The 55,679-nt window shown below is 64.3% G+C and carries 43 protein-coding genes and 1 riboswitch (1 of these 44 cut by a window edge); of the genes, 25 read left to right on the plus strand and 18 right to left on the minus strand.

Annotation, left to right across the window (positions count from 1 at the left end; translation table 11 throughout):
* The 3 genes in view from R3355_RS16345 to R3355_RS16355 are tightly spaced (at most 7 nt apart) and all read left to right on the plus strand, a layout consistent with a single transcriptional unit that may run on beyond the window.
* Positions 1–4,243, plus strand: partial view of an Hpt domain-containing protein gene (locus tag R3355_RS16345; protein ID WP_318962148.1) — the 3' portion only. It extends 3,059 nt beyond the left edge of the window; 4,243 of the gene's 7,302 nt are visible here — the last part of the coding sequence; its start codon lies beyond the left edge, outside the window; the stop codon is at positions 4,241–4,243.
* On the plus strand, positions 4,240–5,301 hold the full coding sequence (locus R3355_RS16350; RefSeq protein WP_318962112.1) for a chemotaxis protein CheB: 1,062 nt from the start codon (positions 4,240–4,242) through the stop codon (positions 5,299–5,301). The genes R3355_RS16345 and R3355_RS16350 overlap by 4 nt, the downstream gene beginning before the upstream one ends.
* A gap of 7 nt (positions 5,302–5,308) precedes the next feature.
* Positions 5,309–5,779 carry a chemotaxis protein CheW gene (locus tag R3355_RS16355; RefSeq protein ID WP_318947621.1) on the plus strand — a complete coding sequence of 157 codons (471 nt, stop codon included), beginning with the start codon at positions 5,309–5,311 and terminating at the stop codon, positions 5,777–5,779.
* A 269-nt stretch (positions 5,780–6,048) separates the two neighbouring features.
* On the opposite strand, the gene R3355_RS16360 is transcribed toward R3355_RS16355, so the two are convergent.
* Together R3355_RS16360 and R3355_RS16365 are read right to left on the minus strand one after the other, a co-directional pair.
* A complete protein-coding gene (locus tag R3355_RS16360; RefSeq protein WP_318962113.1) occupies positions 6,049–6,768 on the minus strand; it encodes a 16S rRNA (uracil(1498)-N(3))-methyltransferase in 720 nt (239 codons plus the stop codon).
* A gap of 140 nt (positions 6,769–6,908) precedes the next feature.
* Positions 6,909–8,315, minus strand: coding sequence for an adenosylmethionine--8-amino-7-oxononanoate transaminase (locus R3355_RS16365; protein WP_318947623.1), 1,407 nt, complete (start codon positions 8,313–8,315; stop codon positions 6,909–6,911).
* Between the two features lie 456 nt (positions 8,316–8,771).
* Here R3355_RS16365 and R3355_RS16370 point away from each other — a divergent pair, with 456 nt between their 5' ends.
* Both R3355_RS16370 and R3355_RS16375 read left to right on the plus strand, forming a co-directional pair.
* The gene (locus tag R3355_RS16370) at positions 8,772–9,317 is read left to right on the plus strand and encodes a cytochrome b (protein WP_318962114.1); all 546 of its coding nucleotides are present in this window, start codon (positions 8,772–8,774) and stop codon (positions 9,315–9,317) included.
* A 64-nt stretch (positions 9,318–9,381) separates the two neighbouring features.
* Positions 9,382–9,960 carry a YceI family protein gene (locus R3355_RS16375; RefSeq protein WP_318962115.1) on the plus strand — a complete coding sequence of 193 codons (579 nt, stop codon included), beginning with the start codon at positions 9,382–9,384 and terminating at the stop codon, positions 9,958–9,960.
* Positions 9,961–10,095: 135 nt separating this feature from the next.
* Here the strand turns inward: R3355_RS16375 and R3355_RS16380 are convergent, their stop codons facing one another.
* From R3355_RS16380 to ahcY, 5 genes are all read right to left on the minus strand, one after another.
* Positions 10,096–11,961 (minus strand): DEAD/DEAH box helicase, encoded by a 1,866-nt coding sequence (locus R3355_RS16380; RefSeq protein WP_318962116.1) that lies wholly within the window; start codon positions 11,959–11,961, stop codon positions 10,096–10,098.
* A 177-nt stretch (positions 11,962–12,138) separates the two neighbouring features.
* Complete coding sequence (locus tag R3355_RS16385) at positions 12,139–12,930, minus strand: substrate-binding periplasmic protein (RefSeq protein WP_318962117.1); 792 nt, start codon at positions 12,928–12,930, stop codon at positions 12,139–12,141.
* A gap of 117 nt (positions 12,931–13,047) precedes the next feature.
* Positions 13,048–14,421 (minus strand): nucleotide 5'-monophosphate nucleosidase PpnN, encoded by a 1,374-nt coding sequence (gene ppnN, locus R3355_RS16390; protein ID WP_318962118.1) that lies wholly within the window; start codon positions 14,419–14,421, stop codon positions 13,048–13,050.
* Between the two features lie 220 nt (positions 14,422–14,641).
* On the minus strand, positions 14,642–15,487 hold the full coding sequence (gene metF / locus R3355_RS16395) for a methylenetetrahydrofolate reductase [NAD(P)H] (protein WP_318947629.1): 846 nt from the start codon (positions 15,485–15,487) through the stop codon (positions 14,642–14,644).
* A 101-nt stretch (positions 15,488–15,588) separates the two neighbouring features.
* A complete protein-coding gene (ahcY, locus tag R3355_RS16400; RefSeq protein WP_318962119.1) occupies positions 15,589–16,998 on the minus strand; it encodes an adenosylhomocysteinase in 1,410 nt (469 codons plus the stop codon).
* A gap of 23 nt (positions 16,999–17,021) precedes the next feature.
* Positions 17,022–17,115, minus strand: a riboswitch (S-adenosyl-L-homocysteine riboswitch).
* Between the two features lie 139 nt (positions 17,116–17,254).
* Between ahcY and R3355_RS16405 the strand changes: the two genes are divergently transcribed.
* Entirely contained in the window at positions 17,255–17,875 is a 621-nt protein-coding gene (locus tag R3355_RS16405; protein ID WP_318962120.1) for a TetR/AcrR family transcriptional regulator, read from the plus strand.
* Between the two features lie 86 nt (positions 17,876–17,961).
* Here R3355_RS16405 and preA read toward each other — a convergent pair whose 3' ends face one another.
* The 3 genes from preA to hydA form a co-directional block, all read right to left on the minus strand.
* Positions 17,962–19,236 carry an NAD-dependent dihydropyrimidine dehydrogenase subunit PreA gene (gene preA, locus R3355_RS16410; protein ID WP_318962121.1) on the minus strand — a complete coding sequence of 425 codons (1,275 nt, stop codon included), beginning with the start codon at positions 19,234–19,236 and terminating at the stop codon, positions 17,962–17,964.
* Positions 19,237–20,604, minus strand: a complete 1,368-nt coding sequence (locus R3355_RS16415; protein WP_318962122.1) for an NAD(P)-dependent oxidoreductase — start codon at positions 20,602–20,604, stop codon at positions 19,237–19,239. It lies immediately after the preceding gene.
* A 210-nt stretch (positions 20,605–20,814) separates the two neighbouring features.
* Positions 20,815–22,254: a dihydropyrimidinase gene (hydA, locus tag R3355_RS16420; protein ID WP_318962123.1), complete on the minus strand. Its 1,440-nt coding sequence runs from the start codon at positions 22,252–22,254 to the stop codon at positions 20,815–20,817.
* Positions 22,255–22,853: 599 nt separating this feature from the next.
* Between hydA and R3355_RS16425 the strand changes: the two genes are divergently transcribed.
* From R3355_RS16425 to R3355_RS16440, 4 genes are all read left to right on the plus strand, one after another.
* Complete coding sequence (locus R3355_RS16425; protein ID WP_318962124.1) at positions 22,854–24,341, plus strand: NCS1 family nucleobase:cation symporter-1; 1,488 nt, start codon at positions 22,854–22,856, stop codon at positions 24,339–24,341.
* A gap of 140 nt (positions 24,342–24,481) precedes the next feature.
* Positions 24,482–25,765, plus strand: a complete 1,284-nt coding sequence (locus R3355_RS16430) for a Zn-dependent hydrolase (RefSeq protein WP_318962125.1) — start codon at positions 24,482–24,484, stop codon at positions 25,763–25,765.
* 113 nt (positions 25,766–25,878) lie between these two features.
* Complete coding sequence (locus R3355_RS16435) at positions 25,879–26,265, plus strand: MAPEG family protein (protein WP_318962126.1); 387 nt, start codon at positions 25,879–25,881, stop codon at positions 26,263–26,265.
* Between the two features lie 98 nt (positions 26,266–26,363).
* A complete protein-coding gene (locus R3355_RS16440) occupies positions 26,364–26,813 on the plus strand; it encodes a cytochrome c (RefSeq protein ID WP_318962127.1) in 450 nt (149 codons plus the stop codon).
* An 81-nt stretch (positions 26,814–26,894) separates the two neighbouring features.
* Here R3355_RS16440 and ligB read toward each other — a convergent pair whose 3' ends face one another.
* The 3 genes from ligB to R3355_RS16455 form a co-directional block, all read right to left on the minus strand.
* Complete coding sequence (gene ligB / locus R3355_RS16445) at positions 26,895–28,580, minus strand: NAD-dependent DNA ligase LigB (RefSeq protein ID WP_413243527.1); 1,686 nt, start codon at positions 28,578–28,580, stop codon at positions 26,895–26,897.
* A gap of 240 nt (positions 28,581–28,820) precedes the next feature.
* The gene (gene metK, locus R3355_RS16450) at positions 28,821–30,011 is read right to left on the minus strand and encodes a methionine adenosyltransferase (protein ID WP_318950500.1); all 1,191 of its coding nucleotides are present in this window, start codon (positions 30,009–30,011) and stop codon (positions 28,821–28,823) included.
* Positions 30,012–30,023: 12 nt separating this feature from the next.
* The gene (locus tag R3355_RS16455; protein WP_318962129.1) at positions 30,024–31,040 is read right to left on the minus strand and encodes a metalloregulator ArsR/SmtB family transcription factor; all 1,017 of its coding nucleotides are present in this window, start codon (positions 31,038–31,040) and stop codon (positions 30,024–30,026) included.
* A 194-nt stretch (positions 31,041–31,234) separates the two neighbouring features.
* On the opposite strand from R3355_RS16455, the gene tkt reads away from it, so the two are divergent.
* The 4 genes from tkt to fba all read left to right on the plus strand — a co-directional run bounded on the left by tkt (position 31,235) and on the right by fba (position 36,877).
* On the plus strand, positions 31,235–33,232 hold the full coding sequence (tkt, locus tag R3355_RS16460; protein WP_318962130.1) for a transketolase: 1,998 nt from the start codon (positions 31,235–31,237) through the stop codon (positions 33,230–33,232).
* Positions 33,233–33,365: 133 nt separating this feature from the next.
* Positions 33,366–34,433, plus strand: a complete 1,068-nt coding sequence (gene epd / locus R3355_RS16465) for an erythrose-4-phosphate dehydrogenase (protein ID WP_318962131.1) — start codon at positions 33,366–33,368, stop codon at positions 34,431–34,433.
* Between the two features lie 4 nt (positions 34,434–34,437).
* Positions 34,438–35,601 carry a phosphoglycerate kinase gene (locus R3355_RS16470; RefSeq protein WP_318962132.1) on the plus strand — a complete coding sequence of 388 codons (1,164 nt, stop codon included), beginning with the start codon at positions 34,438–34,440 and terminating at the stop codon, positions 35,599–35,601.
* Between the two features lie 211 nt (positions 35,602–35,812).
* The gene (gene fba / locus R3355_RS16475; RefSeq protein ID WP_172150576.1) at positions 35,813–36,877 is read left to right on the plus strand and encodes a class II fructose-bisphosphate aldolase; all 1,065 of its coding nucleotides are present in this window, start codon (positions 35,813–35,815) and stop codon (positions 36,875–36,877) included.
* A gap of 331 nt (positions 36,878–37,208) precedes the next feature.
* Here fba and R3355_RS16480 read toward each other — a convergent pair whose 3' ends face one another.
* Positions 37,209–37,892 (minus strand): polysaccharide lyase family 7 protein, encoded by a 684-nt coding sequence (locus R3355_RS16480; RefSeq protein ID WP_318962134.1) that lies wholly within the window; start codon positions 37,890–37,892, stop codon positions 37,209–37,211.
* Positions 37,893–38,374: 482 nt separating this feature from the next.
* Here R3355_RS16480 and R3355_RS16485 point away from each other — a divergent pair, with 482 nt between their 5' ends.
* Entirely contained in the window at positions 38,375–38,881 is a 507-nt protein-coding gene (locus R3355_RS16485) for a M48 family metallopeptidase (RefSeq protein ID WP_318962135.1), read from the plus strand.
* A 43-nt stretch (positions 38,882–38,924) separates the two neighbouring features.
* On the opposite strand, the gene R3355_RS16490 is transcribed toward R3355_RS16485, so the two are convergent.
* Positions 38,925–39,158 (minus strand): DUF2789 domain-containing protein, encoded by a 234-nt coding sequence (locus tag R3355_RS16490; protein WP_318945744.1) that lies wholly within the window; start codon positions 39,156–39,158, stop codon positions 38,925–38,927.
* A gap of 130 nt (positions 39,159–39,288) precedes the next feature.
* Between R3355_RS16490 and R3355_RS16495 the strand changes: the two genes are divergently transcribed.
* Positions 39,289–40,053 (plus strand): substrate-binding periplasmic protein, encoded by a 765-nt coding sequence (locus R3355_RS16495; protein ID WP_318962136.1) that lies wholly within the window; start codon positions 39,289–39,291, stop codon positions 40,051–40,053.
* A 9-nt stretch (positions 40,054–40,062) separates the two neighbouring features.
* On the opposite strand, the gene R3355_RS16500 is transcribed toward R3355_RS16495, so the two are convergent.
* A complete protein-coding gene (locus tag R3355_RS16500; RefSeq protein ID WP_318962137.1) occupies positions 40,063–40,545 on the minus strand; it encodes a transcription elongation factor GreAB in 483 nt (160 codons plus the stop codon).
* A 116-nt stretch (positions 40,546–40,661) separates the two neighbouring features.
* On the opposite strand from R3355_RS16500, the gene R3355_RS16505 reads away from it, so the two are divergent.
* Positions 40,662–40,892, plus strand: a complete 231-nt coding sequence (locus R3355_RS16505) for a hypothetical protein (RefSeq protein ID WP_318945747.1) — start codon at positions 40,662–40,664, stop codon at positions 40,890–40,892.
* Between the two features lie 86 nt (positions 40,893–40,978).
* Complete coding sequence (locus R3355_RS16510) at positions 40,979–41,836, plus strand: HDOD domain-containing protein (RefSeq protein WP_318962138.1); 858 nt, start codon at positions 40,979–40,981, stop codon at positions 41,834–41,836.
* A 30-nt stretch (positions 41,837–41,866) separates the two neighbouring features.
* Here R3355_RS16510 and yccS read toward each other — a convergent pair whose 3' ends face one another.
* A complete protein-coding gene (gene yccS / locus R3355_RS16515) occupies positions 41,867–44,044 on the minus strand; it encodes a YccS family putative transporter (RefSeq protein ID WP_318962139.1) in 2,178 nt (725 codons plus the stop codon).
* A 196-nt stretch (positions 44,045–44,240) separates the two neighbouring features.
* Here yccS and R3355_RS16520 point away from each other — a divergent pair, with 196 nt between their 5' ends.
* The 4 genes from R3355_RS16520 to ald all read left to right on the plus strand — a co-directional run bounded on the left by R3355_RS16520 (position 44,241) and on the right by ald (position 49,362).
* Positions 44,241–45,650 (plus strand): NfeD family protein, encoded by a 1,410-nt coding sequence (locus tag R3355_RS16520; RefSeq protein WP_413243528.1) that lies wholly within the window; start codon positions 44,241–44,243, stop codon positions 45,648–45,650.
* A gap of 1 nt (position 45,651) precedes the next feature.
* Entirely contained in the window at positions 45,652–46,410 is a 759-nt protein-coding gene (locus tag R3355_RS16525) for a slipin family protein (protein ID WP_318962140.1), read from the plus strand.
* 75 nt (positions 46,411–46,485) lie between these two features.
* Positions 46,486–47,982 (plus strand): pyridoxal-phosphate dependent enzyme, encoded by a 1,497-nt coding sequence (locus tag R3355_RS16530; RefSeq protein WP_318962141.1) that lies wholly within the window; start codon positions 46,486–46,488, stop codon positions 47,980–47,982.
* Positions 47,983–48,237: 255 nt separating this feature from the next.
* Positions 48,238–49,362: an alanine dehydrogenase gene (gene ald, locus R3355_RS16535; RefSeq protein ID WP_318962142.1), complete on the plus strand. Its 1,125-nt coding sequence runs from the start codon at positions 48,238–48,240 to the stop codon at positions 49,360–49,362.
* Between the two features lie 170 nt (positions 49,363–49,532).
* On the opposite strand, the gene R3355_RS16540 is transcribed toward ald, so the two are convergent.
* Positions 49,533–50,396 (minus strand): phosphatase PAP2 family protein, encoded by an 864-nt coding sequence (locus R3355_RS16540; protein ID WP_318962143.1) that lies wholly within the window; start codon positions 50,394–50,396, stop codon positions 49,533–49,535.
* A 222-nt stretch (positions 50,397–50,618) separates the two neighbouring features.
* Between R3355_RS16540 and hslO the strand changes: the two genes are divergently transcribed.
* The 3 genes from hslO to R3355_RS16555 all read left to right on the plus strand — a co-directional run bounded on the left by hslO (position 50,619) and on the right by R3355_RS16555 (position 55,482).
* Complete coding sequence (gene hslO, locus R3355_RS16545; protein ID WP_318962144.1) at positions 50,619–51,506, plus strand: Hsp33 family molecular chaperone HslO; 888 nt, start codon at positions 50,619–50,621, stop codon at positions 51,504–51,506.
* 159 nt (positions 51,507–51,665) lie between these two features.
* Positions 51,666–53,207: a phosphoenolpyruvate carboxykinase gene (locus R3355_RS16550; protein WP_318962145.1), complete on the plus strand. Its 1,542-nt coding sequence runs from the start codon at positions 51,666–51,668 to the stop codon at positions 53,205–53,207.
* A gap of 337 nt (positions 53,208–53,544) precedes the next feature.
* Positions 53,545–55,482, plus strand: coding sequence for a RecQ family ATP-dependent DNA helicase (locus R3355_RS16555; RefSeq protein WP_318962146.1), 1,938 nt, complete (start codon positions 53,545–53,547; stop codon positions 55,480–55,482).
* Positions 55,483–55,679: the final 197 nt, after the last annotated feature.

A 55,679-nucleotide genomic window follows, 5' to 3' on the forward strand; every position in this document is an offset into this window, starting at 1 on the left:
CGCCGAGAAACTGTTTCGTCTGGGCCTGGAGCAACTGGAGACTCAGCCTCTGGCGCCTCTGCCCGGGGCCCCGGAATTCCTCGAACGTGCGCACAAACTGCATCAGGATCGCCTCGCCGCCGCGCAAAGCAGTCGCCAGAGCGAGCAGGGCGAGACCCGCGACCCGCAGCTGATCGGCATCTTCCTCGCCGAGGGCATGGATATCCTGCTGGATGCCGAGGCTTTGCTGCAGCGCTGGCGTGAGCACCCGTCCGAGCGTCAGGAACTGAGTGCCCTGCTCGACGAGCTGACGACCCTGGGGCGCGGCGCGGAAATGGCCGAATTGCCGCAGATCGATGAACTCTGTGAAGCCCTGCTCGACCTTTATGGGGCGGTGGAAGAAGGCAGCCTGGCGGTCAGCGAGCGCTTCTTCAGCGAGGCCGAACAGGCGCATGAAGCACTGATCAGCATGATGGATCAGGTCGCCGCCGGTTTGCAGGTCAGTGCCGAGCCTGCGCGGGTCGAGGCGTTGCGCAGCCTGCTCGCTGAGGCGCTGGATCCGCGTGCGCTGGCACTGTTGTCCGCGGAAGGTCAGGCGGGGCTGGATATCGTCGAACTGGATGCCGCCACCGCGGCGCTCGAGCACGCCCGTTGGCCGGGCGAAAGTGAGGGCGAGGTTGCAACGGAAGCCGAGGTGCAGGTCGATGAAGACGCCGTCTTCATGACCGAGTCGGCACCTGCTGCGCCGTCATCCCCTAATGAGGCGCTGAGTAATGAGGCGCTCGACGCCGAAATGGTCGAGATCTTTCTCGAGGAAGCCGTCGACATTCTGGAGAGTGCAGGTCAGGCGTTGCAGCGCTGGCGTGCCGAACCGGACAGCAAGGCCGCGCTATCGTCCCTGCAACGTGATTTGCACACCCTCAAGGGCGGCGCACGGATGGCCGAAATCCGTCCGATTGGCGACCTCGCCCATGAGCTGGAGTCCTTGTACGAAGGCCTGGTGGATCGGCGCTTCAGCCATTCCCCGGCGCTCGTTGCGCTGCTGCAGCACAGCCATGACTGCTTGGCCGTGTTGCTGGAGCAGCTGCAAAGCCAGTCCGAGTTGCAGCAGCCGGACGAACTGATCGAGGCGATTCGTTGCTTCCGCCAGGGTGGAGGTGCACAGAGCTTGTCAGCCGCGGCCACGGCCCCGGAGACTGATCCCGAAGCCGAAGCCGAAGCCGAAGCCGAAGCCGAAGCCGAGTTGGAGGACAATGGCAGCGAGCTGCCGCCAGTGTCGCTGTTGCCGCAAGTCGAAGACGAGATCGAGCCGAGTCTGCCGGCCGAGGAGCCGCAGCCGGCTCTCGCCGCAGCGCCTGCGGAGTTGGTTCCGACCGACCTGGATCCTCCGTCGGAGGCATTCGTGCAACCAGCGGCACTTGAGCGCGAGGACGGGCCCGATCAGGAACTGGTGGATATCTTCCTCGAGGAGGGCTTCGACATTATCGACAGCTCCGGCGCGGCCCTGCAGCGCTGGATGGACGACGTCGACAACAGCCTCGAACTGGAATCTCTGCAACGCGACCTGCACACCCTCAAGGGTGGCGCGCGCATGGCGGAAGTCCGCGAGGTCGGCGACCTCGCCCATGAACTCGAATTTCTTTACGAAGGCCTCGGTGATGGTCGCCTGCGCCCTAGCCGGGAGCTGTTCGGCCTGCTCCAGGCTTGCCACGACCGTCTGGCCGAGATGCTCGACGCGGTGCGGGGCAAACGCACGGTAGCCAGCGGCGATGCGCTGATCGAGACGATCAAGCTGTTTCGCGCCAACCCGGACCAACAACTGAGCATGCCGTCTGCCGTGCAGCTCAAGGCGGTAGTGGAAAGTCAGGACGATGACGAGTCGGATATCCTCGACATCTTCCTGGAAGAGGCCGACGAACTGCTGGAAGCGATGGAAGCGGCCATGGGTCGCTGGGACGAGCGTCGCGACGATAGTGCTGCGGTCGATGACATGTTGCGCGTCCTGCATACCCTCAAGGGTGGCGCTCGGCTGGCCGGGCAGAACCGCTTGGGCAACCTGACCCATGACCTGGAGTCACACCTGAGCGAGGCCCTGCTGCAAGGCGCGCCTTGGCCGGAAAGCCTGTTCCTCGATGTGCAATCGGGTTTCGAGGGCCTGCAGAAAGAACTCGATCAATTGCGCCAGCGCCTGCAAACCAGTCTCGCCGCGGAAGACAGTGCGGCGGTTGTCGCACCGACCGTTGCACAAGTGTCCGGCCTGGCGGCGCCTATAGTCGCGGCCAGCGACCTGCCGGCTCGCGAACTGGTGGCCAAAGTTCTGCCGTTCGTTCGCCGTGCCCAAGAGGCTGCGCAGGAAGCCGCCGCCCGCCGCGCTCCGCAGGAGCTGGTCAAGGTACCGGCCGAACTGCTCGAAGGTCTGGTCAACCTGGCCGGTGAGACCTCGATCTTTCGCGGTCGGGTCGAGCAGCAGGTCAGCGATTTCGGTTTCACCCTGAGCGAGATGGAAGCGACCATCGACCGGGTGCGCGATCAGCTGCGCCGCCTGGATATCGAAACCCAGGCGCAGATCCTCAGCCGCTACCAGGCCGAGGCCGAGCGCGCCGGTTACGAAGATTTCGATCCGCTGGAAATGGACCGTCACTCGCAGCTGCAGCAGCTGTCGCGGGCGCTGTTCGAGTCGGCCTCCGACTTGCTCGATCTGAAAGAAACCCTGGCCATGCGCAGCCGCGACGCGGAAACCCTGTTGTTGCAACAGGCGCGGGTCAATACCGAGCTGCAGGAAGGCTTGATGCGCACCCGCATGGTGCCCTTCGATCGTCTGGTCCCGCGGTTGCGGCGAATCGTCCGGCAGGTCGCTGGCGAGCTGGGCAAGCAGGTCGAGTTCGTCCTCGGCAACGCCGACGGCGAGATGGACCGTAGCGTGCTCGAACGCATTGTCGCGCCGCTGGAGCATATGCTGCGCAACGCGGTCGACCATGGCATCGAGTCGGCCGAGGTGCGTCGCGCGGCCGGCAAGCCGGAGCAGGGCACTATCCGCCTGAACCTCGGCCGCGAGGGCGGCGATATCGTCCTGACCCTCAGCGACGATGGCGGCGGGATCAGGCTCGATGCCGTGCGGCGCAAGGCCATTGAGCGTGGTCTGATGGACGAGGAGTCGGATCTGAGCGATCACGAAATCCTCCAGTTCATCCTCGAAGCCGGTTTCTCCACCGCCGAGGCGGTCACCCAGATTTCCGGGCGTGGCGTCGGCATGGACGTGGTGCATTCCGAGGTCAAGCAACTCGGCGGCTCCATGAGCATCGACTCGACGCAGGGCGAAGGAACTCGTTTCGCCATCCGCCTGCCGTTCACCGTGTCGGTCAACCGGGCGCTGATGGTGTTGTCGGGCGAAGACCTGTATGCCATCCCGCTGAACACCATCGAAGGCATCGTGCGGGTTTCGCCCTACGAGCTGGAAGCCTATTACGCTCCGGATGCACCGCGCTTCGAGTACGCCGGTCAGGCCTACGAGTTGCGTTATCTCGGCGACCTGCTGAATAACGGCCAGCAACCCAAGCTGGTTGGCCAGAGCCTGCCTCTACCGGTGATTCTGGTGCGCTCCAGCGAACACGCGGTGGCGGTGCAGGTCGACTCCCTGGCCGGTTCCCGCGAGATCGTGGTGAAGAGCCTCGGGCCGCAGTTCGCCGGGGTGCATGGCATTTCCGGGGCGACCATTCTCGGTGACGGTCGCGTGGTGGTGATTCTCGACCTGCTGGCCACCATCCGCGTGTTGCATGCGCATCTGCTCAATCAACTGCACCCGCGCATGGTCGGCCACACGGCGAGCGCCGCGGAAATCGAAGCGGATCGGCCGACCCTGGTCATGGTAGTGGACGACTCGGTCACCGTACGCAAGGTCACCAGCCGTCTGCTCGAGCGTAACGGCATGAACGTATTGACGGCCAAGGACGGCGTTGACGCCATTTCCCAGTTGCAGGAACACAAGCCCGACATCATGTTGCTGGACATCGAAATGCCGCGCATGGACGGTTTCGAAGTGGCGACCCTGGTGCGTCACGATGAGCACCTGAAAGACCTGCCGATCATCATGATTACCTCGCGTACCGGTGAGAAACACCGCGAGCGAGCGCTGGCCATCGGGGTCAACGAATACCTCGGCAAACCCTATCAGGAGTCGTTATTGCTCGAGAGCATTGCCAAGCTGGTGGATCGCCGCCCGACCGATCGCGGCCCGACTGATCGCCGTCCGGGTACGCCAACATGACGGAGAACAGCGTGGCACGCATTGCGGTCATTGCCGACACTGCCCTGCAGCGCCATGTGCTGCAACAGGCGTTGGCCGGAAGTGGCTATCAGGTAGTACTCAATAGCGATCCGGCGCGTCTGGACGAGGCGACCCTGGCAGCCTGCGAGACCGATCTGTGGCTGGTCGACCTGGCCCAGTCCGAGGATCTTCCGCTGGTCGACGACCTGATGGAAAACGCCAGCGCGCCTATTCTGTTTGGCGAAGGACATGCCCCGGAACGGCATTCGGAAAATTATCCGCGTTGGGAGCGTCGTCTGTTTGGCAAGCTGAAGAAGCTGATCGGCGACCCCTCGCAAGCGGTTGGGCCCAGCCTGCAGGCGTTACTGGCCGAGGCGCAGCGGCCAGCGCGTCTGGACTTGCCCCAGGTGCTCGCGGATACGCCGCTGGTGGTCGGGGAGCCGGCGCGACAGGTCTGGTTGCTGGCCGCCTCACTCGGCGGTCCGGCGGCGGTCAAGGCGTTCCTCGACGCCCTGCCTGGCGGTTTGCCGGTGGCTTTCGTCTATGCCCAGCATATCGACCCCAGTTTCGAGTCGGCGCTGCCGCAGGCGGTTGGTCGGCATAGCCAATGGCGCGTCAATCCGGCGCGTCACGGCGATGCGCTACGTTGTGGCGAGGTGGTGGTGGTGCCGATCAGTCGTGAGCTGGGTTTCAGCGACGAAGGCGCCATGCAGATCAGCGAGCGCGCCTGGCCAGAACCCTACAGTCCGTCGATCGATCAGATGATGCTCAATCTTGCCCAGCATTTTGCCGGGCTTTGCGGCGTCATTGCGTTCAGTGGCATGGGCAGTGACGGCTCTGCGGCGGCCGCGTATGTGCGGCGTCAGGGTGGGGCCATCTGGACCCAGCGTGGCGACAGTTGCGTCTGCCCGAGCATGCCGGAGAGCCTGCGCGAGGGCGGTTACAGCAGCTTCAGCGGCGACCCTCGAGAGCTGGCCGCAGGGCTGGTCAGTCATCTGGCCGAGCAATGCCGTGAAGCCGAAGAGCTTCAACCCATACAACAGACAACTGGGGCATAGCCTTTTCATGAGCCAAGTCGTAGCCACCCCGAATACCGTCAACAGCCTGACCGCCCTGTTGGTGCCGCTGGCCGACCGCAGTCTGTTGTTGCCCAACGTAGCCGTCGCCGAACTGGTTGCCTATCGTACGCCGCAAGTCAGTCCTGGAATGCCGGCCTGGTTTCTCGGTCAGGTTGCTTGGCGTGACCTGAGCCTGCCGCTGTTGTCGTTCGAGGCGGCCTCCGGTGGTCAGGCGCAGGTCGGTTCCGCCGCGCGCGTGGCGATCATCAACGCCCTGGGCGGGCGTGCCAAGGTCAAGTTCATCGCCTTGCTGGTCCAGGGTATCCCGCGCTCGGTGAAGGTCGGTACCGAACTGCTGCGCGCCGATGTGCCGCTGTCACCGCTGGAGCTGGACGCAGTGGTGATTGGCGAGGATGTGCTGAAGATTCCCGATCTGATCGGCCTGGAGCAGAAGCTGGCGGATGCCGGGTTGATCTGAGAAAGAGTGAAAAACTCGCCTACTGCGTCCCATCACCTCGAGCCGTCCTTAGGGTGCCACTCGCCGCAGGCAGTGCACCATTGGTTTATCGGTGTGACACAACAGCTGGCGGGTTGTCGCTGCGCTCCGATCGGACCGCCGCCCGGACCAGGCAGTGCGCCGTCGATCACCAGTACGACACAGCTCCGGCGGGCTGCCGCTGCGCCACGGGCTGTTGAAAAACTACCTGCGTTGCTGATCCTGGGTTAACAACGCCCTGTGAGCAGTTTTTAGAAGTCCCCCCACAGCTGCTGCGCGACGCTCAGCGCCACCACCGGTGCGGTTTCCGTGCGCAGTACCCGTGGTCCCAGGCGTGCGGCGTTGAAGCCGGCATTTTTTGCTTGCGTCACTTCGGCATCCGCCAGGCCGCCTTCCGGGCCGATCAGAAAGGCCAGCGATTGCGGTTTGCCGTGACTGGCCAGTGGCTCGGCAACCGGATGCAGCACCAGTTTCAACTCCGCCTCGACCTGGCCGAGCCAGTCGCTCAGGCCGAGCGGCGGGTGAATGAGCGGAATCACCGAGCGGCCGCATTGTTCGCAGGCACTGATCGCCACCTGGCGCCAATGGGCCATGCGCTTGTCGGCACGCTCGTCCTTCAGGCGCACCTCGCAGCGCTCGCTGACAATCGGGGTGATGGCATTGGCCCCCAGTTCGCTGGCCTTCTGGATCGCCCAGTCCATCCGCTCGCCGCGCGACAGGCCCTGGCCCAGGTGGATATGCAGCGGCGATTCGGCCAGACCGGCGAAGGTTTCACGCAATTCGACGCGCACGTTCTTCTTTCCGACTTCAATCAGTTCGCCGAGAAACTCGTTGCCGCTGCCGTCGAACAATTGCACGGCATCGCCGGCCGCATGGCGCAGCACGCGGCCGATGTAGTGGGCCTGGGTTTCCGGCAACTGATGCTGGCCGAGAGAGAGCGGGGCGTCGATAAAGAAGCGGGATAGGCGCATAGGGGCGAACCTGAAGCAAAGGCGCAAATTCTAGCCGTAGGGTGCGCTGTGCGCACCGGTTTCCGTAGGGTGGATGACGCTCTTTTCATCCACCGCAATATCGCAATGGTGGATGGGTGAAGCGTCCACGACTCATGTCGTCAACCCGGATCGCGAAAGTCCGGATACTGGGTATTGCCCACGGCCACGCTGACCGAGTTGCGCGTGGCGATATCGATGCCTTCGCTGGCGACCTCGGCGAGGAAATCGATCTGCTCCTCGGTGATCACGTAGGGCGGCAGGAAATACACCACGCTGCCCAGCGGGCGCAGCAGGGCGCCCCGTTGCAGGGCATGCTGGTAAACCTTGAGGCCGCGCCGTTCCTGCCAGGGGTAGGCGGTCTTGCTCGCCTTGTCCTGGACCATTTCGATGGCCAGGGCCATGCCGGTCTGGCGCACCTCGGCAACGTGCGGGTGATCGACCAGGTGCGCGGTGGCGCTGGCCATGCGCGCGGCCAGGGCCTTGTTGGCCTCGATGACGTTGTCCTGCTCGAAGATGTCCAGGGTCGCCAGCGCCGCGGCACAGGCCAGCGGATTGCCGGTGTAGCTGTGCGAATGGAGAAAGGCACGCAGGGTGTTGTAGTCGTCGTAGAACGCCTGGTAGATGGTGTCGGTGGTCAGGCAGGCGGCCAGCGGCAGGTAGCCGCCGGTCAGGGCCTTGGACAGGCAGAGGAAGTCCGGGCGGATGCCGGCCTGCTCGCAGGCGAACATGGTTCCGGTGCGACCGAAGCCGACGGCGATCTCGTCGTGGATCAGGTGCACGCCATAGCGGTCGCAGGCCTCGCGCAGCAGCCTGAGGTAGACCGGGTGGTACATGCGCATACCGCCGGCGCCCTGGATCAACGGCTCGACGATCACCGCCGCCACCTCATGGCCGTGCTCGGCCAGGGTCTGTTCCATGTGGGCGAACATGGCCCGCGAGTGGGCTTCCCAGCTCATGCCGTCGGGGCGCAAATAGCAGTCCGGGCTGGGCACCTTGATGGTGTCCAGCAACAGCGCCTTGTAGGTGTCGGTGAACAGCGCGACATCGCCAACCGACATGGCCGCGATGGTTTCGCCGTGGTAGCTGTTGGTCAGGGTGACGAAGCGCTTCTTCTCGGGCTTGCCGACGTTCAGCCAGTAGTGAAAGCTCATCTTCAGCGCAACTTCGATACAGGATGAGCCGTTGTCTGCATAGAACACCCGGTCGAGTCCGGCCGGGGTCAGCTTGACCAGGCGCTCGGACAGCTCGATCACCGGCTGATGGCTGAAGCCGGCGAGGATCACGTGTTCCAGTTGGTCGACCTGGTCCTTGATGCGCTGGTTGATCCGCGGGTTGGCGTGGCCGAACACATTGACCCACCAGGAGCTGACCGCGTCGATGTAGCGCTTGCCGTCGAAGTCTTCCAGCCATACCCCTTCACCGCGTTTGATCGGCACCAGGGGCAGTTGTTCGTGGTCTTTCATCTGGGTACAGGGATGCCAGAGCACATTCAGGTCGCGCTGCATCCAGTGGTCGTTCAGGCTCATCTAGGGTCTGTTCCCGTTTCAATTCGCAGGGCTGCGCGGGACATGGCCCCCGCTGTTGTTGCAGGACTTGGCAAGGGAGCGACGCATTACCTGCGTCCTGCGCCTAACCGGGGGCCATTTCTCGCTGCAACGCGGTTCGCGATGAAACGGGAACAGACCCTCGGCTCTCTTGATCATCTGCGCCAAGCCTATCAGATGCCTGCCTGCTCATGGGCGCCACGGCCGGCCGGAGCGGTGATCGCGGTAGCGCCGATTATCCGCGCCGGGATACCGCTGGTAGGCATTTACTGAACTTCCGGCAGGTCGGGCCAACCAATTCCATCGGGGAAAAATTCCAGGTTTACACATCGTATTTCTCGATATTTCAAAGCGAAAAATTCCGCTTTTAATCGATAGATTTACGGCTACCCTTGCCTGATCATTTTTTTAGCGAACTTTCTGTGCGGAGCCTTACCGATGCAGTGGCGCAACACTCCCTCACATTACGGCTTGATCAGCATTGCCTTGCATTGGCTGGTGGCGGTGGTGGTCTTTGGCCTGTTTGGTCTGGGTTACTGGATGGTTGGCCTGGACTACTACAGCAGCTGGTATAAAACCGCGCCGGACCTGCACAAGAGCATTGGCATCCTGCTGTTCGTGGTGATGCTCGGGCGCATGCTCTGGCGCCTGCTCAGTCCGCCGCCGGTCAGCTTGCCCAGCCATGATCGGCTAACCCGCCTGGGCGCCCGGTTCGGTCACGCCTTTCTCTATCTGGGCTTGTTCGTGTTGATGGTGTCCGGCTATCTGATTTCCACCGCCGACGGCCGGGGTATCGGGGTATTCGGTCTGTTCGAGGTGCCGGCGACCATCACCAGCATCCCCAATCAGGAAGATGTGGCCGGCCTGGTGCATGAATACCTCAGTTGGGCCCTGGTGATTTTTGCCGGTATCCACGCCCTGGCCGCCCTGAAACATCACTTTGTCGACCGTGACCGCACGCTGACTCGCATGTTTGGTCGCTGACTGCCTTTCTGGTGCGTGGAATGACCCGCGTGCCGATTTACCCAACCTCACAAGGAGAACGCCCATGTTGAAGAAAACCCTCGCCGCCCTGGCTCTCGGTTCCGCTCTGCTCGGCGCTGGCCATGCCACGGCCGCCGATTACGTCATCGACACTGAAGGGCAGCACGCTTTCGTCAATTTCAAGATCAGCCACCTGGGCTACAGCTGGCTGTACGGCACTTTCAAGGAGTTCGATGGAGGCTTCAGCTTCGACGACAAGAACCCGGAAGCCAGCAAGGTCAATGTCACCCTCAAGACTCAGAGCGTCGACACCAATAATGCCGAGCGCGACAAGCACATCCGCAGCGGCGATTTCCTCAACGTCAGCGAACATCCGACGGCGACCTTCGAGTCCACGTCGGTGAAGTCCACCGGCGAAGGCACGGCCGACATCACCGGCAACCTGACACTCAATGGCGTGACCAAACCGGTGGTGATCGCCGCCACGTTCATTGGTCAGGGCGATGATCCGTGGGGCGGTTACCGCGCCGGGTTTGCCGGCAGCACCATGCTCAAGCTGAAAGATTTCGCCATCGAGAAGGATCTCGGCCCGGCGTCCTCGGAAGTCGAGCTGATCATCTCGGTAGAAGGCGTGCGCAAGTAAGGATGGGGCGGGCGGCGTAGGCTAGGCGCTGCGATACCCGGCCGTGTTGGGCTTCGCCTGGCCCAGCCCAGCCTGCGATCTAAAACGAAAACGCCGCCCCTGGGGGCGGCGTTTTCGTATGCGCTTAGCTGACAATCACTCTTCGCGATTGCGCGTCAGCAGGGCGGGCTTCTCAGTTCTCGGTCGGCTGTTGTTGGCCAATTCGTCGAGCTGCTCGGGCGTCGGGAAGCGGTCGAGCCGCGAACCCTTGTGCACGATTACCGGCTGCTTATCGCGTGGGCTTTTCACTGCCGCTTCCTGGCGTGGCAGCTCGTCGCGATTAAGCGAGGTGGTGCGGGTGTCACGCGGTGGCCGCGCACGGCCGGCGCCATTGCGGCCCTGGCCGCCAGCACCGCCAGCACTGCCGGAGCCCTGACGGCGACCGCCAGCAGCACTGCCGGCCGAATTGCTGCGTGGACCTTTGCTGGCTGGGCGTGGAGCTTGGCCGACGCCATTGCTGGCGCTGGGGCCGCTTGCTGCTGCAGGCGCACCGGGCCGACGGCCACGGTTCTGCTGCTTGTTGTTCTGGTTCGGACTGACATAGTCGGCCCGATTACCGAAGTTATCGATTTCGTCGTCGCGGAATTCATCCGGTGCCCTATCCGGCGGCAGGGCAGGTACTGCCGGCGCGGCGGCGCGACCGGTCTGCGCCGTGCGTGGCTGCTGCGAACGGGCGGCCTGAGGCTTGGCCTTGCCGCTGTCCTTGCCCTTGTCCTTGCGACCGCCGCCGTGGCGTTCGCCTGCGGGCTTGGCACCGCGGGGCTGGCGTGGTTTCTGCGGCTCGCGCACTTCCGGGCGCTCGGCCTCGACCGTGCTGGCGTCGAAACCGAGCAGGTCGCCGTCGGCGATCTTCTGCTTGGTCATCCGCTCGATGCCCTTGAGCAGTTTTTCTTCATCGGGCGCGACCAGCGAGATCGCCTCACCGCTACGGCCGGCGCGGCCCGTGCGACCGATGCGGTGGACGTAGTCTTCCTCGATATTCGGCAATTCGAAGTTGACCACATGGGGCAACTGGTCGATGTCCAGGCCGCGGGCGGCGATGTCGGTGGCGACCATGATCCGTACGTTACCGGCCTTGAAGTCGGCCAGGGCCTTGGTGCGGGCATTCTGGCTCTTGTTGCCATGGATCGCCACGGACGCCAGGCCGTGCTTGTCAAGGTACTCGGCCAGGCGGTTGGCACCGTGCTTGGTGCGGGTGAACACCAGCACCTGTTCCCAGGCGCCGGCGCTGATCAGGTGGGCGAGCAGGGCGCGCTTGTGGCTGGCCTGCAGGCGGTACACGCGCTGTTCGATGCGCTCGACCGTGGTGTTCGGCGGCGTGACCTCGATGCGCTCGGGGTTATGCAGCAGCTTGCCGGCGAGGTCGGTGATGTCCTTGGAGAAGGTCGCCGAGAACAGCAGGTTCTGCCGTTTGCTCGGCAGGCGTGCGAGGACCTTCTTCACGTCATGCACGAAGCCCATGTCGAGCATGCGGTCGGCTTCGTCCAGCACCAGGATTTCCACGTGGGACAAATCCACGGCGCGCTGGCCGGCCAGGTCGAGCAGACGGCCGGGGCAGGCCACCAGGACGTCGACGCCCTTGGCCATGGCTTGCACCTGGGGGTTCATGCCGACGCCGCCGAAGATGCAGGTGCTGACGAATTTCAGGTCACGGGCATAGACCTTGAAGCTCTGGTGGACCTGGGCAGCCAGTTCGCGGGTGGGGGTCAACACCAGTACGCGCGGTTGTTTCGGGCCGTGACGGTGCTCGCGATCCGGATGACCGTTGGGGAACAGCAGTTCGAGGATCGGCAAGGCGAAGCCGCCGGTTTTACCCGTCCCGGTCTGGGCGGCAACCATCAGGTCGCGGCCTTGCAACACGGCGGGAATGGCCCGCTGTTGCACTGGGGTGGGCTGGGTGTAGCCCGCTGCCTCGATGGCGCGGACTAAAGCCTCGGAGAGACCGAGGGAGGCAAAGGACATGAGTAATCCTGTCTAGTGAGGGCGAGGCCCTATGGGGTGTATTGCCTGACTTGAATCGCGTTTGGGGGGCGCAATCCCGTCCGGTACTGCTGGTCTCTGGGGACTAGCATCCGGGCGCAAGCCTGGCGGGAAGGTCGGAGTATAACAGAGCTGCGCCCTTGCGCAGCGTTCACCTGCTTAATGGTTTGCCGTCTGGTTTGCTGGGTGGGCCGCGAGCCGGGCGTGAGCCGGGGTTTTGTAGCGTGCTTGCAGGGCTGCGTAGGCCGGCTCGCGCTTGAACCTGCGCAGTTCGTTGGCGAAGCGTCGGGCCAGCGCTTCAAGCCCGGCATTGCGGCGCAGCGCCAGGTACAGCCGGTCGCGACTGACTACCCGGGGGTGCTGGCGGACATGTTTGTCCAGGCCTGTCTGTGCCAGGACGAAGTGGCCGCCACGGCGGTCGTTGATCACCAGATCGACCCGTTTGCGCACCAGCTTGCCGAAGTTGGCCGCGTGGCTGGGGGCCGGCTCGCGGGTGAACAGGGTGGATTCACGAAAGGCCCGGTCGCTGTACCAGTAGCCGGCGGAGACGCCGATTTTCAGGCCATGCAAATCGGCGAGACGATGGAATGGATGGGGGTTGGCCTTGGCGTAGAACAGGACGAGCTCGACCTGCGACAGCGGTTCGCGGGCAAACAGCATCGAGGCTTCGCGCTCGGGTGTGCGGAAGATGCCCAGGATGCCGTCGGCCTGGCCCTGTTCCATTGCCATCAGGCAGCGGCGCCACGGCAGCAGTTGCCATTCGACCTCGACGCCCAGGCGTTGCAGGACGGTCTGCGCGGCTTCGTAATCGAGGCCGCGCAGTACGCCGTTATCTTCATGGATGTAGGGTGGCCAGGCTTCGCTGACAATGCGCAGCGGCTGACCCGGGGCCGCGAGGCTCAGGCAGGCGAACAGCAGGGTGGCGATTAATTGGCGGTGGAATAATGGCATTGAGCCAGACTACGCGGGCCGCGCGACGCTGAAAAGCGGTCCAATGGTCTTATTCGCGTGGTGAGTTCACAAAACCAGGGGGCATCGCGCCTTCCGGGGAGGGCGCGATGAACCTGTTCAGGTCACCAGTTTGTAGCAGGGCACGTAGGCCGTGTTGCCCGGCAGCTTCATGCGGTGCTGGTCGACGAAAGCCTGCAGCAGGCGATCCAGCGGCTGCATGATGTCCTGGTCGCCGGTGATCTCGTAGGGGCCGTGCTGTTCGATGCGGCGGATGCCCTGGTCTTTGACGTTGCCGGCGACAATGCCGGAGAACGCGCGGCGCAAATGCGCGGCCAGCTCATGCACCGGCTGGTTGCGGGTCAGCTTGAGGCTGGCCATGTTCTCGTGGGTCGGCTCGAAGGGGTGCTGGAAGTGCTCGTCGATCGTCAGCAACCAGTTGAAGTGGAAGGCGTCATTCTGCTTGCGCCGGTACTGCGTGACCTCATGGATGCCTTGCGCCATCTCCCGGGCCACCTGGCTCGGGTCATTGATGATGATTTTGCAGCGCTGCTGCGCTTCGGGGCCGAGGGTGGCGCCGATGAACTCATGCAGCTGCTCGATGTAGGGCGCGGCTTTCTTCGGCCCGGTCATGATCAGCGGGAAGGGCAGGTCCTGGTTGGCCGGGTGCATCAGGATGCCGAGGAAATACAGCAGTTCTTCGGCGGTGCCGGCGCCGCCGGGGAAGATGATGATGCCATGGCCTACGCGGACGAAGGCCTCCAGGCGCTTCTCGATATCCGGCAGGATCACCAGTTCGTTGACGATCGGGTTGGGTGCTTCGGCGGCGATGATGCCCGGCTCGGTCAGCCCCAGGTAGCGCCCGCCGACAATGCGCTGTTTGGCGTGGGAGATGGTCGCGCCTTTCATCGGCCCCTTCATCACCCCGGGGCCGCAGCCGGTGCAGATGTCCAGGCCGCGCAGGCCCAGTTCATGGCCGACGACCTTGGTGTATTTGTATTCTTCGGTGCTGATCGAGTGGCCGCCCCAGCACACCACTATTTTCGGCTCCACGCCGGCGCGCAGGGTGCGGGCGTTGCGCAGCAGGTGAAAGACATAGTCGGTGATGCCCTTCGAGCTGCTGAAGTCCACCCGCTTGTTTTCCAGTTCGCTCTGCGTATAGACGATATCGCGCAGGGCGCTGAACAGCATTTCCCGGGTGCTGGCGATCATTTCGCCGTCGACGAAGGCGTCGGCCGGCGCGTTGCGCAGCTCCAGGCGGATGCCGCGATCCTGTTGATGGATGAGGATCTCGAAGTCCGGGTAGGCTTCCAGGATGGTCTTGGCGTTGTCGCTGTGCGAGCCGGTGTTGAGGATCGCCAGGGCGCATTGGCGGAACAGCGCGTAGACGCTGCCGGAGCCGGTCTCGCGCAGTTGTTGCACCTCGCGCTGCGACAGGGTTTCCAGGCTGCCCTTGGGGGTCACGGTGGCGTTGGTGGTTTTTCTTGTGGCCATTGCGGCGCTCCATGGTTGTCATTCCGCTCAAGCCGTACATGGCAAGCGCGCGGTCGAATGGTGGTGTCGGCTGTGCGGCAGTGGTGACCCTGGCCTGACGATGCTGCAGGGGCTGGTCGCATTGGTCATCAGCCTAACAGGCTGCGGAGCGTGGGCCGGGGATCTGGCAAGTGCCCCGCCTGCCGCCAGAGGCGTCATGCGCAAATGCCCGGCGCAGCTGTCAGCGCGGCAGTTTGAGGTTGTTCCAGATGGCCAGACTCGGTTCTGCCAGGTTCATGCTGTAGAAGTGCAGGCCCGGGGCGCCTCCCTGCAACAGGCGTTCGCACATTTCGCTGATCACCTGCTCGCCGTAGGCGCGGATGCTGTCGCTGTCGTCGCCGTAGGCCTCCAGCTGCTTGCGTACCCAGCGCGGGATCTCGGCGCCGCAGGCGTCGGAGAAGCGTGCCAGCTTGCTGTAGTTGGTGATCGGCATGATCCCCGGCACCACCGGGATATCCACGCCAAGCTTGCGTACCCGCTCAACGAAGTAGAAGTAGCTGTCGGCGTTGAAGAAGTACTGGGTGATCGCGCTGCTGGCGCCGGCCTTGGCCTTGCGCACGAAATTGGCGATGTCGTCCTCGAAGTTGCGCGCCTGCGGATGCATCTCCGGGTAGGCGGCGATTTCGATGTGGAAGTGATCGCCGGTCTCTTCACGGATAAAGCCGACCAGCTCGTTGGCGTAGCGCAGCTCGCCGCTGGCCATACCCATGCCGGATGGCAGGTCGCCACGCAGGGCGACGATGCGCTCGATACCGGCGTTCTTGTACAGGTTGAGCAGCTCGCGCAGCTCGGCCTTGGAGTCGCCGACGCAGGACAGGTGTGGCGCAGTGCTCACGCCGACATCGTTATTCAGCTGCAGCACGGTATTCAGGGTGCGGTCGCGGGTCGAGCCACCGGCACCGTAGGTGCAGGAGAAAAAGTCCGGATTGTAGGCGGCCAGCTGGCGCGCGGTGTTCAGCAGTTTTTCATGCCCGGCTTCGGTCTTGGCGGGGAAGAACTCGAAGCTGTAACGGCGTTCTTGAGACATAGAAGGTTCCCTTCAAGCGTAGGGTGGGCCTGCGCCGCAGGCCGCTTGAGCCAAGGCTCGCAACGGTTTCTGTGCGGCGCGTAACCCACCCTGCGGGCTACTTAGTAACGATAGGCGTCCGGTTTGAACGGGCCTTCCTGGGTGACGCCGATGTACTCCGCCTGCTGCTTGGTCAGCTGGGTGACCACGCCGCCGAAGCCCTTGACCATCTCCAGCGCCACTTCTTCGTCGAGTTTCTTCGGCAGCACTTCCACGGTCAGGCGTTCGGCTTTTTGCGCGGGGCTCAGGTCGGCGTACTTCTGGCCGAACAGGAAGATCTGCGCCAGCACCTGGTTGGCGAAGGAGCCGTCCATGATCCGGCTTGGGTGGCCGGTGGCGTTGCCCAGGTTGACCAGGCGGCCTTCGGCCAGCAGGATCAGGTAGTCGTCGTTGTGCGCATCGAAGCTGCCGGGACCGGTACGGTGGATCTTGTGCACCTGCGGCTTGACCTCTTCCCAGGCCCAGTTCTTGCGCATGAAGGCGGTGTCGATTTCGTTGTCGAAGTGACCGATGTTGCACACCACGGCGCGCTTCTTCAGGGCGGTGAGCATATTGGCGTCGCAGACATTGACGTTGCCGGTGGTGGTGACGATCAGGTCGATCCTGCCCAGCAGGGCCGCGTCGATGCTGGCGTCAGTGCCGTCGTTGATGCCATCGATAAATGGCGAAACCAGTTCGAAGCCGTCCATGCACGCCTGCATGGCGCAGATCGGGTCGACTTCGCTGACCTTGACGATCATGCCTTCCTGGCGCAGCGATTGCGCCGAACCCTTGCCCACGTCGCCGTAGCCGATCACCAGCGCCTGCTTGCCGGACAGCAAGTGGTCGGTGCCGCGCTTGATCGCGTCGTTGAGGCTGTGGCGGCAGCCGTACTTGTTGTCGTTCTTGCTCTTGGTCACCGAGTCATTGACGTTGATCGCCGGGACTTTCAGGGTACCGGCCTTGAGCATGTCGAGCAGGCGGTGCACGCCGGTGGTGGTTTCTTCGGTGACGCCATGCATCTTGTCGAGCATAGCCGGGTATCTGTTATGCAGGATCTCGGTCAGGTCGCCGCCGTCATCGAGGATCATGTTGGCGTCCCACGGCTGACCGTCCTTGAGGATGGTCTGCTCGATGCACCATTCGTATTCGGCTTCAGTCTCACCTTTCCAGGCGAACACCGGGATGCCGGCGGCGGCGATGGCCGCGGCGGCCTGATCCTGGGTGGAGAAGATGTTGCAGGACGACCAGCGCACTTCGGCGCCCAGGGCAATCAGGGTCTCGATCAGCACGGCGGTCTGGATGGTCATGTGGATGCAGCCGATGATCTTTGCGCCCTTGAGCGGTTGCTCGGCGGCATACTTGCGGCGCATGCCCATCAGGGCGGGCATTTCCGATTCGGCGATGATGATTTCGCGGCGGCCCCAGGCGGCCAGGGAAATGTCGGCGACCTTGAAGTCGGTAAAATCGGCAGGCATCAGTACAGCGCTCATAAATGAGTTCTCCATTCGTTTGTGTCGAATGGGCGCCGTTGATGCGTATGGTTAACGCCCCATCCGAGCCTGACAAAACCCTGAAGAGCAGGGTTTGCTGCAGCGCCCCTCGGACAGGTGGCGGGAACGACCGGGCTGTGCCAGTCGGGTGAAACCTGGCGATTATAGCGATGCCGGGCGCCAAGCCCAAGGCTTTCCGTCGCTCGCGATGGAACTGGGTGGTAGCCTTGGCCCATTCCGCCGCAATGGACCGAACATGGGCAATCACAAGAGCGAGATTCGTCGGCGCAACGTCGACAAAATCCTTCTGGCCGCCGAACAGGTCTTCGCCGAGAAGGGCTATGGCGGCACTGCCATGGGCGACATCGCCGAACTGGTCGGGCTGCCGCGCTCCAACCTGCACTACTACTTCAGCACCAAGGACGACCTCTACCGCGCGGTGCTGCTCGGCCTGCTCGAGGTGTGGAAGCAGGATGCGCTGTGCTTCGAGATGTACGACGATCCGCGGGTGGTGCTCAGCACCTATATCCGCGCCAAGATGAACCACTCGCGCACCCGCGCCCATGGCTCCAAGGTCTGGGCCGACGAGATCATCCACGGCGCCCCCATGCTCGGCGAAACCCTGGATGACAGCTTGTACAGCTGGGCGAAGATGAAGGAGGCGAAGATCCGCCAGTGGGTCGAGGACAAGCGTATCCTGGCCGTCGAGCCGTCCGCCTTGCTCTATATGATCTGGGCCTCGACGCAGCACTATGCCGACTTCAGCCACCAGGTCGGGGTGCTCAACGATCACCAGGCGCTATCCGACCTGCAGTTCGAGCGGGCGGTGCAGACGGTGACCAGTGTGATCTTGCGCGGGATTGGGTTGGAGCCATAATCGGTTGGTTTTCGCGGGCATGGCCCGCTCCTAGGTGTTTCGCCAAGGAGCGGTGGGGACGCCTAGGCCATGCCCGCGATCGGTGGTTAACTGGCCACGCGGTACGGATTGCGCGGGTCGTGGTTCCAGTCGAGGAAGGGCCTGCCAGTGTCCTGGGGCACCATCTCGATGCAGTCCTGCACCGGGCAGGTGATCTGGCACAGGTTGCAGCCCACACACTCTGCGTCGATCACTTCGTACTTATGCGTGCCGTCGGCCTGGGTCAGGCTGGCAATGGCCTGGTGCGAGGTGTCTTCGCAGGCGATATGGCAGCGGCCGCAGCCGATGCAGGCGTCCTGGTCGATCTTGGCGATCACCTGGTAGTTGATATCCAGGTACTTCCAGTCGGTGGTATTGCCCACCGCTTTGCCCGAGAAATCCTGCAGGCTGGTATGGCCCTGACTGTCCATCCAGCGCGACAGGCCGTCCTTCATCTCTTCGACGATACGAAAGCCATGCAGCATGGCCGCCGTGCACACCTGCACCGCGCCGCAGCCCAGCGCCACGAACTCCGCCGCATCGCGCCAGCTGCCGATGCCGCCGATGCCGCAGATCGGCAGGTCGCGGGTTTCCGGATCGCGGGCGATCTCGGCGACCATATTCAGGGCGATGGGTTTGACCGCCGAGCCGCAGTAGCCGCCGTGAGTGCTCTGCGTCCCGACGATGGGGTGGGCGACCATGCGCTCCAAGTCGACGCTGGTGATCGAGTTGATGGTGTTGATCAGCGACACCGCATCGGCGCCGCCGCGATGGGCCGCGCGGGCGGACAGGCGCACGTCGGTGATGTTCGGCGTCAGTTTGACGATCACCGGCAGCGAGCTGTAGGTCTTGCACCAGCGGGTGACCATCTCCACGTATTCCGGCACCTGGCCGACCGCTGCGCCCATGCCGCGCTCGGGCATGCCGTGGGGGCAGCCGAAGTTCAGTTCGATACCGTCGCAGCCGGTGGCTTCCACCAGCGGCAGGATGGCTTTCCAGGATTCCTCGACGCAGGGCACCATCAAGGACACGATCAGCGCGCGGTCCGGCCAGTCCTTCTTCACCTGGGTGATTTCGCGCAGGTTGATTTCCAGCGAGCGGTCGGTGATCAGCTCGATGTTATTAATCCCGAGGACGCTCCTGTTAGCCCCGAAATGCGCCGAGTAGCGCGACGATACGTTGACCGCTGCCGGGTCTTCACCGAGGGTCTTCCACACCACGCCGCCCCAGCCGGCCTCGAAGGCGCGGACTACGTTGTAGGCCTTGTCGGTGGGCGGTGCGCTGGCCAGCCAGAACGGGTTGGGTGCCTTGATACCGGCGAATTCGATGGATAGATCGGCCATTTATGCGGCCTCCACATTGAGCATCAGATGAGAGTGGATGGCCTCGGCGGCCAGCTTGCCGTGCTGCACGGCTTGCACGGTGAGATCCTGGCCGAGGGCGGTGCAGTCGCCGCCGGCGTACACACCGGGCACGCTGGTTTGCAGCTGGGCGTCGACCCAGATGCGTTCGCCCTCGCGCTTCAGTTCACTGGCTAGCGGGTCGCTCAGGGCCTGGCCGTCGAAGGCCTGGCCGATGGCGCTGAAGATGGCGTCGGCGGCCAGCTCGAAGGTCTGCCCGGTGCTTTGCAGGCGGCCGTTTTCCAGGCGGGTGCGGGCGAAGCGCATGCCGCGCACCTGACCCTGTTCATCGAGCAGCACGGCGTCAGGTTGTGCCCAGGTCAGCAGGCGCACCTGATTGGCTTTGGCAATGTCCTGCTCGTGTTCGGTGGCGCCCATTTCCTCGAAGCCACGGCGGTAGACCAGATTGACGTCGCGGGCGCCGAGCTTGCTCATCTGCACCGCCATGTCGATGGCGGTATTGCCGGCACCGAGGACGATGCAGCGCTCGGCCACGGGCAGTTGGCAGAGGTCGTCGCTCTGCCGTAGTTCGCGGATGTAATCGGTGGCGGCCAGCAGGCCCGGTGCGTCTTCGCCCGGCAGACCGAGGCGTTTGCTGGCGGCCAGGCCGATGCCGAGGAACACCGCGTCGAACTGCTGGTGCAGTTCGCTCAGGCTGAGATCGCCGCCCAGTTTTTGCCCGTGGCGGATCTCGATGCCGCCGATCTGCAGGAGGAACTCCAGTTCGCGCTGGGCGAAATCGTCGACCAGTTTGTACTTGGCGATGCCGTATTCGTTGAGCCCGCCGGCTTTCTCGCGGGCCTCGAAGATCACCACCTCGTGACCATGCATGGCCAGGCGATGGGCGCAGGACAGCCCCGCCGGCCCCGCGCCGACCACGGCGATGCATTTGCCGCTGGCCGGGGCGCGCTGGAACGGGTGCTCGCTGAACTGCGCGTTGTCGATGGCGTAGCGCTGCAACAGGCCGATCAGCACCGGCGCGCATTCCTGGGCGTTGTTGCGCACGCAGGCCTGCTGGCAAAGGACTTCGGTGGGGCAGACGCGGGCGCAGCTGCCGCCGAGGATATTCGCCGAGAGGATCTTCTCGGCCGCACCCTGAACGTTTTCATGGCTGATATTGCGGATAAACGAGGGGATGTCGATCTCGCTGGGGCAGGCGTTGACGCAGGGCGCGTCGTAGCAATACAGGCAGCGAGCGCTTTCCAGGGCGGCCTGGCGAGCGGTGAGCGGCGGGGCCAGATCGCTGAAACGATCGGCCAGTTCGGCGGCGCCGGCATGCGGTCGCGGCAAATGGCTGAGGGTGTCTATCACGGTAATTGCCTCACGGTTTTGTGGCTTTTATTGGGCAGTTAACAGCGGATAAGCGGCCGTCCGGTCTCTGCGGACCGGTGTGGTGGAATGGGTTGCAGTTGTTTTTTTGTGGGAGGGGTTTAGCTGCGACAGCTCCTGAGCTATCCACATTTTCGCGGCTGAAGCGGAACGCCGCCCGACCCCTCCCACAGGTTCTTCTGTGTCCCTGGCTCAGCGCTCGACGGCAATTGGCCGGTTCAGCTCGGCGCGCTTGCTCAGCAGGTCGAACACCGCCGGGTAGGCTGGCCGCTCGACGTAACGGCCGGCGCCGCGTTCGGCGCGCAGCTCGCCATCGACCCAGACCAGCTTGCCCTGGCTGATGGTGTGGCTGGGCACGCCGCGCACGGTCTTGCCTTCGAAGATGTTGAAGTCGACCTGCTGGTGATGGGTCTTGGCCGAGATGGTCCGGGTGCCTTGCGGGTCCCAGAGCACCAGGTCGGCATCGGCACCGACGCGTAGCGCGCCTTTGCGCGGGAACAGGTTGAAGATTTTCGCGGTGTTGGTGCTGGTCAGCGCGACGAAGTCGTGGATCGTCAACTTGCCGCTGTTCACCCCTTCATCCCACAGCACGGCCATGCGGTCTTCGATGCCGGCGGTGCCGTTGGGGATCTTGCTGAAATCGTCGCGTCCGGCGGCTTTCTGGTCGGCGCAGAAGCAGCAGTGGTCGGTGGCGGTGGTGTGCAGGTTGCCCGATTGCAGGCCGCGCCACAGTGCCTCCTGGTGCCCGCGCGGGCGGAACGGCGGGCTCATCACATAGCCGGCGGCGGTCTGCCAGTCCGGGTGGCGGTAGACGCTGTCGTCCAGCAGCAGATGGCCGGCCAGCACCTCGCCGTACACCGGCTGGCCCTTGGCACGGGCGTAGGTGATTTCATCCAGGGCTTCCTTGGTCGAGACGTGCACCAGGTACAGCGGCGTACCCAAGGTTTCGGCGATGCGAATGGCGCGACTGGCGGCCTCGCCTTCGACCTGCGAGGGCCGCGACAGCGGGTGCGCCTCCGGCCCGGTCATGCCCTGGGCCAGCAGTTTGTTCTGCAGGTGGTAGACCAGTTCGCCGTTCTCCGCGTGCACGGTGGGCACTGCGCCCAGCTGCAGGCAGCGCTCGAAGCTGGCGACCAGGGTGTCGTCGGCGGCCATGATGGCGTTCTTGTAGGCCATGAAGTGCTTGAAACTGTTGACCCCGAATTTCTCCACCAGCTCGCCCATCTCGGCGGCGACCTGCTCGCTCCACCAAGTGATGGCGACATGGAAGCCATAGTCGGACGCGGACTTCTCCGCCCAGCCGCGCCAGGTGTGAAAGGCCTCGAGCAGCGACTGCTGCGGGTTGGGGATGACGAAATCGATGATCGAGGTGGTGCCACCGGCAAGACCCGCGGCGGTGCCGCTGAAGAAATCCTCGCTGGCCACCGTACCCATGAAGGGCAATTGCATATGGGTGTGCGGGTCGATGCCGCCGGGCATCAGATACTGGCCGCTGCCGTCGAGCACCTGGCAGCCGGTCGGGGCGTCGAGGTTGTCGCCGATGGCCTGGATCAGACCGTCGGCGCAGAGCACATCGGCGCGGTAGCTTTCCTCATGGGTGACCAGGGTGGCGCCACGGATCAACAGCGACATAGCGAGTTCCTCTCGGGCTGACCGGTGCATGCCGGTTCTTGGTGTTATGACCTGCCAGGCGAGAGGTTTTATTCCTGTCACGCCTGACAGGAATTGAATCTAGTCGCTACCAAACGATTGATCAAGAATATTTTTTAACGAACGTATTTTGTTTTAACGTGTTGAAAACAAACATAAAAATATATAAAAAAGCAAAATGGTGCACGCCATAATCATTTTGACGCACTTGACAAGAACCAAATATGGTCAAGATTTCCTATGGAAAATCAGCCGGTTGAGTGCGGCCTGTGAGCGGCTCCGGCTGACGGAAGAAAGTTTGCCTGCACCAGTTTGAATCCTGACCATAAAGACAGGCTTGTCTGGTCACCTATGTGGCAAGCCGACGAGAGTCCCCCGAGGAGGGCGATAGATTCTATAGAACTGTTAATAATCAGATGGTTGGCGCGTTTTTTCGGGGATTTTCAGTGCGTGTGTGAGGCTTTCGGCACGCTTATTGATTGTCGCCGTTATCACGCTGGCCGGTGCTGAGACGTAAAAATACTCCGGCCATCGGCTTAGCCTGATGAGCGAACAATCAGAACAATTCCTGGAGAGGCCGTATGCAACAGAGCAGATCGCAAGTGACCGAACGCGATGGCTTGTACGAACTGGCCGCTGGCCCCGACGTACTCGACAGTCCGCGCTATAACCACGACATCGCCCCGACCAAGGTGCACGAGCGCACCTGGAACAAGTGGCATATCACCGCGCTGTGGGTTGGCATGTCGATCTGTGTGCCGACCTACACCCTGGGTGGCGTACTGACCGCCTACTTCGGCCTGTCGGTGGGTGAGGCGCTGCTGGCGATCCTGCTGGCCAATGTCATCGTGCTGGTGCCGCTGACCCTGAACGCCTTTCCCGGCACCAAGTACGGCATCCCGTTTCCGGTGTTGCTGCGCTCCTCGTTCGGGGTGATCGGTTCCAACGTGCCCTGTCTGATTCGCGCCGTGGTGGCCTGCGGCTGGTTCGGCATTCAGACCATGTTCGGCGGCCTGGCCATTCACCTGTTGCTCGGGTCGATCTTCGAGGGCTGGAAGAGCCTGGGTGGCACCGGTGAGGTGATCGGTTTCATGATCTTCTGGACCCTCAACCTGTGGGTGGTGCTGCGCGGTGCCGAGTCGATCAAGTGGCTGGAAACCCTGTCCGCGCCGCTGCTGGTGCTGGTCGGTGCCGGTCTGCTGGTGTGGGCGCTGCCCAATGTGTCGATGAGCGAGTTGCTGGCGCAGCCGGCCAAACGCCCGGAAGGCGCCAGCGTCACCGGCTACTTTCTCGCCGGGTTGACCGCCATGGTCGGTTTCTGGGCCACCTTGTCGCTGAACATCCCCGACTTCAGCCGCTACGCCAAGAGCCAGAAGGACCAGATCATCGGCCAGATCATCGGTCTGCCGCTGACCATGTTCCTGTTTGCCGCCCTCGGCGTGGTGCTGACCGCCGCTTCGGCCTCGCTGGTTGGGGAAACCGTGTCCGATCCGGTCAGCCTGATCGGCCATATCCAGAGCCCCGGCTGGGTCGCCCTGGCCATGGCGCTGATAATCGTCGCCACGCTGTCGACCAACACCGCGGCCAATATCGTCTCGCCGACCAATGATTTCCAGAACCTCGCGCCCAAGCTGATCAACCGGACCAAGGCGGTGATCCTCACCGGCCTGATCGGTCTCGGCCTGATGGGTCACGAGCTGCTGAAGAAGCTCGGCCTGCTGGTCTCCGACCTGAGTCTGGAGAGCGTCTATTCCAACTGGCTGCTGGGTTACTCCAGTCTGCTGGGGCCGATTGCCGGGATCATGGTGGTGGACTATTTCCTGATCAAGAAGCAGCGCCTCGACCTGGCCGGGCTGTACCGCGACGACGTCTACCCGGCGTGGAACTGGATCGGCTTTGTCGCCTTCGCCGTGCCAGTGGCATTGACCCTGATGTCACTGGGCAGCAGTGCGTTCAGCTGGTTCTACGACTACGGCTGGTTTACCGGCTCCTTCCTTGGCGGGCTGATCTATTTCGGCCTGTGTCGCCTGCGTAGCGCGCAGCCGGTGGTGGCCAAGGCGCCGGTTTAAGGCAACAGCACCGCGAGCAATGACAGCCCGCACCTGTAGGAACGGGCCACGCCCGCGATGCGATCCAACAGACCTACCGCGAACCCTGCGTCCCACGGAACGGGTTCGGTCAGACAACCAGCAAGCCTGAGGAGATCGGCATGAACATGGCAGAAAATGTCCTGCAATCCAGCCAGCTACATATCAACAGCGAGCGCCTGTGGCAGTCGCTGATGGAACTGGCCCAGCTCGGTGCCACCGTCAAGGGCGGGGTCTGTCGTCTGGCCTTGACCGACCTCGATCGCCAGGCCCGCGACCTGTTCGTGCGCTGGTGCGAGGAGGCCGGCTGCACCGTGACGGTCGATGGCGTCGGTAATATCTTCGCCCGTCGTGCCGGGCGTAATCCCGCCTTGCCGCCAGTGATGACCGGCAGCCATATCGACACCCAGCCCACTGGCGGCAAGTTCGACGGCTGCTTCGGCGTGCTGGCCGGCGTCGAGGTGCTGCGCACCCTGAATGACCTGGGCGTGCAGACCGAGGCGCCACTGGAGGTGGTGGTCTGGACCAACGAGGAAGGTTCGCGCTTCGCCCCCTGCATGATGGGCTCCGGGGTGTTCGCCGAGAAGTTCACCCTGGAAGAGACCCTGGCCAAGCGCGATGCCGAGGGCGTCAGCGTCGGCGAGGCCCTGAACGCCATCGGCTATGCCGGCACTCGTGCGGTAACGGGGCATGCGGTGGGGGCCTATTTCGAGGCGCATATCGAGCAGGGGCCGATCCTCGAGGACCAGCACAAGACCATCGGCGTGGTGCTCGGCGCGCTCGGGCAGAAGTGGTTCGATCTGACTCTCAAGGGCGTCGAGGCCCATGCCGGGCCAACCCCGATGCACCTGCGCAAGGACGCCCTGGTCGGCGCCGCCGCCGTGGTCGCCGCGGTCAATCGGGTGGCCCTGGAGCATCAACCGCACGCCTGCGGCACGGTCGGTTGCCTGCAGGCCTATCCCGGTTCGCGCAATGTGATTCCGGGCGAGGTGCGCATGACTCTGGACTTCCGCCATCTCGAGCCGGCGCGCCTGGATTCGATGATCGAGGAGGTGCGCGGGGTGATCGAGGCGACCTGCGCCCAGCACGGCCTGAGCTTCGAGCTGACCCCCACCGCCGATTTTCCGCCGCTGTATTTCGATCAGGGTTGTGTCGAGGCGGTACGCGGCGCGGCGCAGAGCCTGGGGCTGACCCATATGGATATCGTCAGCGGTGCCGGCCATGACGCGATCTTCCTCGCCGAACTGGGCCCGGCCGGGATGATCTTCGTGCCCTGCGAAGGCGGCATCAGCCATAACGAGATCGAGAATGCCGCGCCGGGGGATCTGGCCGCAGGCTGCGCGGTGCTGCTGCGGGCGATGCTGGCGGCGTCGGCGGCCGTCGGCAAAGACCAACGGGCGGCCTGATTGGCCGAAATGTCATCCAAATAGTGCGCTTGAGTCGTGGACGACCGCCGGTCGGCAGTACAAGCTTGGGGCCCGCTGCGAAACGTCAACAGACCCCAAGCTATGGAATGCCCATGACAACTGCCTACTGGTGCGTACTGATCGCACTGTTTCTACCTTACCTGTCCACCGTCACGGCCAAGGCCGTCAGCGGTGGCTTCAGCCCCAGGCACAACCATGACCCGCGCGCTTTGCTCGCCGGTCTCGAAGGCCTCGGCCGGCGCGCCAACAATGCCCAGCTCAACAGTTTCGAGGTCACTCCGGCGTTCGCCGCGGCGGTGATCATCGCCCACCTGGCCGGCGGCGCCGAGCAGGGCTTGCTCGATCAGTTGGCCATCGCCTTCGTCATCAGTCGGGTGCTGTATTGGCTCTGCTACCTGGCCGATTGGGCCGCAGTACGCTCGCTGGTGTGGTTCGTCGGCATGGGCCTGATCATCAGCCTCTTCGTGGTCTCGGCTTGAGCCGCTGATCGCTGCGGCAACACACCACGCTTGGCCCGCTGGCAATGTATGGCGATACTGTCGGCCTGTTAGCCCAAGCTGTTTGTCGTGAAGGTGTTATGAAGCTGAAAAGCCTGTTCCTCGTTGTGCTTGCCCTGACCCTGACTGCTTGCGGGGGTGTCGATCCGAATTCACCGCAGGGCCAGCGCCAGGCCATCTTCAAGCAGATGCTCAAGGTCAGCGAAGACCTCGGCGGCATGCTGCGTGGGCGCATCGCCTTCAAGGAGCAGGGTTTCGTCAGCGGTGCGGCCGAACTCGATCGACTGACCCGCACGCCCTGGCAGCACTTTCCCCAGGTCAGGGAAGAGGGCGGCGAGACCCGCGCCAAGGATGAAGTCTGGCAGCGCCAGGAGCGCTTTCAGCAACTTGCCCGCGAGCTCGAGGCCGGCACTGCCGCGCTGGTCGCCGCGACTACCGCCCGCCCGCTGCAAAGCGCCGAGCTGGTCGCGCCCGTGCAGCGCGTCGAGGACGGCTGCAAGGCCTGTCACGAGGAGTTTCGCGCGTTCTAGGGTTAACCCCAGGCCCGATCGAGGCATCGGTGCGGATATGTGGTGCGCGCGGCGCACCCTGCCAGGTGTCCTGCTGAATAGCTAAAAACCCTCGACGCCTGCCGTGCGCAGTCGCTCGCGCAGGGCTTGGACTTCCGGGTGGCGAAAGAACGCCTGCAGCTGCGCCGCGCGGCTCGGGCCTATGCCTGGCTGGCGCTGCCACTCCCCGCTGCTGCGTTGCACCAGCTCATCCCAGTTGTCCGCCAGGGGCGCCACGCCGCTTGGCGGCAGGCCGAGCGCGCGCAGCCAGTCGGCAAAGGGGCGTTGCCGGGCCAGGGCAAAACTCTGTTCGAGCTTGCCGGCGCTGCGCGGGCCCAGACCGGGTACCGCGCCCAACTGCACGGCGGAGAGCGTCAGCCAGTCGAGCAGGCCGTCGAGTTGCTGCGCCTGCAACAGCTTGTCCCAGGTGCCGGGGCCGACCCCGGGGAGCGCCAAACCCTGTTTGCCACTGAGCCAGGCCAGGCGTGCGCGAAACTGGCTGGTGCAGGCCGGCGTTGCCCGCCAGCAGCTCAGCGGATGGTAGTCGTCGGCTTGCGGTGCCTCGATCACGGGGCGTTGCTGGCTGCGCCAGACCACGCTGTCCAGTCTGGGAATGGTCAGCCCGGCCAGCTGGATGGCGACCTGATCGCCGGGGCGAATGTCCAGGGTGCGCCAGCGCTGCAGCGAGCCGAGGCTGACAAATTCTATCCTGCGCTGGTCCAGTCTGATCGGCTGCAGGCGCAGCACCGGGGTGATCCGGCCGCTGCGGCCAATGCGAAAACCCACCGCCTGCACCACCGCCAGCGCCTGGCTCAAGGGGTATTTCCAGGCCGCCGCCCAGTGCGGTGGTTCGGCTTGCCAGCGTCCTGCCAGCGGTCGGTTGCCCTGGCGCAGCACCACGCCGTCGCTGGCGAAGGGCAGGGCGCTGCGGTACCAGTGTTCGCGCCAGTGGCTGGCCTGGTTGAAGTCGCCGATCGGCTGGCTGAACCGTTGGCTGTCGGCAAAGCCCATGGCGTCGAGGCGCTGCAGGCGCTCGCGCATCTCGGCCGGGCCGTCCGGCCAGTCCCAGACGAACAGGCCGATGCCGGCGGCGTCTGCTTCGCCGAGGCTGTGGCGCGCCAGTAATCCGGCGACCCGGCCGCGTGCGCCGAGGCCGCGAGTCTCGGCTTGTACGTGTCGGGGCAGGCGCCAATAGAGTTCGCCTTGCAGGGTCAGGTCGTGCGGCGTCGGCAGGCGTTGCGGAATCGCCGGCAGGCGCCGTGCCTGAGCCGTCCAGTCCTGGCCGTGACGGCCGTCACCACGGCTGATGGCCTGCTGCAGAAGGCCGGCGCGATAGACCAGGGTCACCGCCACGCCGTCGACCTTGGGCTGGATCCACAGGTCTTCGCGGGTCGCCATCCAGTCGCGCACCGCGGCGCTGTCCGCCAGCTTGCGCAGCCCGGTCTGCGCCACCGGATGGGCAATGCGCCCGGCGCTGCCGGCCAGGGGATCAGGCAGCGGCGCGCCGATCCCGGCAAAGCAGCTGCGCCACTGCTCCAGGCGGGCGCGCGCCTGGTCGTAGACTTCGTCGGCCACCAGCGACACGCCCCGGCGGTGATAGGCCTGGTCCCAGGCGGCGACCTGAGCGCCGAGTGCGGCTATTTCAGCCTTGGCCTGCGCCGCAGGCCAGTCGGGGCAAGGGGCGGCCCAGGCATCGAGGGTAAGGGCAATGAGGAGTAGAAGCGTGAGCCGGGCTTTCATCATGAGCATCCTTGCTCGGGCACCAGGCTTTACAGCCTAGCAGGCCGTTGAAAAACTACCTGCGTTGGCAATACTGCGTTAAAAACAGGCTCGGAATGCTCATTTACAGCTCGTAAACTCCGCTTCCTCGCCTGCTTTTGCCTTGTCTTGCCTACCTCGCCTACGTTTTTCAACGGCCTGCTAGTCCGTTTTCTGCGGACAACAAAAAGCCCCGCACCAGGCGGGGCCTTTGAGTCGTGTCCGTGAGGCTTACAAACCGCCGGCGGCGCGCAGTTCGGCGGCCTTGTCGGTTCTTTCCCAGGTGAAGGCGGTGAAGATGTCGTCGTCGACGGTCATCTCGACCGGGGTGCGGCCGAAGTGGCCGTAGGCCGCGGTCGCCTGATACATCGGGTGCAGCAGGTCGAGCATCCGAGTGATCGCGTAGGGGCGCAGGTCGAAGTGCTCGCGTATCAGCTGGATGATCATGTCGTCGCTGATCACGCCGGTGCCGAAGGTGTTGACCGAAATCGAGGTCGGCTGGGCCACGCCGATGGCGTAGGACACCTGGATCTCGCAGCGCTCGGCCAAACCTGCAGCGACTATGTTCTTCGCCACGTAACGACCGGCGTAAGCCGCCGAACGGTCGACCTTGGACGGGTCCTTGCCGGAGAAGGCGCCGCCGCCGTGACGGGCCATGCCGCCGTAGGTGTCGACGATGATCTTGCGCCCGGTCAGGCCGCAGTCGCCCACCGGGCCGCCGATGACGAACTTGCCGGTCGGGTTGATATGGTACTGGGTGCCCTTGTGCAGCAATTCGGCCGGCAGGGTGTGCTTGACGATCAGTTCCATGACCGCTTCCTGCAGGTCGGCCTGGCTGATTTCCGGGTTGTGCTGGGTCGACAGCACCACCGCGTCGATGCCGACCACCTTGCCGTTTTCATAGCGACAGGTGACCTGGGACTTGGCGTCCGGGCGCAGCCACGGCAACAGACCGGACTTGCGCGCTTCGGCCTGGCGCTCGACCAGGCGGTGGCTGAGGACGATGGGCGCGGGCATCAGCACGTCGGTTTCGTTGCTGGCGTAGCCGAACATCAGGCCTTGGTCGCCGGCACCCTGGTCTTCCGGCTTGGCCCGGTCGACGCCCTGGTTGATGTCCGGGGACTGCTTGCCAATGATGTTGATTACGCCGCAGGTGGCGCCGTCGAAGCCCACGTCGGAGCTGGTGTAGCCGATGTCGCAGATGACGTCGCGGACGATCTGCTCGAGGTCGACCCAGGCGCTGGTGGTGACTTCGCCGGCGACAATCGCCACGCCGGTCTTGACCAGGGTCTCGCAGGCCACGCGGGCGTGTTTGTCCTTGGCGATGATGGCGTCGAGCACCGCATCGGAGATTTGGTCGGCGATCTTGTCAGGATGGCCTTCGGAGACGGACTCGGAGGTAAAAAGGGAGTATTCGCTCATCGATCGGTTTTCCTATTGTTTACCGGTGACGGTGGCCCGCAGGCCGCTGTTTTCATGGGGCTTGGCAAAGTGCCGCACCTGAATCTGGAAGCCGTTGCGCAGGCCTACATACAGACTCTCACTGGGGTTGAGGCCTGCCGCGATGGCCCAGCGGGCCAGGTCGTCCTGTTCGAAGCCCAGCCAGAGATCGCCGCAGGCCTGTTTGGCCCAACTCTGGTTGTGGCTGCAGAGATCGGTGATCAGCAGGCTGCCGCCGGGGTTTACCCGCAGGGCCAGCTGTTTCAGCGCCTCGGCCGGCGCAGCGAAATGGTGCAGGACCATATTCAGCACCAGGCAGTCGGCGGCCGGATAGTCATCGCTCAGGGCATCGGCCAGTTGCAGCGCGACATTGCCCAGGCCGTCCTGCTCACAGCGCATGCGGGCCAGTTCGAGCATCGCCGGGCTGTTATCCAGGGCGGTCACCCGACTGAAGCGCTTGGCCAGTTCGGGCAGAAAGCCGCCGTCGCCCGGGCCGATTTCCAGCGCCGTGGCGGTTGCTGCAAAGGCCAGGGAGTCGAGCAGCGAGAGCAGGCTGTCGCGGTATTGCGGCAGGCCGGCGATCAGGTCTTGCTGGGCCTGGAAGCTGGCCGCCGTACGGGCGAAAAAATCCTGGCTGGCGGCGGCGCGCTGGCTGTGCACCTCGGCAATCCGGTCCTGCACCTCGCTGGGCAGCTGCAGGCTGTCCGCTTCATCGAGCAGGGCCGCATGCAGGCGACTGCCCGGTTGTTCGTTATGGGCCAGGGCGCGGCGGTAGAAGATCGCATTGCCTTCGCGGCGGGTGGCGACCAGGCCGGCCTGGGCCAGGACCTTCAAGTGATGACTGATACCCGATTGGCCGATGGCGAAAATCTGCGCCAATTCCAACACCCCAAAGGAATCGTTGCTCAACGCGCGGAGGATATTCAGGCGCAGCGGATCGCCGCTGGCCTTGCACAGGGCGGCGAGGGCGTCGACGGGCTCGAAGGCCAGGTGAGAGGCGCGCATATTCATAAGCCGAGCAGTCTAGTCGGTCATTTTTCATCCATCAATACCAATATCAAAAAGTTTTGATATTGGTATTGATGGTGCTGAAGCCAGAAAACATTGGCTCTGCGACTATCTGTCATTGCCCCGGCGGGCTCCACTGGGCGAAAATGGCCGCCTTTTTCGACCTTCCTGTTGCAAAACCCGTAGGAGATTCAGTGATGCCCAGCCGTCGTGAGCGTGCCAATGCCATTCGTGCCCTGAGCATGGATGCCGTGCAGAAAGCCAACAGCGGCCATCCGGGTGCTCCTATGGGGATGGCGGACATCGCCGAAGTGCTGTGGCGCGACTACCTCAAGCACAACCCGAGCAACCCGAGCTTCGCCGACCGCGACCGCTTCGTGCTGTCCAACGGTCACGGCTCGATGCTGGTCTACTCGTTGCTGCACCTGACCGGCTATGACCTGGGCATCGAAGACCTCAAGCAATTCCGCCAGCTGCACAGCCGTACCCCGGGCCACCCGGAATACGGCTACACCCCGGGCGTGGAGACCACCACCGGCCCGCTCGGCCAGGGCCTGGCCAATGCCGTGGGCTTCGCCCTCGCCGAGAAGGTCCTGGGCGCCCAGTTCAACCGCGACGGCCACCAGATCGTCGACCACTTCACCTACGTGTTCCTCGGCGACGGTTGCATGATGGAAGGCATCAGCCACGAGGTCAGCTCGCTGGCCGGCACCCTCGGCCTGGGCAAGCTGATCGCCTTCTACGACGACAATGGCATTTCCATTGACGGCGAAGTCGAGGGCTGGTTCACCGACGACACGCCGAAGCGCTTTGAAGCCTACGGCTGGCAGGTGATCCGCAATGTCGACGGCCACGACGCCGAAGAAATCAAGATCGCCCTCGACACCGCGCGCAAGAGCGAGCAGCCGACCCTGATCTGCTGCAAGACCACCATCGGCTTCGGCTCGCCGAACAAGCAGGGCAAGGAAGACTGCCACGGTGCGCCGCTGGGCGTCGACGAAATCGCCCTGACCCGCGCTGCCCTGGGCTGGAACCACGGCCCGTTCGAGATCCCGGCCGATATCTATGCCGAGTGGGATGCCAAGGAAGCCGGCGCCGCCGCCGAGGCTGAGTGGGATCAGCGCTTTGCCGCCTACGCCACCGCCTATCCGGAACTGGCCGCCGAGTTCAAGCGGCGTATCACCGGCGAATTGCCGGCCGATTTCGCCGAGAAGGCCGCCGCCTATATCCAGGAAGTCGCCGAGAAGGGCGAGACCATCGCCAGCCGCAAGGCCAGCCAGAACGCGCTGAACGCCTTCGGTCCGCTGCTGCCGGAATTCCTCGGCGGCTCTGCCGACCTGGCCGGTTCCAACCTGACCCTGTGGAAAGGCTGCCAAGGCGTCTCCGCTGAAGACGCCTCCGGCAACTACATGTTCTACGGCGTGCGCGAGTTCGGCATGAGCGCGATCATGAACGGCATCGCCCTGCACGGCGGCTTCGTGCCCTACGGCGCGACCTTCCTGATCTTTATGGAATACGCGCGCAATGCCGTGCGCATGTCGGCGCTGATGAAAAAACGCGTGCTCTACGTGTTCACCCACGACTCTATCGGTCTCGGCGAAGACGGCCCGACCCACCAGCCGATCGAGCAGCTGGCCAGCCTGCGCTGCACGCCCAACCTCGACACCTGGCGTCCCTGCGACGCCGTGGAATCGGCGGTGGCCTGGAAGTACGCGATCGAGCGCAATGACGGTCCCAGCGCGCTGATCTTCAGCCGACAGAACCTGACGCACCAGATGCGCTCGGCCCAGCAGGTGGCCGACATCGCCCGCGGTGCCTACGTGCTCAAGGACTGCAATGGCGAGCCGGAGCTGATCCTGATTGCCACCGGTTCGGAAATCGGCCTGGCGGTCGCCGCTTACGAGCAGCTGAGTGCGCAGGGCCGCAAGGTGCGCGTGGTGTCGATGCCGTCGACCAGCGTGTTCGATGCCCAGGACGCCGGCTACAAGCAGGCGGTATTGCCGGTACAGGTTGGCGCGCGGATCGCCATCGAAGCCGCCCATGCCGACTACTGGTACAAGTACGTCGGCCTGGAAGGTCGCGTCATCGGTATGACCACTTTCGGCGAGTCGGCCCCGGCGCCGGCGCTGTTCGAACACTTCGGCTTCACCGTCGAAAACCTGCTGGAAACCGCCGCCGAACTGCTGGAAGACTGAGGTCAGGAGAACCGTAGGATGGGTCGCGCCGCGCAGGTTGAGCGAAGCGATACCCATCGTTTTTGCAGTGGCGCTGCCCAGGTTGTTGGGTATCGTCACTGCGCTCCTCAACCCAACCTACGTTCGAGTCCCCATGCCCAATCGCCCCTACAGAATCGCCCTCAACGGCTACGGCCGCATCGGTCGTTGCGTGCTGCGCGCGCTGCATGAACGCGGTGCCGGGGCGCGCCTGGAAATAGTCGCGCTGAATGATCTGGCCGATCAGGCCAGCATCGAATACCTGACCCGTTTCGACTCCACCCACGGGCGTTTTCCCGGTGAGGTGAAAGTCGCCGGCGACTGCCTGCATATCAATGGCGACTGTGTGCAGGTGCTGCGCCAGGCGACGCCGGAAGGCATCGACTGGGCGGCGCTGGATATCGACCTGTTGCTCGAGTGCTCCGGCGCCTATCACACCCGCGCCGATGGCCAGCGCTTCCTTGCGGCCGGCGCGCCGCGGGTGCTGTTCTCCCAGCCGATGGCCAGCGACACGGATATCGATGCCACCGTGGTCTTTGGGGTCAATCAACAGTGTCTGAGCGGCGCGGAGAAGCTGGTTTCCAACGCCTCCTGCACCACCAATTGCGGGGTTCCTCTGCTCAAGCTGCTGAACGAGGCGGTGGGGCTGGAGTACGTCTCCATCACCACCATCCACTCGGCGATGAACGATCAGCCGGTGATCGACGCCTACCACCACGAAGACCTGCGACGCACGCGTTCGGCCTTCCAGTCGGTGATTCCGGTGTCCACCGGCCTTGCTCGCGGTATCGAACGCCTGTTGCCGGAACTAAGCGGGCGGATTCAGGCCAAAGCCATACGTGTGCCGACGGTAAACGTGTCCTGCCTGGACATCACCTTGCAGACTGCGCGGGATACCAGTGCCGATGAAATCAATCGGGTGCTGCGTCAGGCCGCCGAAAGTGGTCCGCTGCAGGGCTTGATTGCCTACACCGAGTTGCCGCATGCCAGTTGTGATTTCAACCACGATCCGCACTCGGCCATCGTCGATGGCAGCCAGACCCGGGTTTCCGGGCCGCGCCTGGTCAATCTGCTGGCCTGGTTCGACAACGAGTGGGGCTTCGCCAATCGCATGCTCGACGTGGCCGAACACTTCCTCGCCGTGTCTCCCGTTTCCATTCAACCAGCCCCCGTGAAGGACTGATTCCATGACCGTTTTGAAGATGATCGACCTCGACCTCCAAGGTAAGCGCGTGTTGATCCGCGAAGACCTCAACGTGCCGGTAAAAGACGGCGCGGTGACGAGCGACGCGCGCATCCTCGCCTCGCTGCCGACCATCAAGCTGGCCCTGGAAAAGGGTGCGGCGGTCATGGTCTGCTCGCACCTGGGGCGCCCGAGCGAGGGTGAATACTCCGCAGAAAACAGCCTCAAGCCGGTTGCCGACTACCTGAGCAAGGCCCTCGGCCGTGAAGTGCCGCTGGTGCGCGACTACCTCGACGGCGTCGTGGTCCAGCCCGGCGAACTGGTACTGCTGGAAAACGTGCGCTTCAACCCGGGCGAGAAGAAAAACAGCGACGACCTGGCCCGGCAATATGCCGCCCTGTGCGACGTGTTCGTCATGGATGCCTTCGGCACCGCCCACCGCGCCCAGGGCTCGACCCATGGCGTGGCCAAGTTCGCCCAGGTCGCCTGCGCCGGTCCGCTGCTGGCGGCCGAACTGGATGCCCTGGGCAAGGCGCTGGGCAATCCGGCCAAACCGATGGCGGCTATCGTCGCCGGCTCCAAGGTGTCGACCAAGCTCGATGTGCTGAACAGCCTGAGCCAGATCTGCGACCAGCTGATCGTCGGTGGCGGCATCGCCAACACCTTCCTCGCCGCCGCCGGTTTCCCGGTCGGCAAGTCGCTGTACGAGGCCGATCTGCTGGATACCGCCAAAGCCATCGCCGCCAAGGTCAGCGTGCCGCTGCCGGTGGACGTGGTGGTGGCCAAGGCCTTTGCCGAAGACGCCGAAGCAACCGTCAAACTGGTCGCCGATGTGGCCGATGACGACATGATCCTCGATATCGGCCCGCAGACCGCACTGCAGTTCGCCGAGCTGCTGAAGTCGTCGAAGACCATTCTGTGGAACGGTCCGGTCGGCGTGTTCGAGTTCGACCAGTTCGGCAACGGCACCAAGGTGCTGGCCGAAGCCATCGCCGCCAGCCCGGCGTTCTCGATTGCCGGTGGTGGCGACACCCTGGCGGCCATCGACAAATACGCCGTGGCCGACAAGATTTCCTATATCTCCACCGGTGGTGGCGCCTTCCTCGAGTTCGTCGAGGGCAAGGTGCTGCCGGCTGTGGCAGTGCTGGAGCAGCGCGCCAAGGGCTGAGCAAGGGCGATCAATGCCTGCTTTACTGGGCTGCTAGTGATGATTGGATCGACGGCACCCTTGTTTGGTAGCCGGATGCAATCCGGGAAGACCTCAGGGCAGCCCTGCTTGAACAAGAGGCCAGGCTGCCCCCGGTCTCCAATAACTTGAATAGCGCCTGCCCCTGCGGCAGGCTGCACGATTAACGAGTCCCTCCGGGAGAAAGAACACCATGGCACTTATCAGCATGCGCCAGATGCTCGACCACGCCGCCGAATTCGGCTACGGCGTGCCGGCTTTCAACGTCAACAACCTCGAGCAGATGCGCGCGATCATGGAGGCGGCCGACAAGACCGATTCCCCGGTGATCGTCCAGGCTTCCGCCGGGGCGCGCAAATACGCCGGCGCACCCTTCCTGCGCCACCTGATCCTGGCCGCCATCGAAGAATTCCCGCATATCCCGGTGTGCATGCACCAGGACCACGGCACCAGCCCTGACGTCTGCCAGCGCTCGATCCAGCTGGGCTTCAGCTCGGTGATGATGGACGGCTCGCTGAAAGAAGACGGCAAGACCCCGGCCGACTACGACTACAACGTTGCCGTGACCCAGCAGACCGTAGCCTTCGCCCACGCCTGCGGCGTCTCGGTGGAAGGTGAGCTGGGTTGCCTCGGCAGCCTGGAAACCGGTATGGCCGGTGAAGAAGACGGCGTCGGTGCCGAAGGCGTGCTGGATCACAGCCAAATGCTCACCGACCCGGAAGAAGCCGCCGACTTCGTCAAGCGCACCCAGGTCGATGCTCTTGCCATCGCCATCGGCACCAGCCACGGCGCCTACAAGTTCACCAAGCCGCCGACCGGTGACATTCTGGCCATCGACCGCATCAAGGAAATCCACAAGCGCATCCCCAACACCCACCTGGTGATGCACGGTTCTTCCTCGGTGCCGCAGGAGTGGCTGGCGATCATCAACCAGTACGGCGGCGACATCAAGGAAACCTACGGCGTGCCGGTCGAGGAAATCGTCGAAGGCATCAAGTACGGCGTGCGCAAGGTCAACATCGACACCGACCTGCGCCTGGCCTCCACCGGTGCCATGCGTCGGCTGATGGCGACCAACCCGAGCGAGTTCGACCCGCGCAAGTTCTTCGGCGCCACCGTCACCGCCATGCGCGACATCTGCATCGCTCGCTACGAAGCCTTCGGCACCGCCGGCAATGCCTCGAAGATCAAGCCTATCTCCCTGGAAGCCATGTTCCAGCGCTACGCCAAGGGCGAACTGGCCGCCAAGGTCAACTGAGCCTCGGGCTGCAGCGAAAAGCCCGCAGCGATGCCAATGCTGTTCACTTAAGTCAAGTGAGCAGCATTTTTTTGTAGCCTGGATGAAATCCGGGGAAGTCTGGGCCTGAAAAACCGCTCCCGGATTTCAGCCGGGCTATGCGCCGCGAACGCCTGTAGGCGTCCTCGCGAGGACGGTCGATATTTTACCGCCTCTGAGTCGGCGATAGCCGCCGTGCAGAACGAAAAAGCCCGCAGCGATGCGGGCTTTTTATGGCCTGCCATCCCTGGCGGCCACCCTTCGGACCGTCGCTGCGCGACGTTAAAAATGGCCCCCGGCCATTTTTTATGCGTTATGGCGTGGAGCTGACCAGCGGTCGATGCTCAATGCCCAGTTTGTAGAATTGTGCGCTGCCGGCCTCGGTCTCGTAACCGCTGTTGTCCTGGGGGTAGACCCCGGCCTTGAAGTACAGGGGTTTCACTGCCCAGGCCGGATCGATCCGGGTGTTCCAGTTGATGTCGTTGAGGTTGATCGACAGCGTGCCGTTCGGGGTCAGGTGGATGACGTAGGTGAAGCGCTGATTCAAGGCGATGCCGCTGGCGATGCGGATGACCTGGATCGGTGCGTCGGGATGGAGGCGCAGCTTGGCCACGATAGTGCCGCTGGCGGCGTAGGCCTTGTACTGGTACTCCAGCTTGAGCAGTGGCGCGTTGCTTCGGTGGGCATGGATCTGGCCGATGACCAGCTTGCCGGTCGAGGGTACCTGGCTGATCGTCAGGGCGGCGCGCAGGAAGTTGTCGGCGCTGGGGTAGGTCCAGTTGCGCAGCTTGCCGTCGGTGGAGGTTTCGCGCAGCTCGCTGCGCGGGTACTTGGCATTCTCGGTGGTGCTGCCGTTGACCGGGGCCCAGAAGAAGATCGCCCCATCTTTCGACTGGAAGTAATGATCCTGATAGCCGCCGGCTAGCAGGGGGGTGTCGATGGTGGTGGCGGGGATACCGACGGGAATACTCAGATTCCAGGTGGCGAGGTCGATCATGACTGATTCTCCTACAAGAGAAATGACTTCAGTCGGGGGCACATCTGATCCAGAAGTCAGTAACGGCTTACCTGGCATTCCGGCGAGTGACACACGCGAACTGGGGGGGTTGGGGCAGGGCCTGCCATTGGCCGCGAGTGGCGGTCGTCTTTATAGCGGCAGGGGGCGCAGGCAGATGAAGACCGTTCGTCGTTATATTGGCGTCAATATATGGCCAGTATGGGCCTTGGCCCGCAGCTGCCCCCGACATGGTGGCCGGTCGCGGTGCCAGGATCTTGCCGGTGGCGTTGCTTGTTCTGGGGCTTTGCCCGGCCGGGGGCGCCATGATCGGGCGCGTCGTGGAGTGCAGCAGCGGTTATTCAGCGGCTGGGGACAGATGCGCCGGCCACTAGCAGGCCGGCGGTGGCCGTGGCAGGTTGTCCGAGCGGCGGGTTGCGGCATACTGCGAAACCCAGGCCCTACAGAACCACCCGGTACCGTCCATGACCCCACTGAAATTCCTCCAGGGCTACCCGCTGCAGTTGCAGGAGCAGATCCGCCAGCTGATCGCCCAGGAGCGCCTGGGCGACTACCTGGCTCAGCGTTACAGCGGCAAGCACGGGGTGCAAAGCGACAAGGCGCTCTACGCCTATATCCAGGCGCTCAAGCAGGAACACCTGAAGAACGCGCCGGCCATCGACAAGGTGCTGTTCGACAACCGCCTCGACCTGACCCACCGCGCCCTCGGCTTGCACACCGCAATTTCCCGGGTGCAGGGCGGCAAGCTCAAGGCGAAGAAGGAAATCCGCGTCGCCTCACTGTTCAAGGAGGCCGCGCCGGAGTTTCTGCAGATGATCGTGGTGCACGAACTGGCCCATCTGAAGGAGGTCGAGCACAACAAGGCGTTCTACAAACTCTGCGAATACATGCTGCCCGACTATCATCAGGTGGAATTCGATCTGCGTGTGTACCTGACCTGGCGCGAGCTGCAAGGGCGTAGCCCGGCCTGAACCGGCAGGCACGCAATGGTCGGGGCCGGTTGCCGTGCGCGCCTCAGCCGCGCAACAGCAGATTGAGCTGATCGACCACTTCCGCCCAGTCGGCATCCTCGAGGATTTCCTCGCGCAGAAAGCCGGCCTGGGCCGCGGTCCAGAAGGGCGCGTCAGCCAGTTTGCAGGTTTCCGGCAAGGGCGAGTGCTCGGCGATGAAACGTTCGATGCTGGCCTGCTCGGCTGGTAAACCGAGCTGCTCGAACAGGGCCGATAGATCGTGGGTGGGGCTTTCCATGACGTGCTCCTCTGGAGAATGGACTCGCCCATACAGCCTAGCGTATATCGATTAATCCCGGCACCGCAGGGTGCAGGCTCCGGGGCTTGCCGGGGCGCAGTGTTTTCCAGCGATTCGAGGTGGTCACGGCATGCATTCAGGTTTTTTGCGCAGATTGTTCGCGGTTGGGCTCAGCCTGGTGTTGCTGGCTCCCCCGTTGGCACTGGCGCGCGAGTTGCTGGCGGTCGGCACCGATTTTCCGCGGATTTTCGAGCGCACGGCGGCGGGCGAGTATCGGGGGCTCGGTCCTGAGGTCCTGCGCCAGGTGCTCGAGCCGCAGGGCCATAGCCTGCGCTTCGCGTCTTACCCCTGGGCCCGTGCGCAGCGTATGGTCGAACTGGGTCAGGCCGATATCCTTATCGGTCCCTATCGCAATCCGGCACGCGAGGCACGTTTCGCGTTTGTCGGGCAGGCCTTCTATCGCGACCGGATCGTCTTTTATTGCCGCCGCGCCGGGTCGTGTCAATGGTCTGGCGATTACCGCCAACTGGCCGGCCAGCGCATTGGCGTGGTGCGTGCCTGGGCCTACGGCACGCGTTTCGATGCCGAGCGCGCGCGGCTCGAGCTGGTCACCGTGGAGGGCGTCGACAACGGCCTGAAAATGCTCAGTCTGGGCCGTCTCGAGTTTCTCGCCAGCAATCAGCGCAACACCCTGCCGGTGCTGCAGGCCCTGGGTTTGCGCGATGAGATCAGCCAGCTCGATCCCCCTGTCGATACCCAGGACGGTTACTTCGCCTTCCCTCTGCACGGCAGTCATGCCCGTCTGCGCGATGATTTTGCAGAGGGCTTTCGGCAGTTGGTCGAACGTGGACAACTGGCCCGGCTGGCGGCCCAGTGGCAGGTTGAAATCCCTTGAGAAAGGCGTTCAGCAGACCCGTAGCACCTCGAAGCGCTGAATGCTGTTGCCCATGCGCAGTTCCACCTGATCGCCTTCGCCGCAGCCGATCAGGCGTTGCCCAAGCGGTGCCCGCGGGCTGATCACCCGCACTTCCTGACCTTCCAGCAGCAGCTTCAGACCGGCGCCGTCGGGGCCGAGGAACAGGCATTGTTCGCCGCCCTCGGCATCGGCCAGCCACACCAGGGCGCTGAGCTGAATGCCCAGTTGCGCATCGAAGGGCCGCAGCCGGAGTTTTTCCCAGGCGCTCAGGGCCTGGCGAACCTCCTCGACCCGGCGCGCTTGCCCGGCGGCCAGATAGGAGGCCTCCAGGCCCAGGGTGTCGTACTTGTTCTCGGCAATATTCTCTTCATGGGTGGCTGCCTCATAGGCAGTCAACGCCGCTTGCTGGGCCAGTGCCAGGTCGCTGTGCAGCTTGTCGAGAATCAGTTGCTGAAGCAGGGCTTTGTTCAACGGTCGCTCGCAGGGTCGGCAGGAAAAATCTCGGCATATGCACCAAAGTCTAGTGTCGCCATGGCTACCGAAGGCGGCATTGTGCACGGGTTGCTATCAAAAGTGAGGGTGTGGGCATGAACATGATGCGGTCGATGGGCTATTTCTTCCTGTTTCTGCTGGTGCCGCTGGGCGCCTTGCTGGCCAGCTACCCAGGACCGATTGCCGAATGGTTGAGTGGTCTGTTCGGTGTGCCAATCAGCCGGGGCAACCTTGGTGCCGGCTTCATGGTGCTGGCGGCGATCTGCCTCAAGGTCGATCTGACCATTCGTCGACGCGCCCAGGCCAGCGAAGCCAGCATCGCCTGACTGTTCGTGCGGCAATCTGCCAGTAAGCTGGCGCAATAGGTCACGGCCTTGGTTACACTGCGCTCCATCTGCGGCGGGAGGCCATGATGGAGACGACACAGTCCGACTACTCGATTTATCGGCAGGTAGTCACTCAACTGATAAATGATCAGGAGCAGCTGCCCAGCCTGCCGATGTTGACCCTGGAAATTCGCCGGGCGCTGGCCAAGCCCGAGGTCAGCATGACCCAGTTGATCAACCTGATCGGCAGGGATCCGGCGCTCAGTGCGTTGCTGATGAAGTACGCCTCCAGCGCCTTGCTGCGCACCCGTGTGGCGCCGAAAACCCTGCAGGACGTGTTGCGCGTGCTCGGCATGCAGCAGGTGGATCGGGTGGTGATGCTGCACAGCGTCAAGAGCCTGTTCGTTCTGCATAGCCCCGGGCACAAGTTGCTGTTCATGGACGCCTGGCAGCGGCTGACCCTGAAGGCGAGCATCTGCGGCTTTCTCGCGCGCAAGGTGGGCCAGGTGCCGGCCGATCATGCGGTGCTCGCCAGCCTGCTCGGCGAGGTGGGTTCGCTCGCGGTGCTCTCGGCCTTCAAGGGCGGCGACCTGGTGCCGACGCCAGCGCGCTACCACAGCCTGTGCCAGGCCTACAGCAAGTCGCTGGGGGTGATGCTGCTGAAAAAGTGGGCGGTGGATGAGGCCTACGTGGATATCGTGCGCGAGGCGGGCAACTGGACGCTGCAGCGTCAGCGGCAGATCGAGTTGCTCGATCTGGTCAACCTGAGTCTGTTCCACACCCTGCTTGATAGCGCTGGCACAGCGCAGTTACCCGCACTGGCCAGCCTGGCCGCCTACGCCAAGCTCAATAGCTTGCACAATGAGGTGGCGGCGGACGGCAGCCTGGCCTTGGTCAGTCAGCATTGGGACGAGATCCACGAGCTGGCCGCGGTGCTGCGCTAGCGTTTCCCCTGCATTACCAGCAGAGCCCCTCTATGGCTTGCTGCGGTCCTTGAGCAGGTGCGCGGTGAGGGTACGCAATGGGCCGAGTTGCCGGCAGATCAGCGCCAGCTGGGTCTGCACCAGGCGCTGCTGGTCGTCCAGCGCATCCGTGCGCTGTTCCAGTTCGGCGGCCAGTTGTTCTTCGGCATCGCTCTGAATCGCCACCGCACGCTCTTCGGACAGGCTCCTGGCGATTTCGTCGAGGCTGTCGGCCAGGCGTTCGGCGCTGGCCGGCAGCGGGCTCTGCTGCTCACCGAGGAGCATTTCGCCGCGGTGCGCGCCGAGGCCCGAGAGGTAACTCAAGAGGGTGTGCGACAGCACCAGAAAGCGAAAACCGATGTCCGCCTCCTTACGGAAATGCCCGGGCTCCATCAGCATGTTGCCCAGGGTGGTGGACAGTGCGGCTTCGGCGTTGTGCGCATTGCGCCGGGCCAGGCGGTAGGCCAGATCGTCGCGTTTGCCGCTGACGTACTGCTGGATGATCTGGCGCAGGTAGGTGCTGTTGCAGCTGAGGGTGTTGGCCAGCATGCGGTTGAGCCGGCGTCCCTGCCAGTCCGGCAGGATCAGGAACACCGCGAGGCCGGCGATCAGGCTGCCGATCAGGGTGTCGATCAGGCGCGGCAGGATCAAGCCGTAGCCGTCGCCGACCTGGTTGAAGCAGAACAGCACCAGCAGGGTGATCGCCGCAGTGGCCAGGGTGTAGCGGCTGCTGCGGGTGGCGAAGAAGGCCACCCCGGCGGCCACGGCGAAGAAGGCCTGCACCAGCGGGTTGGGGAACAGGTCGAACAGCGCCCAGCCGAGCAGCAGGCCGAGCACAGTGCCGGCGATCCGCTGCACCAGCTTGATGCGGGTGGCGCCGTAGTTCGGTTGGCAGACGAACACCGTGGTCAGCAGGATCCAGTAGCCCTGGGTCGGGTGAATCCAGTGCAGCACGCCATAGCCGGCGGCCAGGGCGATGGCCAGGCGCAGGGCGTGGCGAAACAGCAGCGAGGTCGGGGTCAGTTGCTGGCGCAGGCGATCCGCGACCTCCTTGAGCGAGTGCGGCTCGCGATCCAGCAGGCTGCTGTCCTGTTGCTCGTCCAGGGCATCGGGGTTGCTGGCGTGGCCGAGCAGTTGGTCGAGGGCGGCTAGATTGCCGGCCAGGGCGCCCAGCGAGCGCAGCAGCTGGCGCCAGGCCGGGTTGCTCTGCAGGTGCAGGTGCTGCAGTGAGGCATGCAGGTCGTCCAGCGCCTGGCTGCACTGCTCGCGGTACTCGAACGGTTGGCGCAGTTCGATGGCCTGGGCCAGGCGCTGACAGGCCTCGCCATGCAGGCGCAGCAGGCGCTGGCAGCGGAACAGCACATCGCTGTGAAAGAACGCCTCGGCCAGTTCGTTGTAGGGGTAATGCGAGGAACTGGCGCGCTCGTGGATGTCCTGGGCGAGGAAGTACAGCTTGAGGTAGCGACTGACCTTGCTCCCCGGTTGGTCATTGCCGACGCGGTGCAGGATGATTTCCTTGGCGGCATTCAGCGCCGCCACCACCCGACCATTCTGCTGGGCCAGGGCAAGGCGCCGCTGCTCCACGTCGAGTTGGCGCAGCGGCTCGAACAGCGCGGCCTTGAGCTTGAGGTAGCGGCCCAGCTCGCGGAACAGCCGGGCCAGGCTGTGCTGCACCGGCTGGTTGGCGAACAGCGCATTCCAGATTACCGACAACACCCCGTACCAGGCCGCGCCCGCCACCAGCAGCAGCGGTTCCAGCCACAGGCCGGCGACGCCGCCGCGCTGCTCCACGCCGATCATGCTGTAGATCGCCAGGATCAGGGTCGCCGAGCCCAGGGTGGCGTAGCGCTCGCCGAGGGCGCCGAGCATGGTCAGGGCGAAGCCCGACAGCGCCAGGGCGCTGACGAACAACCAGGGATAGGGGAACAGCCATTCCACCGTATAAGCCGCCGCACTGAAGCAGCCGAGGGTGACCAGCAGCGCGGTCAGGCGGCCTTGCCAGCTGTCGTCGGTTTCGGCCAGGGCGCTGGCGATCACCCCGAGGAACAGTGGTATCAGCGCCTGCATCCAGTCCTGCGCCCAACACAGCAGCAGGCTGCCGCCGAGGGCGATGAATACCCGCAGGCTGTAGCTGAATTTATCCAGCGCCCACAGACGGCGCAGGGAATGGCGAAAAGCGGTGGTGGGCATCCGAGCGACCTTAGTGCAGCGGCAATAGTGAGCAGACTAACGGAGTATGCGGACGACGGGCACTCCCCTGGCGACACCTTTTTACTGCGTCGACGGCATGTAGGGCCTGCGCAAAAAAGTCATGGACTATCCTGTAAGCAGACAACCGTGCTTTGCCCATCTTTTGCTTCCTGTCGCGGCTGTCGTGGAGAGGGCCGTGAAGGTTTTCCCGATACATCGCTTGCTCATCGTCCTGGCCCTGCTGCTCTTGCCAGCGGGACTGCTGGCTGCTCAGGCGGCGGCCCCGGCGCCGGTGGTGGAGTTGCGCGTCGACGGCGCAATTGGCCCAGCCAGCGCCGACTATGTGGTGCGCGGCCTGGCCCGCGCGGTGGAAGAGGGCGCGCAGCTGGTGGTGCTGAGCATCGACACCCCCGGCGGTCTGGACACCTCGATGCGCGACATCATCAAGGCGATTCTCGCCAACCCGATCCCGGTGGCCAGCTTCGTAGCACCCAGCGGTGCGCGGGCCGCCAGTGCCGGTACCTACATCCTCTATGCCAGTCATATCGCGGCCATGGCGCCGGGCACCAACCTCGGTGCGGCCACGCCGGTGGCGATCGGTGGGGTGCCCAGCTCGCCGCCGAAGCAGCCCGAGGGCGATAAAGCCGAGAAGTCCGGCAAGGCGGGCGAAGGCGAGACCGAGCAGGCGCCGGGCGACGCCATGAGCAAGAAGCAGATCAACGATGCCTCCGCCTATATCCGCGGCCTGGCGCAGATGCGCGGGCGTAATGCCGAGTGGGCCGAGCAGGCGGTGCGCCAGGCGGTCAGCCTGGCAGCCGAAGAAGCGCTCGAACTCAAGGTGATCGATTATGTCGCCCGCGACTTGCCCCATCTGCTCAAGCAACTGGACGGCAAAAGCTTCACCGCCGCCGGCGTCGAGGCCAAGCTGCAGACCGCCGATGCCGTGGTGGTCAGCCATGGGCCGGACTGGCGCACGCGCTTGCTGGCGGTGATCACCAATCCCAGCGTGGCGCTGCTGTTGATGATGATCGGCGTCTATGGCCTGTTCTTCGAGTTTTCCAACCCGGGCAGCGGCGTCGGCGGCGTACTCGGGGGCATCAGCCTGATCCTGGCGATGTACGCCCTGCAGCTGTTGCCGGTCAACTACGCCGGCGTGGCCTTGATCCTGCTCGGCATCGCCTTCATCGCCGCCGAAGCCTTCCTGCCGAGTTTCGGCGTGCTCGGCATCGGCGGCTTGGTCGCCTTCGTCTTCGGCGCCCTGATTCTGATCGACACCGATGTACCCGGCTTCGGCATCCCCCTGGGGTTGATCGTGACCCTGGCCCTGACCAGTGGCGCAGTGATCTTCGCCATCCTCAGCATGGCCTTGCGTGCCAGGCGCCGCGCCCTGGTCGGCGGCGACAGCGAACTGATCGGCAGCCTGGCGCGGATCCAGGCGGTGCAGCCGAGCAACCCGTTGGGCGGCTGGGTGCAGCTGCAAGGAGAGAACTGGCAGGTCGTCAGTCAGATGCCGCTGCAGCCCGGCCAGCAGGTACGGGTGCTGGCGCGCAAAGGCTCGATGCTGGACGTCGCCACCACTGAAGACACACCGCCACAAGGAGACTGACATGGGTTTCGAGTTGAGTTTTGCCACGCTGGCGGTGCTGCTGATGGCGCTGCTGGTTTCGGCGTTTCGCATCCTGCGCGAATACGAGCGCGGCGTGGTGTTCCAGTTGGGGCGCTTCTGGAAGGTCAAGGGGCCGGGGCTGGTGATCATCATTCCGGGCATCCAGCAGATGGTCCGCGTCGACCTGCGCACCATAGTGCTGGACGTGCCGACCCAGGACGTGATCTCCCGCGACAACGTCTCGGTCAAGGTCAATGCGGTGGTCTACTTCCGCGTCCTCGACCCGGAGAAGGCAATCATCCAGGTCGAGGACTACCACGGCGCCACCAGCCAGCTGGCGCAGACCACCCTGCGCGCGGTGCTCGGCAAGCATGAGCTGGACGAAATGCTCGCCGAACGCGAGCGCCTGAATATCGACATCCAGCAGGTGCTGGACGCGCAGACCGATGCCTGGGGCATCAAGGTGGCGAATGTCGAGATCAAGCACGTCGACCTCGACGAATCGATGATCCGCGCCATCGCCAAGCAGGCCGAGGCCGAGCGCGAGCGGCGGGCCAAGGTGATCCATGCCGAGGGTGAGTTGCAGGCCTCGGAAAAACTCATGCAGGCCGCCGAAATGCTCGGCCGCCAGCCCGGCGCCATGCAACTGCGCTACATGCAGACCCTGAGCAATATCGCCGGCGACAAGAGTTCGACCATCGTCTTTCCGCTGCCGATCGAACTGCTCCAGGGCATGGCCGAACTCAAGGGTAAAAGTTAGCCGGCCGGCAACCGGGCAGGGCGCGCGCAATGCGGGCCCACCCAGTGCGGTCGAGGCTGCTGACGGAGGCGTCGAATGAACACCCGCTGCGAGAGTATTCTGGCCACCATCGGCCACACCCCGGTGATCCGCATCAAGCGCCTGGCGCCGCCCGGCATCGAGCTGTACGTCAAGGCTGAAGCCTTCAACCCCATGGGTTCGGTGAAGGACCGTATGGCCCTCAGCGTGATCGAGGCGGCCGAACGCAGCGGCGCCCTGCAAGCGGGACAGACGGTGATCGAAGCCACCAGCGGCAACACCGGCATCGGCCTGGCCATGGTCTGCGCGGTCAAGGGCTATCCGCTGGTGCTGACCATGGCCGAGAATTTCAGCATCGAGCGGCGCAAGATTCTGCGTTTTCTCGGTGCCCGGGTGGTGCTCACCCCGGCCGCGCTCAAGGGCAGTGGCATGGTCGGCAAGGCCGAGGAACTGGCGGCGGCGCATGGCTGGTTCCTGGTGCGCCAGTTCGAGAACGAGGCCAATGCCGACGCCCATAGCCGCAGCACCGCCCTGGAGATCCTCGAGGCCTTCGCCGATGTGCCGCTCGACTATTTCGTCACCGGCTACGGCACCGGCGGCACGCTCAAGGGCACCGCGCGGGTGCTGCGCGAGCGCAGCCCGGCGACCCGCATCGTGGTCTGCGAACCGGACAATTCGCCGCTGCTGGGCAGCGGCATCGCCCAGGCGCGCGATGCCGAGGGCCGGCCGCTGGACAGCCACCCGGCGTTCCGCCCGCACCTGATGCAGGGCTGGACCCCGGACTTCATTCCCAAGCTGACCGAGGATGCGCGCAGCCTCGGGCTGATCGACCGGATCGTGCCGATCAACGGCAACCAGGCCCTGCACTACGCCCGCCAGTTGGCACGCCAGGAAGGCATCTTCTGCGGGCCCTCGAGCGGCGCCACCTTCGCCGGCGCCATGGCCGTGGCCGCCGATGCCGCCCCGGGCAGCCGCATCCTGTGCATGCTGCCGGATACCGGCGAGCGCTACCTGTCCACGCCGCTGTTCGAGGACATCGCCGTCGACATGAGCGAGGAGGAGCTGCAACTGGCCGCTTCGACGCCCAACTACCGCTTCGACGTCAGCCTCGCCGCGCCCGCTGCCGCGCCGGCAGAGCCGCTCGGCGCAGAGGTCGACGCCGAGGCCGAGGCATTGCTGGCGCAGATCCTCGCCGACCCTCAGCAACCGCTGGTGATGTTCTCCCTGGAGTGGTGCGAGTTCTGCTGGTCGGTGCGCAAGCTGTTCAACGCCCTCGGCGTGGCCTACCGCTCGATCGCCCTGGATTCGGTCGAGTACCAGCAGGACGACCTCGGCGGACGCCTGCGCGTGGCGCTGCGGCGCAAGAGCGGGATGCTCACCATTCCGCAGATATTCGTCGGCGGCGAACTGGTCGGCGGCTGCAGCGAGCTGTTTGGTGCCTATGCCGATGGCCGGCTTGCCACGCTGCTGCGTGCCCATGGCGTCGAACTGGCCGAGGCGCCGGCGCTCGATCCGGCCACCCTGGCGCCGGCCTGGCTGCATCCGCGCGGCTGAGCGCTGGTGAAAAAACGCCTGCCGGCTGCGACCGCCCCCAGGCATCCGCTGCTGACGTTGCGCTACGGCGCTAGATATTTTCACGACCGCCGAGGGCGGCGGACAAGCTGTCGCGTTCTGCATCGAGTGGCGGGAAAGGTGCCGTGATGCGCAGCTGAATCAGAGCTTTCAGCTGAAGTGCGGCGGATATACAGGGAGGCCCGCGCCATCGCTCTTCTAAACTTCAAGGTATTCGGCTGAAGTAAGGAGAGGATCATGCGTATCGGTGTCCCCAAAGAGATCAAGAACCATGAGTACCGCGTTGGCCTGACTCCGCAATCGGTAGCTGAACTGACCACCCTTGGCCATCAGGTCTGGGTCGAGAGCCAGGCGGGGGCCGCCATTGGCTTCGACGACGCCGACTACCAGGCGGCCGGCGCGCAGATCGCCCGGGACGCGGCGCAGGTGTTCGACGAGGCGCAGCTGATCGTCAAGGTCAAGGAACCGCTGACTGCCGAGCGCGCGCGGCTGCGTCCCGAACACACCCTGTTCACCTACCTGCACCTGGCGCCGGACCGGCCGCAGACCGACGAGTTGATGGCCAGCGGCGCCACCTGTATCGCCTATGAAACCGTCACCGACAGCCACGACCGTCTGCCACTGCTGGCGCCGATGTCCGAGGTGGCCGGGCGCATGTCGATCCAGGCCGGGGCCAACTGCCTGGAAAAAGCCAGGGGCGGGCGCGGTGTGCTGCTCGGCGGCGTACCGGGCGTGGCGCCGGGCAAGGTGGTGATCCTCGGCGGCGGCGTGGTCGGCAGTCATGCCCTGGCCATGGCGGTGGGGCTGGGCGCCGACGTCACGGTGCTGGACAAGAGCGTCGATGCCCTGCGGCGTCTGGACAGCCAGTACGCCAGCCGCATCACCACCCTCTATTCGACCCGCGCCGCGCTGCGCGAGCAGATCCTCGCGGCCGACCTGGTGATCGGCGGCGTACTGATTCCCGGCGCGGCCGCGCCCAAGCTGATCAGCGCCGAGATGGTCAGGCAGATGCTGCCCGGCTCGGTGCTGGTGGATGTGGCCATTGACCAGGGAGGCTGTGCCGAGACCTCGAAAGCCACCACCCACGACAATCCGACCTATGTGGTCGACGGGGTGGTGCACTACTGCGTGGCCAATATGCCCGGTGCGGTGGCGCGTACCTCGACCCTGGCGTTGAACAACGCGACCCTGCCGTTCGTCATCGCCCTCGCCGAGAAAGGCACGCGCCGCGCCCTGGAAGAAGACCCGCACCTGTGCAACGGCCTCAACGTGGCCAGGGGTGTGATTACCTGTGCCAGCGTCGCCAAGGCCCATGGCTTGCCCTCCCAGTCGGCGAGCAGCGTGCTGGAGCATCTGCAGTAGCGCGGGCGGCCGGGCAAGTTGGGGGGGCTTTGAACGCTCCGCGGGTAACCCGGCTCTGGACGCGGGAACGATCAACTCAAAAATGAGGCTTGGTAGAGGGGGCCCAGCTCGGTAGGGTGCGCTGTGCGCACCGCTGGCAGAGGGCGGTTGGTTGGTGCGTCCGGCGCACCTTATTTGGTGGCATCGGGCCAGATAACTTGAGGCCGCCTGGCAGGGCAGCCTTCACTTCGCGGCGCCTCTCCTCGCCCTGAGATCACGCTGACCCGGCCCAGTAGCGGCAGGCGCGCCAGTTGGCGGGTCAGCGGTGCGCTGATGCGCTCCAGCCAGGCACTGGCCTTGCTGGCGAAGGGCGTATAGCAACCCCAGGCCAGCCCCAGCAGGCTGAGGAACACCCCGCCGACCAGTGCGTCCGAGGCCCAGTGAGCGCCAGCCACCAGGCGTGGCAGCATGAACAGCACGGCCATGCTCCAGACCAGCAGCAGCTTCCAGCCACGGGCGAAAAAGCTCATGAACAGCGCCCAGATCAGCAGCACCGAAGCGTGGTCGCCAGGAAAGCTGCGGCTGGCGCTGTCTTTCATGTCCCAGCGCTCTTCCCAGGTGGGGAACAGCTCGGTCAGGCGCGCACTGCCTTCTACCACCAGCGAGGCGCTCGGCCGTTGCCAGCCCATCAGCTTGACCAGTTCGGCGAAGCCGACACGAAACAGCAGCATTGCCAGCAAAACGGCGAGAAAGGCGAACAGCGCGCGGCGCACCTGGGCGCCGCTGAACACCAGGTCGGCCTTGAGTATTACCGCCAGCATCAGCACGCCGACCGCCAGATCCACCGGGCGCATGCTGCCGATGGCCCAGATATGCGCCCACAGACCGGTTGCGTGCACCGGTTCGTTGAGCAGGGTGAACAGAGCCAGGTCGAATCGATCCCAGAGCTGGCGGGTCGGCTGCCACAGCCAACTGGCGAGCAGCAGCACTGCACCGATGTGGCAGATCAGCAGGGGACGCAGGCGCCATTGGCTGTTGAGGAAAGTGTTGGGCATGATGCCGCTCCTTGCTGAAAATAATGGTGTGCCTTCCCAGGCGGCGCGCATTGTAGGGGAGTTGGCGGGTGTTTGCATGTGACTTGCCCCCCAAAATCTCCCCGGAGAATGATCGTTAATCGGCGCGTCCGCGGCGATCATTCGGCGCGTGGCCCTTGGTTAGGCCAGCATTTGTGCATAAAATCGCCAGCCTTTCGCAGTCCCCTTGCAGGCGAGCCCGCTATGCCCGATTTCACCCAACGCTTTCTGTTCGACGACACCGACATTCGTGGCGAGCTGGTCGTTCTGGGCGAGAGCTACCAGCATGTGCTGGCCAAACATGACTATCCGCAGGCGGTCGCGCAATTGCTCGGCGAGCTGCTGGCCGCCGCCTCCCTGCTGGTTGGCACCCTGAAGTTCGACGGCCTGCTGATTTTGCAGGCGCGCTCCTCGGGTGCGCTGCCGCTGTTGATGGTCGAATGCTCCAGCGCCGGCGAATTGCGCGGGATCGCCCGTTACCATGCCGAGCAGGTTGGCGCCGATACCGGTCTGGCCGAGCTGATGCCCGATGGCGTGCTGGCGATGACCGTCGATCCCACCCAGGGTCAGCGCTATCAGGGCATCGTCGACCTGGACGGCGCCACCCTGAGCGATTGCCTGACTAACTATTTCGCCACGTCCGAGCAACTGGCCACCCGCTTCTGGCTGTGTGCCGACGGTCAGCGTGCGCGCGGCCTGCTGCTCCAGCAATTGCCAGCCGATCGTCTGAAAGATCCGGAAGAGCGCGAGGCCAGTTGGCAGCATGCGGCGACCCTGGCCGCCACCTTGAGCAACGAAGAGCTGCTGGGCCTGGACAACGAAACCCTGCTGCACCGCCTCTATCACGAAGAGCCGCTACGCCTGTTTGAGCCGCGTCCACTGCAGTTTCGCTGCAGCTGCTCGCGTGAACGTTCAGCCAATGCACTGGTCAGTTTAGGTCAGGCCGATGCCGAACTGCTGCTGAGTGAGCATGCCGGCCAGGTGGTGATCGACTGCCAGTTCTGCAATCAGCGCTATGCATTCGACGCTGCCGACATCGCTCAGCTGTTCGCTGGAGGCGGCAGCGCAGGGCCTGCGGATACCCTTCACTGAAAGCAATAGCGTGCGCCTATCGACCCGCTTAGCGGATCGGGTGCTGCCAAGGGACGTGCTTTCTGGCATACTCCCGCGACTTTTTTCTCGCTGTAGTAGTGTTTTTGCTTTTACTACAAATCGTTTGGAAAACTCGGCCTTTGGCCGACGGGGACCCCCATGACGCAAGCCAACAACGCCGTGTACACCGACATCAGCGCAGCACAACTGGTCGAAGAAGCCATCCGCCGCGGTGAGGGCGAGCTGGCCGCCAGCGGCGCTCTGGTCGTACGCACCGGTCACCGCACTGGTCGTTCGCCGGCTGATCGCTTCATCGTCCAAGAGCCGAGCACCGAGTCGCAGATCGCCTGGGGCGCCATCAACCGCCCGTTCCCGGCCGACAAGTTCGATGCCCTGTGGGACCGCGTCGAAGAATTCAACCGCAACCAGGATTTCTTCGTTTCCCACGTCCATGTCGGTTCCGCCGAGGAACACTACCTGGCGGTCAAGATGACCACGGCCACGGCCTGGCAGAACCTGTTCGGCCGCCAGCTGTTCATCAACCCGCCAACCTACAACCCGGCCGGCAAGGACGAGTGGAAGGTGCTCAACGTGGCCAACTTCGAGTGCGTGCCCGAGCGTGACGGCACCAACTCCGACGGCTGCGTGATCATCAACTTCGCCGCCAGGAAGGTCCTGCTGGCCGGCATGCGCTACGCCGGCGAGATGAAGAAAGCCATGTTCTCGGTGCAGAACTTCCTGCTCCCGGAAAAAGACGTGCTGCCGATGCACTGCGCCGCCAACATCGGCGAAGAGGGCGATGTGACCCTGTTCTTCGGCCTGTCCGGCACCGGCAAGACCACCCTGTCGGCCGACGAGTCGCGTTATCTGATCGGCGATGACGAACACGGCTGGGGCGAAGGCGTGGTGTTCAACATCGAGGGCGGTTGCTATGCCAAGTGCATCGACCTATCCGAGAAGAACGAGCCGGTGATCTGGAAAGCCATCCAGTTCGGTACCGTGCTGGAAAACGTCGTCCTCAACGAAGAGCGCGTGCCGGATTACAGCGATGACAGCCTGACCCAGAACAGCCGCGCTGCCTATCCGCTGGAATTCGTCGAGAAGCGTTCCGAGAAGAACCTCGGCGGCGAGCCGAATGCGGTGATCTTCCTGACCTGCGACCTGACCGGCGTACTGCCGCCGGTGTCGATCCTCAACGAAGAGCAGGCGGCCTATCACTTCCTCTCCGGTTACACCGCACTGGTCGGCTCCACCGAGATGGGCAGCGGCAGCGGCATCAAGTCGACCTTCTCCACCTGCTTCGGCGCGCCTTTCTTCCCGCGTCCGGCTGGCGAGTATGCCGAACTGCTGATCAAGCGCATCCGCGGCTTCGGTTCCAAGGTCTACCTGGTCAACACTGGTTGGACTGGGGGAGGGTACGGAGTGGGTAAACGCTTCAACATCCCGACTACTAGAGGCGTGATCGCCGCGATCCAGAGCGGTGCGCTGATCGGTACCGAGACCGAGCAACTGCCGATCATCAACCTCAGCGTGCCGACATCGGTACCGGGCGTCGAAACCAACCTGCTCAACCCGCGCACCACCTGGGCAGACAAGAACGCCTACGACGAAGCCGCCAAAGGCCTGGCCAAGCTGTTCATCGAAAACTTCAAGAAGTTCGATGTCAGCGACGCCATCAAGCAGGCCGGCCCGCAGCTCTAAGCCGCAGCGCGTTGTGCGACAGAGCCGCCTTCGGGCGGCTTTGTCATTTTCGGGTGCAGCACCGATCCCCCCGTGGATCGGACTTGCCCACGGGCGGCGGCGCTGCTTTCGCGGGCAAGGCTCCGCCCACGGGACCGCCGCCCTAGGCGAGCGTTTTCTCACCGGCTTTCAGGATGAACTCACTGCCCGCAGCGCCGTAGCCAGGATGCAATCCGGGGAGCGACAATGCCCGGGATTGCACCGGGGCCACTAGGTCGCCTCGTTATTACGGGTGGCCTGACCCACCCTCACCGCGCTATGGTCACAGGCCATCCAGCGGTCAACGGAGTGACAGCTCATGTACACCACCCTCGAACGTGTTTTCGGTTTCCAGCAGCTGCGTCCCGGTCAGGAAGCGGTGATCGGCGCCGTGCTGGCCGGGCGCTCGGCGGCGGCGATCTTTCCCACCGGTTCGGGCAAGTCGCTGTGCTACCAGCTGTCGGCGCTGCACCTGCCGCACCTGACCCTGGTGGTTTCGCCATTGCTGGCGCTGATGCAGGATCAGCTGGCCTTTCTCGCCCGCCACGGCATCAGTGCCGCCAGCATCGACTCGGCGCAGAGCCGCGAAGACGCCAGTGCGGTGATGGCCAGGGCCAAGTCCGGCGAACTGAAGATTTTGATGATCTCGGTCGAGCGTCTGAAGAACGAGCGTTTCCGCAACTTCATCGGTCAGGTGCCGATCTCCCTGTTGGTGATCGACGAAGCCCACTGCATTTCCGAGTGGGGCCACAACTTCCGTCCCGACTACCTCAAGTTGCCCGACTACCAGCGCCAGTTCGGCATCCCCCAGGTACTGCTGCTCACTGCCACCGCCACGCCGCCGGTGATCGCCGACATGCAGGCCAAGTTCGCCATCGCCCCGAAGGATGTGATCACCACCGGCTTCTACCGACCCAACCTCAACCTGCTGGTCGAGCCGGTCAGCGGTGCCGACAAGCAGCGCCGGCTGGTCGAGTGGCTGGGCGCCAGGGCCGAGCAGCCGAGCATCGTCTACGTCACCCAGCAGAAGACCGCCGAGCAGGTCGCCGAACGCCTGAGCCAGCGCGGCATCGCCGCCAGCGCCTATCATGCCGGCATGGCCCATGAGGCGCGCGAGGCGATCCAGCGCCGCTTCATGGGCGGGCAGATCAACTGCATCGTCGCCACCATCGCCTTCGGCATGGGCATCGACAAGAGCGACATCCGCAACGTGGTGCACTTCGACCTGCCCAAGTCGATCGAGAACTACAGCCAGGAGATCGGCCGGGCCGGGCGCGACGGCCAGCCCTCCGACTGCCTGGTGCTGGCCAACCGCGACAGCCTCAACGTGCTGGAAAACTTCGTCTATGGCGACACGCCCGAGCAGGGCGGCATCCGCTGCGTGCTCGACGAGCTGCTGGCCAGCAGCCAGGACGGGCAGTGGGAACTGCTGCTCAATGCCCTGGCCGAGCAGAGCAACATCCGCCAACTGCCGCTGAAAACCCTGCTGGTGCAGTTGGAGCTGCGCGGTATCATCGCCCCGCGCTACGCCTACTTCGCCGAATACCGCTTCAAACACCTGCTCGAACCCGAGGCTCTGCTGGCCAAGTTCGACGGCGAGCGGCGCCAGTTTGTCGAGGCCATCCTCGACAGCTCGCAGCGCGCCCGCACCTGGTGCACCCTGGATTTCGACAGGCTCTACCAGCAGCACCAGGCCGAACGCGGGCGGGTGGTCAAGGCGCTGGACTACTTCCAGGAAAAGGGCTGGATCGAGCTGGAAAGCAAACAGATGACCGAGGTCTACGCGCTGCTCGATGCCGGCTTCGACCCCGCAGCGCTGAGCGCCGAACTGCACGGCTACTTCAAACAGCAGGAACGCAGCGAAATCACCCGCATCCACGCCATGCTCGAACTGTTCGCCACCGAGCATTGTCTGAGTCAGCGCCTGGCCGCCTACTTCGGCGACCGCCAGGCCCCCGAACGCTGCGGCCACTGTTCGGTGTGCCACGGCCAGGTCGCCCACCTGCCGGAACCGCCAGCGCTGCCGCCGCTGGCCGAACATGACCTGCAACGCCTGTGCGGCAGCTTTATCCAGCGCCACGCCGAGCTGAAAGGCAGCGCCCCGAGCGCCGAATGCCTGACCCGTTTCCTCTGCGGCATCAGCGTGCCGCTGTTCACCAAGCTCAAGGCGCGCAGCATTGCCGGCTTCGCCGCGCTGGACAGCTACCCCTACGCCGAAGTACGCGCCTGGGCCGAGCAACAACTGGCGGCGCACTGACGCTGCGGCGAAATGCTGCCTGATGCTGGTCCGTGCGGTTCGGTAGGGTGCGCCGTGTGTTCAGCCGGGATACATGGGTAACGCCTGTCGGGAGACATGGGTAACGGGTTGACGATCCTCACTTCCGCTTTCTCAAGTCGATCTGGCGGATGGTCTTGTGGATGAAAATCACATCGTAGACGCCATCCACCTTGGTC

This window comes from Pseudomonas sp., assembly GCF_033723075.1.
Lineage (GTDB): Bacteria > Pseudomonadota > Gammaproteobacteria > Pseudomonadales > Pseudomonadaceae > Aquipseudomonas.

What these genes read in the sequence shown, in the direction of transcription:
- R3355_RS16470 (WP_318962132.1), top strand. Translation starts at nt 34,438, where the DNA reads ATGACCGTTTTGAAGATGATCGACCTCGACCTCCAAGGTAAGCGCGTG.
- metF (WP_318947629.1), bottom strand. Translation starts at nt 15,487, where the DNA reads ATGTCTCAAGAACGCCGTTACAGCTTCGAGTTCTTCCCCGCCAAGACC.
- R3355_RS16495 (WP_318962136.1), top strand. Translation starts at nt 39,289, where the DNA reads ATGCATTCAGGTTTTTTGCGCAGATTGTTCGCGGTTGGGCTCAGCCTG.
- ahcY (WP_318962119.1), bottom strand. Translation starts at nt 16,998, where the DNA reads ATGAGCGCTGTACTGATGCCTGCCGATTTTACCGACTTCAAGGTCGCC.
- hslO (WP_318962144.1), top strand. Translation starts at nt 50,619, where the DNA reads ATGCCCGATTTCACCCAACGCTTTCTGTTCGACGACACCGACATTCGT.
- R3355_RS16355 (WP_318947621.1), top strand. Translation starts at nt 5,309, where the DNA reads ATGAGCCAAGTCGTAGCCACCCCGAATACCGTCAACAGCCTGACCGCC.
- yccS (WP_318962139.1), bottom strand. Translation starts at nt 44,044, where the DNA reads ATGCCCACCACCGCTTTTCGCCATTCCCTGCGCCGTCTGTGGGCGCTG.
- R3355_RS16550 (WP_318962145.1), top strand. Translation starts at nt 51,666, where the DNA reads ATGACGCAAGCCAACAACGCCGTGTACACCGACATCAGCGCAGCACAA.
- R3355_RS16360 (WP_318962113.1), bottom strand. Translation starts at nt 6,768, where the DNA reads ATGCGCCTATCCCGCTTCTTTATCGACGCCCCGCTCTCTCTCGGCCAG.
- R3355_RS16555 (WP_318962146.1), top strand. Translation starts at nt 53,545, where the DNA reads ATGTACACCACCCTCGAACGTGTTTTCGGTTTCCAGCAGCTGCGTCCC.
- R3355_RS16435 (WP_318962126.1), top strand. Translation starts at nt 25,879, where the DNA reads ATGACAACTGCCTACTGGTGCGTACTGATCGCACTGTTTCTACCTTAC.
- epd (WP_318962131.1), top strand. Translation starts at nt 33,366, where the DNA reads ATGCCCAATCGCCCCTACAGAATCGCCCTCAACGGCTACGGCCGCATC.
- R3355_RS16375 (WP_318962115.1), top strand. Translation starts at nt 9,382, where the DNA reads ATGTTGAAGAAAACCCTCGCCGCCCTGGCTCTCGGTTCCGCTCTGCTC.
- R3355_RS16485 (WP_318962135.1), top strand. Translation starts at nt 38,375, where the DNA reads ATGACCCCACTGAAATTCCTCCAGGGCTACCCGCTGCAGTTGCAGGAG.
- R3355_RS16380 (WP_318962116.1), bottom strand. Translation starts at nt 11,961, where the DNA reads ATGTCCTTTGCCTCCCTCGGTCTCTCCGAGGCTTTAGTCCGCGCCATC.
- R3355_RS16405 (WP_318962120.1), top strand. Translation starts at nt 17,255, where the DNA reads ATGGGCAATCACAAGAGCGAGATTCGTCGGCGCAACGTCGACAAAATC.
- R3355_RS16425 (WP_318962124.1), top strand. Translation starts at nt 22,854, where the DNA reads ATGCAACAGAGCAGATCGCAAGTGACCGAACGCGATGGCTTGTACGAA.
- R3355_RS16530 (WP_318962141.1), top strand. Translation starts at nt 46,486, where the DNA reads ATGAACACCCGCTGCGAGAGTATTCTGGCCACCATCGGCCACACCCCG.
- R3355_RS16440 (WP_318962127.1), top strand. Translation starts at nt 26,364, where the DNA reads ATGAAGCTGAAAAGCCTGTTCCTCGTTGTGCTTGCCCTGACCCTGACT.
- fba (WP_172150576.1), top strand. Translation starts at nt 35,813, where the DNA reads ATGGCACTTATCAGCATGCGCCAGATGCTCGACCACGCCGCCGAATTC.
- R3355_RS16430 (WP_318962125.1), top strand. Translation starts at nt 24,482, where the DNA reads ATGAACATGGCAGAAAATGTCCTGCAATCCAGCCAGCTACATATCAAC.
- ald (WP_318962142.1), top strand. Translation starts at nt 48,238, where the DNA reads ATGCGTATCGGTGTCCCCAAAGAGATCAAGAACCATGAGTACCGCGTT.
- ppnN (WP_318962118.1), bottom strand. Translation starts at nt 14,421, where the DNA reads ATGGCCACAAGAAAAACCACCAACGCCACCGTGACCCCCAAGGGCAGC.
- metK (WP_318950500.1), bottom strand. Translation starts at nt 30,011, where the DNA reads ATGAGCGAATACTCCCTTTTTACCTCCGAGTCCGTCTCCGAAGGCCAT.
- hydA (WP_318962123.1), bottom strand. Translation starts at nt 22,254, where the DNA reads ATGTCGCTGTTGATCCGTGGCGCCACCCTGGTCACCCATGAGGAAAGC.
- R3355_RS16370 (WP_318962114.1), top strand. Translation starts at nt 8,772, where the DNA reads ATGCAGTGGCGCAACACTCCCTCACATTACGGCTTGATCAGCATTGCC.
- ligB (WP_413243527.1), bottom strand. Translation starts at nt 28,580, where the DNA reads ATGCTCATGATGAAAGCCCGGCTCACGCTTCTACTCCTCATTGCCCTT.
- preA (WP_318962121.1), bottom strand. Translation starts at nt 19,236, where the DNA reads ATGGCCGATCTATCCATCGAATTCGCCGGTATCAAGGCACCCAACCCG.
- R3355_RS16365 (WP_318947623.1), bottom strand. Translation starts at nt 8,315, where the DNA reads ATGAGCCTGAACGACCACTGGATGCAGCGCGACCTGAATGTGCTCTGG.
- R3355_RS16510 (WP_318962138.1), top strand. Translation starts at nt 40,979, where the DNA reads ATGGAGACGACACAGTCCGACTACTCGATTTATCGGCAGGTAGTCACT.
- R3355_RS16455 (WP_318962129.1), bottom strand. Translation starts at nt 31,040, where the DNA reads ATGAATATGCGCGCCTCTCACCTGGCCTTCGAGCCCGTCGACGCCCTC.
- R3355_RS16385 (WP_318962117.1), bottom strand. Translation starts at nt 12,930, where the DNA reads ATGCCATTATTCCACCGCCAATTAATCGCCACCCTGCTGTTCGCCTGC.
- R3355_RS16490 (WP_318945744.1), bottom strand. Translation starts at nt 39,158, where the DNA reads ATGGAAAGCCCCACCCACGATCTATCGGCCCTGTTCGAGCAGCTCGGT.
- R3355_RS16525 (WP_318962140.1), top strand. Translation starts at nt 45,652, where the DNA reads ATGGGTTTCGAGTTGAGTTTTGCCACGCTGGCGGTGCTGCTGATGGCG.
- R3355_RS16505 (WP_318945747.1), top strand. Translation starts at nt 40,662, where the DNA reads ATGAACATGATGCGGTCGATGGGCTATTTCTTCCTGTTTCTGCTGGTG.
- R3355_RS16480 (WP_318962134.1), bottom strand. Translation starts at nt 37,892, where the DNA reads ATGATCGACCTCGCCACCTGGAATCTGAGTATTCCCGTCGGTATCCCC.
- tkt (WP_318962130.1), top strand. Translation starts at nt 31,235, where the DNA reads ATGCCCAGCCGTCGTGAGCGTGCCAATGCCATTCGTGCCCTGAGCATG.
- R3355_RS16350 (WP_318962112.1), top strand. Translation starts at nt 4,240, where the DNA reads ATGACGGAGAACAGCGTGGCACGCATTGCGGTCATTGCCGACACTGCC.
- R3355_RS16540 (WP_318962143.1), bottom strand. Translation starts at nt 50,396, where the DNA reads ATGCCCAACACTTTCCTCAACAGCCAATGGCGCCTGCGTCCCCTGCTG.